This window comes from Parviterribacter kavangonensis, assembly GCF_056863335.1.
The window spans coordinates 672,903-729,022 of the sequence record NZ_JBXPJA010000003.1 but is presented as its reverse complement, the minus strand read 5'-3'; the positions used below and the strand labels follow the sequence as shown (position 1 = coordinate 729,022).

56 protein-coding genes and 1 riboswitch (2 of these 57 cut by a window edge) are annotated in these 56,120 nt (G+C 72.1%); of the genes, 31 read left to right on the top strand and 25 right to left on the bottom strand.

All coding sequences use genetic code 11. From position 1 onward, the window contains the following. Both AC1UE4_RS23430 and AC1UE4_RS23425 read left to right on the top strand, forming a co-directional pair. On the top strand, window positions 1-143 hold the 3' portion of the coding sequence (locus AC1UE4_RS23430; protein WP_482919751.1) for an MFS transporter. 1,102 nt of this gene lie to the left of the window's left edge; the window shows 143 of its 1,245 coding nt (coding positions 1,103-1,245); its start codon lies beyond the left edge, outside the window; the stop codon is at window positions 141-143. A 166-nt stretch (window positions 144-309) separates the two neighbouring features. Continuing rightward, complete coding sequence (locus tag AC1UE4_RS23425; protein WP_482919750.1) at window positions 310-858, top strand: helix-turn-helix transcriptional regulator; 549 nt, start codon at window positions 310-312, stop codon at window positions 856-858. Here the strand turns inward: AC1UE4_RS23425 and AC1UE4_RS23420 are convergent. The 6 genes from AC1UE4_RS23420 to AC1UE4_RS23395 all read right to left on the bottom strand — a co-directional run bounded on the left by AC1UE4_RS23420 (window position 826) and on the right by AC1UE4_RS23395 (window position 11,084). Then, the gene (locus tag AC1UE4_RS23420) at window positions 826-4,416 is read right to left on the bottom strand and encodes an indolepyruvate ferredoxin oxidoreductase family protein (protein WP_482919749.1); all 3,591 of its coding nucleotides are present in this window, start codon (window positions 4,414-4,416) and stop codon (window positions 826-828) included. The two genes, AC1UE4_RS23425 and AC1UE4_RS23420, sit on opposite strands and share 33 nt — an antisense overlap. 25 nt (window positions 4,417-4,441) lie before the next feature. Next, on the bottom strand, window positions 4,442-5,158 hold the full coding sequence (locus tag AC1UE4_RS23415) for a FadR/GntR family transcriptional regulator (RefSeq protein ID WP_482919748.1): 717 nt from the start codon (window positions 5,156-5,158) through the stop codon (window positions 4,442-4,444). A gap of 25 nt (window positions 5,159-5,183) precedes the next feature. After that, the gene (locus AC1UE4_RS23410; RefSeq protein WP_482919747.1) at window positions 5,184-7,232 is read right to left on the bottom strand and encodes a CocE/NonD family hydrolase; all 2,049 of its coding nucleotides are present in this window, start codon (window positions 7,230-7,232) and stop codon (window positions 5,184-5,186) included. A 49-nt stretch (window positions 7,233-7,281) separates the two neighbouring features. Beyond that, window positions 7,282-8,193: a hypothetical protein gene (locus AC1UE4_RS23405; protein ID WP_482919746.1), complete on the bottom strand. Its 912-nt coding sequence runs from the start codon at window positions 8,191-8,193 to the stop codon at window positions 7,282-7,284. A 33-nt stretch (window positions 8,194-8,226) separates the two neighbouring features. Beyond that, window positions 8,227-8,307: riboswitch (cyclic di-GMP riboswitch) on the bottom strand. A 114-nt stretch (window positions 8,308-8,421) separates the two neighbouring features. Next, the gene (locus AC1UE4_RS23400) at window positions 8,422-9,957 is read right to left on the bottom strand and encodes a thiamine pyrophosphate-binding protein (RefSeq protein WP_482919745.1); all 1,536 of its coding nucleotides are present in this window, start codon (window positions 9,955-9,957) and stop codon (window positions 8,422-8,424) included. 23 nt (window positions 9,958-9,980) lie between these two features. After that, window positions 9,981-11,084, bottom strand: coding sequence for an NAD(P)/FAD-dependent oxidoreductase (locus tag AC1UE4_RS23395; protein WP_482919744.1), 1,104 nt, complete (start codon window positions 11,082-11,084; stop codon window positions 9,981-9,983). 192 nt (window positions 11,085-11,276) lie between these two features. Here AC1UE4_RS23395 and AC1UE4_RS23390 point away from each other — a divergent pair, with 192 nt between their 5' ends. Beyond that, a complete protein-coding gene (locus AC1UE4_RS23390) occupies window positions 11,277-12,170 on the top strand; it encodes a hypothetical protein (protein WP_482919743.1) in 894 nt (297 codons plus the stop codon). A gap of 12 nt (window positions 12,171-12,182) precedes the next feature. On the opposite strand, the gene AC1UE4_RS23385 is transcribed toward AC1UE4_RS23390, so the two are convergent. Continuing rightward, on the bottom strand, window positions 12,183-14,717 hold the full coding sequence (locus AC1UE4_RS23385) for a M14 family zinc carboxypeptidase (protein ID WP_482919742.1): 2,535 nt from the start codon (window positions 14,715-14,717) through the stop codon (window positions 12,183-12,185). A gap of 86 nt (window positions 14,718-14,803) precedes the next feature. Here AC1UE4_RS23385 and AC1UE4_RS23380 point away from each other — a divergent pair, with 86 nt between their 5' ends. Continuing rightward, window positions 14,804-15,187: an STAS domain-containing protein gene (locus AC1UE4_RS23380; RefSeq protein ID WP_482919741.1), complete on the top strand. Its 384-nt coding sequence runs from the start codon at window positions 14,804-14,806 to the stop codon at window positions 15,185-15,187. Here the strand turns inward: AC1UE4_RS23380 and serS are convergent. Both serS and AC1UE4_RS23370 read right to left on the bottom strand, forming a co-directional pair. Further along, entirely contained in the window at window positions 15,184-16,431 is a 1,248-nt protein-coding gene (gene serS, locus AC1UE4_RS23375; protein ID WP_482919740.1) for a serine--tRNA ligase, read from the bottom strand. The two genes, AC1UE4_RS23380 and serS, sit on opposite strands and share 4 nt — an antisense overlap. A gap of 9 nt (window positions 16,432-16,440) precedes the next feature. Continuing rightward, window positions 16,441-16,857 (bottom strand): c-type cytochrome, encoded by a 417-nt coding sequence (locus tag AC1UE4_RS23370; RefSeq protein ID WP_482919739.1) that lies wholly within the window; start codon window positions 16,855-16,857, stop codon window positions 16,441-16,443. Between the two features lie 36 nt (window positions 16,858-16,893). On the opposite strand from AC1UE4_RS23370, the gene AC1UE4_RS23365 reads away from it, so the two are divergent. Continuing rightward, on the top strand, window positions 16,894-17,289 hold the full coding sequence (locus tag AC1UE4_RS23365) for a plastocyanin/azurin family copper-binding protein (protein WP_482919738.1): 396 nt from the start codon (window positions 16,894-16,896) through the stop codon (window positions 17,287-17,289). Window positions 17,290-17,444: 155 nt separating this feature from the next. After that, entirely contained in the window at window positions 17,445-17,924 is a 480-nt protein-coding gene (locus tag AC1UE4_RS23360) for a flavin reductase family protein (protein ID WP_482919737.1), read from the top strand. Here AC1UE4_RS23360 and AC1UE4_RS23355 read toward each other — a convergent pair. After that, entirely contained in the window at window positions 17,902-18,354 is a 453-nt protein-coding gene (locus tag AC1UE4_RS23355) for a hypothetical protein (protein WP_482919736.1), read from the bottom strand. The genes AC1UE4_RS23360 and AC1UE4_RS23355 overlap by 23 nt on opposite strands. A 68-nt stretch (window positions 18,355-18,422) precedes the next feature. Here AC1UE4_RS23355 and AC1UE4_RS23350 point away from each other — a divergent pair, with 68 nt between their 5' ends. The 19 genes from AC1UE4_RS23350 (at window position 18,423) to AC1UE4_RS23260 (ending at window position 36,644) form a co-directional block, all read left to right on the top strand. Then, a complete protein-coding gene (locus AC1UE4_RS23350; protein WP_482919735.1) occupies window positions 18,423-18,785 on the top strand; it encodes an NADH-quinone oxidoreductase subunit A in 363 nt (120 codons plus the stop codon). An 86-nt stretch (window positions 18,786-18,871) separates the two neighbouring features. Next, window positions 18,872-19,468 (top strand): NADH-quinone oxidoreductase subunit B, encoded by a 597-nt coding sequence (locus AC1UE4_RS23345; RefSeq protein ID WP_482919810.1) that lies wholly within the window; start codon window positions 18,872-18,874, stop codon window positions 19,466-19,468. Beyond that, entirely contained in the window at window positions 19,461-19,970 is a 510-nt protein-coding gene (locus AC1UE4_RS23340; protein ID WP_482919734.1) for an NADH-quinone oxidoreductase subunit C, read from the top strand. Before AC1UE4_RS23345 ends, AC1UE4_RS23340 begins: the two co-directional genes overlap by 8 nt. Continuing rightward, a complete protein-coding gene (locus AC1UE4_RS23335; protein WP_482919733.1) occupies window positions 19,967-21,220 on the top strand; it encodes an NADH-quinone oxidoreductase subunit D in 1,254 nt (417 codons plus the stop codon). The genes AC1UE4_RS23340 and AC1UE4_RS23335 overlap by 4 nt, the downstream gene beginning before the upstream one ends. Beyond that, the gene (locus AC1UE4_RS23330; protein ID WP_482919732.1) at window positions 21,217-21,942 is read left to right on the top strand and encodes an NADH-quinone oxidoreductase subunit NuoE family protein; all 726 of its coding nucleotides are present in this window, start codon (window positions 21,217-21,219) and stop codon (window positions 21,940-21,942) included. Before AC1UE4_RS23335 ends, AC1UE4_RS23330 begins: the two co-directional genes overlap by 4 nt. Beyond that, the gene (nuoF, locus tag AC1UE4_RS23325; RefSeq protein ID WP_482919731.1) at window positions 21,942-23,255 is read left to right on the top strand and encodes an NADH-quinone oxidoreductase subunit NuoF; all 1,314 of its coding nucleotides are present in this window, start codon (window positions 21,942-21,944) and stop codon (window positions 23,253-23,255) included. The genes AC1UE4_RS23330 and nuoF overlap by 1 nt, the downstream gene beginning before the upstream one ends. A 3-nt stretch (window positions 23,256-23,258) precedes the next feature. Continuing rightward, on the top strand, window positions 23,259-25,706 hold the full coding sequence (nuoG, locus tag AC1UE4_RS23320; protein ID WP_482919730.1) for an NADH-quinone oxidoreductase subunit NuoG: 2,448 nt from the start codon (window positions 23,259-23,261) through the stop codon (window positions 25,704-25,706). Next, window positions 25,703-26,728: an NADH-quinone oxidoreductase subunit NuoH gene (gene nuoH, locus AC1UE4_RS23315; RefSeq protein ID WP_482919729.1), complete on the top strand. Its 1,026-nt coding sequence runs from the start codon at window positions 25,703-25,705 to the stop codon at window positions 26,726-26,728. The genes nuoG and nuoH overlap by 4 nt, the downstream gene beginning before the upstream one ends. Beyond that, on the top strand, window positions 26,728-27,264 hold the full coding sequence (gene nuoI / locus AC1UE4_RS23310; protein ID WP_482919728.1) for an NADH-quinone oxidoreductase subunit NuoI: 537 nt from the start codon (window positions 26,728-26,730) through the stop codon (window positions 27,262-27,264). Before nuoH ends, nuoI begins: the two co-directional genes overlap by 1 nt. Window positions 27,265-27,290: 26 nt before the next feature. Further along, window positions 27,291-27,992 carry an NADH-quinone oxidoreductase subunit J family protein gene (locus tag AC1UE4_RS23305; RefSeq protein ID WP_482919727.1) on the top strand — a complete coding sequence of 234 codons (702 nt, stop codon included), beginning with the start codon at window positions 27,291-27,293 and terminating at the stop codon, window positions 27,990-27,992. After that, a complete protein-coding gene (nuoK, locus tag AC1UE4_RS23300) occupies window positions 27,989-28,288 on the top strand; it encodes an NADH-quinone oxidoreductase subunit NuoK (RefSeq protein ID WP_482919726.1) in 300 nt (99 codons plus the stop codon). The genes AC1UE4_RS23305 and nuoK overlap by 4 nt, the downstream gene beginning before the upstream one ends. A gap of 1 nt (window position 28,289) precedes the next feature. After that, window positions 28,290-30,329 carry an NADH-quinone oxidoreductase subunit L gene (gene nuoL, locus AC1UE4_RS23295; protein WP_482919725.1) on the top strand — a complete coding sequence of 680 codons (2,040 nt, stop codon included), beginning with the start codon at window positions 28,290-28,292 and terminating at the stop codon, window positions 30,327-30,329. Further along, window positions 30,326-31,834, top strand: a complete 1,509-nt coding sequence (locus tag AC1UE4_RS23290) for a complex I subunit 4 family protein (protein WP_482919724.1) — start codon at window positions 30,326-30,328, stop codon at window positions 31,832-31,834. Before nuoL ends, AC1UE4_RS23290 begins: the two co-directional genes overlap by 4 nt. Next, entirely contained in the window at window positions 31,831-33,408 is a 1,578-nt protein-coding gene (locus tag AC1UE4_RS23285; protein WP_482919723.1) for an NADH-quinone oxidoreductase subunit N, read from the top strand. The genes AC1UE4_RS23290 and AC1UE4_RS23285 overlap by 4 nt, the downstream gene beginning before the upstream one ends. Before the next feature lie 26 nt (window positions 33,409-33,434). Next, complete coding sequence (locus tag AC1UE4_RS23280) at window positions 33,435-33,638, top strand: hypothetical protein (protein ID WP_482919722.1); 204 nt, start codon at window positions 33,435-33,437, stop codon at window positions 33,636-33,638. A 67-nt stretch (window positions 33,639-33,705) separates the two neighbouring features. Continuing rightward, complete coding sequence (locus AC1UE4_RS23275; protein WP_482919721.1) at window positions 33,706-34,239, top strand: hypothetical protein; 534 nt, start codon at window positions 33,706-33,708, stop codon at window positions 34,237-34,239. Window positions 34,240-34,329: 90 nt separating this feature from the next. Beyond that, complete coding sequence (locus tag AC1UE4_RS23270; RefSeq protein WP_482919720.1) at window positions 34,330-35,913, top strand: FAD-dependent thymidylate synthase; 1,584 nt, start codon at window positions 34,330-34,332, stop codon at window positions 35,911-35,913. 30 nt (window positions 35,914-35,943) lie between these two features. Continuing rightward, complete coding sequence (locus tag AC1UE4_RS23265) at window positions 35,944-36,219, top strand: CDGSH iron-sulfur domain-containing protein (RefSeq protein ID WP_482919719.1); 276 nt, start codon at window positions 35,944-35,946, stop codon at window positions 36,217-36,219. Window positions 36,220-36,251: 32 nt separating this feature from the next. Next, a complete protein-coding gene (locus AC1UE4_RS23260) occupies window positions 36,252-36,644 on the top strand; it encodes a nuclear transport factor 2 family protein (protein WP_482919718.1) in 393 nt (130 codons plus the stop codon). 12 nt (window positions 36,645-36,656) lie between these two features. Here the strand turns inward: AC1UE4_RS23260 and AC1UE4_RS23255 are convergent, their stop codons facing one another. Continuing rightward, on the bottom strand, window positions 36,657-37,673 hold the full coding sequence (locus tag AC1UE4_RS23255) for an iron-containing redox enzyme family protein (protein WP_482919717.1): 1,017 nt from the start codon (window positions 37,671-37,673) through the stop codon (window positions 36,657-36,659). 12 nt (window positions 37,674-37,685) lie between these two features. Then, window positions 37,686-38,768, bottom strand: coding sequence for a carboxylate-amine ligase (locus AC1UE4_RS23250; RefSeq protein WP_482919716.1), 1,083 nt, complete (start codon window positions 38,766-38,768; stop codon window positions 37,686-37,688). Between the two features lie 21 nt (window positions 38,769-38,789). Between AC1UE4_RS23250 and AC1UE4_RS23245 the strand changes: the two genes are divergently transcribed. Next, entirely contained in the window at window positions 38,790-39,512 is a 723-nt protein-coding gene (locus tag AC1UE4_RS23245; RefSeq protein WP_482919715.1) for a HemK2/MTQ2 family protein methyltransferase, read from the top strand. On the opposite strand, the gene acs is transcribed toward AC1UE4_RS23245, so the two are convergent. The 5 genes from acs to AC1UE4_RS23220 form a co-directional block, all read right to left on the bottom strand. After that, window positions 39,436-41,406 carry an acetate--CoA ligase gene (acs, locus tag AC1UE4_RS23240; protein WP_482919714.1) on the bottom strand — a complete coding sequence of 657 codons (1,971 nt, stop codon included), beginning with the start codon at window positions 41,404-41,406 and terminating at the stop codon, window positions 39,436-39,438. The genes AC1UE4_RS23245 and acs overlap by 77 nt on opposite strands. Before the next feature lie 22 nt (window positions 41,407-41,428). After that, window positions 41,429-43,084, bottom strand: coding sequence for a solute symporter family protein (locus AC1UE4_RS23235; RefSeq protein ID WP_482919713.1), 1,656 nt, complete (start codon window positions 43,082-43,084; stop codon window positions 41,429-41,431). Beyond that, window positions 43,081-43,422 (bottom strand): DUF485 domain-containing protein, encoded by a 342-nt coding sequence (locus tag AC1UE4_RS23230; protein WP_482919712.1) that lies wholly within the window; start codon window positions 43,420-43,422, stop codon window positions 43,081-43,083. Before AC1UE4_RS23230 ends, AC1UE4_RS23235 begins: the two co-directional genes overlap by 4 nt. 69 nt (window positions 43,423-43,491) lie before the next feature. Next, window positions 43,492-44,406, bottom strand: a complete 915-nt coding sequence (locus tag AC1UE4_RS23225) for a hypothetical protein (protein ID WP_482919711.1) — start codon at window positions 44,404-44,406, stop codon at window positions 43,492-43,494. Further along, the gene (locus tag AC1UE4_RS23220) at window positions 44,403-44,591 is read right to left on the bottom strand and encodes a hypothetical protein (RefSeq protein WP_482919710.1); all 189 of its coding nucleotides are present in this window, start codon (window positions 44,589-44,591) and stop codon (window positions 44,403-44,405) included. Before AC1UE4_RS23220 ends, AC1UE4_RS23225 begins: the two co-directional genes overlap by 4 nt. Before the next feature lie 44 nt (window positions 44,592-44,635). Between AC1UE4_RS23220 and AC1UE4_RS23215 the strand changes: the two genes are divergently transcribed. Further along, entirely contained in the window at window positions 44,636-45,733 is a 1,098-nt protein-coding gene (locus tag AC1UE4_RS23215) for a saccharopine dehydrogenase family protein (protein WP_482919709.1), read from the top strand. A 176-nt stretch (window positions 45,734-45,909) separates the two neighbouring features. Continuing rightward, a complete protein-coding gene (locus AC1UE4_RS23210; protein WP_482919708.1) occupies window positions 45,910-46,713 on the top strand; it encodes a class I SAM-dependent methyltransferase in 804 nt (267 codons plus the stop codon). On the opposite strand, the gene AC1UE4_RS23205 is transcribed toward AC1UE4_RS23210, so the two are convergent. Together AC1UE4_RS23205 and AC1UE4_RS23200 are read right to left on the bottom strand one after the other, a co-directional pair. Then, window positions 46,710-47,390, bottom strand: a complete 681-nt coding sequence (locus tag AC1UE4_RS23205; RefSeq protein WP_482919707.1) for an alpha/beta fold hydrolase — start codon at window positions 47,388-47,390, stop codon at window positions 46,710-46,712. The genes AC1UE4_RS23210 and AC1UE4_RS23205 overlap by 4 nt on opposite strands. Before the next feature lie 108 nt (window positions 47,391-47,498). Beyond that, entirely contained in the window at window positions 47,499-48,413 is a 915-nt protein-coding gene (locus AC1UE4_RS23200) for an SDR family NAD(P)-dependent oxidoreductase (protein ID WP_482919706.1), read from the bottom strand. A gap of 195 nt (window positions 48,414-48,608) precedes the next feature. Here AC1UE4_RS23200 and AC1UE4_RS23195 point away from each other — a divergent pair, with 195 nt between their 5' ends. Further along, window positions 48,609-48,887, top strand: a complete 279-nt coding sequence (locus AC1UE4_RS23195; RefSeq protein WP_482919705.1) for a hypothetical protein — start codon at window positions 48,609-48,611, stop codon at window positions 48,885-48,887. A gap of 45 nt (window positions 48,888-48,932) precedes the next feature. Here the strand turns inward: AC1UE4_RS23195 and AC1UE4_RS23190 are convergent, their stop codons facing one another. From AC1UE4_RS23190 to AC1UE4_RS23175, 4 genes are all read right to left on the bottom strand, one after another. Further along, entirely contained in the window at window positions 48,933-49,640 is a 708-nt protein-coding gene (locus tag AC1UE4_RS23190) for a GGDEF domain-containing protein (RefSeq protein ID WP_482919704.1), read from the bottom strand. Window positions 49,641-49,723: 83 nt separating this feature from the next. After that, window positions 49,724-50,725: a lysylphosphatidylglycerol synthase transmembrane domain-containing protein gene (locus AC1UE4_RS23185; RefSeq protein ID WP_482919703.1), complete on the bottom strand. Its 1,002-nt coding sequence runs from the start codon at window positions 50,723-50,725 to the stop codon at window positions 49,724-49,726. 18 nt (window positions 50,726-50,743) lie between these two features. Continuing rightward, window positions 50,744-51,526: an alpha/beta fold hydrolase gene (locus AC1UE4_RS23180; RefSeq protein ID WP_482919702.1), complete on the bottom strand. Its 783-nt coding sequence runs from the start codon at window positions 51,524-51,526 to the stop codon at window positions 50,744-50,746. Window positions 51,527-51,539: 13 nt separating this feature from the next. Further along, window positions 51,540-51,917: an ACT domain-containing protein gene (locus AC1UE4_RS23175; protein WP_482919701.1), complete on the bottom strand. Its 378-nt coding sequence runs from the start codon at window positions 51,915-51,917 to the stop codon at window positions 51,540-51,542. Between the two features lie 190 nt (window positions 51,918-52,107). Between AC1UE4_RS23175 and AC1UE4_RS23170 the strand changes: the two genes are divergently transcribed. Continuing rightward, a complete protein-coding gene (locus AC1UE4_RS23170; RefSeq protein ID WP_482919700.1) occupies window positions 52,108-52,977 on the top strand; it encodes a DMT family protein in 870 nt (289 codons plus the stop codon). A gap of 22 nt (window positions 52,978-52,999) precedes the next feature. Here AC1UE4_RS23170 and AC1UE4_RS23165 read toward each other — a convergent pair whose 3' ends face one another. Continuing rightward, the gene (locus AC1UE4_RS23165) at window positions 53,000-53,584 is read right to left on the bottom strand and encodes a hypothetical protein (protein ID WP_482919699.1); all 585 of its coding nucleotides are present in this window, start codon (window positions 53,582-53,584) and stop codon (window positions 53,000-53,002) included. Further along, window positions 53,581-54,039 (bottom strand): hypothetical protein, encoded by a 459-nt coding sequence (locus tag AC1UE4_RS23160; protein WP_482919698.1) that lies wholly within the window; start codon window positions 54,037-54,039, stop codon window positions 53,581-53,583. Before AC1UE4_RS23160 ends, AC1UE4_RS23165 begins: the two co-directional genes overlap by 4 nt. 157 nt (window positions 54,040-54,196) lie before the next feature. Here AC1UE4_RS23160 and AC1UE4_RS23155 point away from each other — a divergent pair, with 157 nt between their 5' ends. After that, window positions 54,197-56,120, top strand: the 5' portion of a protein-coding gene (locus tag AC1UE4_RS23155; RefSeq protein ID WP_482919697.1) for an acyl-CoA dehydrogenase family protein. It continues 50 nt past the right edge of the window; only the first 1,924 of its 1,974 coding nucleotides appear in the window; the start codon lies at window positions 54,197-54,199; its stop codon lies beyond the right edge, outside the window.

Below are 56,120 nucleotides of genomic sequence, written 5' to 3'. Positions count from 1 at the left end.
TCGAGGCCGGCGGCGTCGCGGCCGCCACCTCGCCGCGCTTCTCGGTCACGTCCGGCGGCCTCGCGTGCGTTGCCCTCGTGGGGGTCGTGGTCATGCTCTTCCCGGCGCTTTGGCGCTACGGAGCCGAAGACGCCGTCGGCTGACTACGCCGAACGCTGATCTTCGGTGAGCGGGGCCTTCTCAACGGGCGTCGCCAGGAGCGTTCGCCACTCCGCTTGCAGTGAGCGGGCAGGCCGGTAGGCTGGCCCCGCGAGCTCACGGATGACGACCGAGGGGGAAGGGTCTGTGGCGCAGCGAGCGGTGGACGCCGTGGATGTGCGTGCCGTGTTCGATGGCAGTGCCGTGCCGATGCTCATCGCCGACGACGATCGGCGGTACGTGGATGCGAACGCAGCAGCGCTGCGCGCGCTGGGGATGTCGAGGGAGCAGCTCCTCCGCAGCCGCATCGACGACTTCTCGAGTCACCCGCCCGCGCACATCGACGACGCGTGGGAGCGCTTCCGGCGCGAGGGCAACGCGACCGGGGTCGTCGACGTGCGATTGCCGTCCGGCCGGCGCGCGGCGTTCGAGTTCGTCTCGGTCGCCGACGTCGGGCCGCACACCCACCTGTCGATCCTCGTGCCCCGCGGCCGGCGCGAGCCGCCCCGCGTGAGGCTGTCGGCGCGTGAGCGCGAGATCCTCGGGCGCGTCGCGGTGGGCCAGGACGGCCCGGAGATCGCCGAGGCGCTCGTGGTCTCCCCCGCGACCGTCCGGACCCACATCGGCAACGCCGTCCGCAAGCTGGGCGCGCGGTCGCGCGCCCACGCCGTCGCGGTCGCGCTGCGCTCAGGCCTGCTGGACGACGCGCAGCTCGACTGAGCCCCCGCCGGACGCGAGCTCGGCCTCGAGCCGCTCCGCCTCCGCGCGGAAGCGGTCGACGTTGCGGAGCTTGATGTGCTCGTAGCCGCGGATGACGTCGGGCAGCCCGGCGATCCGCGCGACCGTCGCGTGCGTCTCGGGGCGCAGCTGCTCGAGCGAGCGGTCGACGAGGTCGGTGTACTCGCCGATGAGCGCGCGCTCGACGCGGCGCACCTTCGGCAGGCCGAAGACGTCGACCGGCGTGCCGCGCAGGCGCCGCATCGCGCGCAGCGTGCGGAACGCGGGGCGGAACCACGGGCCGAGCTTGAGCTTGCGCTTCAGCCCGAGCGCGCGCAGCAGCGGCGGGTGCAGCATGAACCACACCTTCGCGTCGTCGCCGAACTCCTTGCGCAGCTTGACCTGCTCGAGCGTGTCGAGGTGCAGGCGCGCGACCTCGTATTCGTCCTTGTAGGCCATGAGCTTGTAGAGCCCGCGCGCGTACGCCTCGGCGACGGCGGTCTCGCCGGGCGCGCCGCGCTCGGCCTCCGCCCGCGCGACGGACATGACGGCGTCGGCGTACCGCGACGCGTACCGGGCGCTCTGGTAGGCGATCAGCTCGGGCACGCGCACCTCGAGCAGCCGGCGCAGCTCGCCGGTCGCGCCCGTCTCCTCGACGATCCGCAGCGCGTCGCCGGTCAGCTCGGCCTCTTCGGGCGCCGGGTTGAGCACGGCCTCGACGAGCTCCGGTCGGGCGACCGCGGCGCGGCCCCACGCGAACGCGGCGAGGCTCTTCTCGACCGCGGCGCCGTTCAGCCGGATCGCCTGCTCGATGGCCTCTGCCGCGACGGGGAGGCAGCCGTGCTGCCACGCCGCGCCGAGCAGCAGGAGGTTCGTCGGCATGTGGTCGCCGAAGAGGCCCTCCGACAGCGCCTGCGCGTCGAAGAAGACGTTGTCGTCCGCGCGCGTCGCGCGGTTGATCGCGTCGACGTTGCGGCGCTCGGCCGGGAAGCGCACGCCGGTGTCGGTGACCATCTTCGCCGTCGGCACCGCCGCGGTCGACACGACCGCGATCGTCCGCGCCGGGTCGGCGACCATGAGGTTCTTCGGGTTCGCCGCGCCGAGCACGTCGAAGCCGAGCAGCAGGTCGGCCGCGCCCGACGACGCCTTGTTCGACCCCTCGATGCGGTCGCGCGAGATCCGCACGTCGCTGATGACGGGGCCGCCCTTCTGCGCGAGGCCGGTCTGGTCGAGGCCGAACGCGTGCTTGCCGTCCAGCAGCGCCGCCATCTGCACGATCTGCGAGACGGTCACGACGCCGGTGCCTCCGATGCCCGGCATGCGCACGGTGAAGTCGTCCATCGGCACGCGCAGCGAGGGCGACGGGAGGTCGTCGGGCGGCGCGGGCACGTCGTGCTTGGCCTTCGTCCCGGGGACGACGGTGAGGAACGACGGGCAGTCGCCCTTCACGCACGAGTAGTCCTTGTTGCACGACGCCTGGTGGATCTGCGTCTTGCGGCCGAACTCCGTCTCGACCGGCAGCACCGACAGGCAGTTGCTCTTGTCGCCGCAGTCGCCGCAGCCCTCGCACACCCGCTCGTTGATGTGGATGCGCTGGACCGGGTCGGCGATCTTGCCGCGCTTGCGCAGGCGCCGCTTCTCGGCCGCGCAGCCCTGGTCGTGGATGAGGACGGTGACGCCCTTGACCTTCGCCAGCTCGGCCTGCGCCTCGTCGAGCTTCTCGCGCGGCTCGACGCGCGCGATCGGGTCGAGGTCGACGCCGTCGTAGCGCTTGACGTCCTCGGTGGTGATGATCACCTGCTTGACGCCCTCGAGCGCCAGCCAGCGCGTCAGCTCGGGGACCTTCAGCTGCCCGATCACGTCCTGGCCGCCGGTCATCGCGACGGTGTCGTTGTAGAGCAGCTTGTAGGTGACGTTCACGCCCGCCGCGGCGGCGAAGCGGATGGCGAGCGACCCGGAGTGGTGGAACGTGCCGTCGCCGAGGTTCTGCACGAACGGGTGGTCCGTCGCGGTGAACGGCTGCGCGCCGGCGAACTGCGCGCCCTCGCCGCCCATCTGCGTGATGCCGGTGACCTCGCCCTTGCCCTCGGGCGAGAGCAGGACCATCGTGTGGCAGCCGATGCCGACGCCGAGCAGCGTGCCGTCCGGGTTGCCGGTCGACGTGTTGTGCGGGCAGCCGGAGCAGAAGAACGGCGTGCGGGCGAGCGGCACCGGCGCGCGCTGCGTCGCGCTGCGCCGGGCGTGGATGGTCTCGACGCGCGCGCGGACGCCGTCGAGCTGCACGCGCCGCTCGAGCCGCGCCGCGACGGCGAGCGCGATCGTGTCGGCGTCGAGGTCGTTCTCCGGCGGGACGAGCGGGCGGTCGTCCTCGTCGTGCTTGCCGACGATCCGCGGCGCGTCCGCGGTGCCGTAGAGCGCGTCGCGCAGCGCCGTCTCCAGGTAGGGCAGCTTCTCCTCGACGACGAGGACCTCCTCGAGGCCGCGGCCGAGCTCGCGGAACGCGGCGCGGTCGTGCGGGAAGAGCATGCCGACCTTCATGAGCCGCACGCCGGCGTGCTCGAGGTCGCGCTGGCCGAGCCCGAGGTCGCGCAGCGCCTGGACGAGCTCGTAGTAGACCTTGCCCGCCGCGACGATCCCGAGCCACGCGTCGCGCGTCGGGATGCTGATCGGGTTGAGCTGGTTGAGCGCGGCGTACTGGCGCGCGAGCTCGAGGCGCGGGCCGAAGAGCGTCTTCTCGAGCTCGAGCGACGCGGGTGCCAGCAGGTTGCCGTTCGGCACGTGGCGGTACGGCCGGCCCTCGTACTCGACGGTCGGCATGACGGGCACGACGCGCTCGGGCCACACCTGCACGGTGCCGGCGGCGTCGGCGATGTTGGTGACGACCTTCATCGCGCTCCACAGCCCGGAGGCGCGCGAGCACGCGATCGCGTGCAGGCCGAAGTCGAGCACCTCCTGCAGCGTGCCGGGGAAGAACGTCGGCATGTGCAGGCTGGCGAGCGTCGCCTCGCCGGCGCTCGGCAGCGTCGAGCTCTTGCAGCTCGGGTCGTCGCCGACCAGCGCGAGCGCGCCGCCGTTCGGATGCGTCCCGGCGAAGTTCGCGTGGCGCAGCGCGTCCATCGCGCGATCGAGGCCCGGGTTCTTGCCGTACCAGACGCCGACCACGCCGTCGACCGTCGGCTCGGGGAGGTTCATCGCGAGCTGCGAGCCGTAGACGGCGGTCGCCGCGAGCTCCTCGTTGAGGCCCGGCGTGAAGTGGATGCCGTGCTCCTCGGCGAGGCCGCCGAGGCGCAGGATCTCCTTGTCGAGGCCGCCGAGCGGCGAGCCCTGGTAGCCGGAGACGAACGTGCCCGTCTTCAGGCCGTGGGCACGGTCGGCGCGGTGCTGGTCGAGCAGCACGCGGACGAGCGCCTGGATCCCCGACAGGAAGATCGTCCCCTGCTCGAGGACGTACTTGTCCTCCAGCGACGTCTCGGGACGGCTCAGCTTGACCGGGCGCGTTGCGTCTCCGGGCCGGGTCGGCGTCGTCTGCGTCGTCGTCGGCGTCGTGGTCCTGGTCTGCACCCGGGATCTCCCCTTCCCCAATAGGTCAAGCCACCTTACCACGCGACTCGGTGGTCCGCTCCAACTGCCCGAGGTGCTCGTCCATCACCTCGGCGACCTCGTCCGGGTCGCCGCCGCGCAGCGCCTCGAGCGTGCGCTCGTGGATCCCGATCGTCCACTCGGGGACCAGCGGGATGTGCATCGCCATGTCGCGGGCGATCTCGAGCTGGCGGAAGAGCGAGCGCATGAGCGTCTCGACGGTGGGGTTCCCCGCCGCCCGCGCCAGCGCCAGGTGGAACTGGACGTCGAGCTGCAGGAACCGGTCCTCGTCGTTCTGCGTGTACCCGCGGGCGCAGATCTCCCGCATCGCCTCGATCGAACGCGTCAACGCGGCAAGATCGGCGTCGGTCGCGCGCGCGGCGGCGAGCTGCGCGACGCCGGGCTCGATCAGGCGCCGCGCCTCGAGGACCGCGGCGATCTCGCCCAGGCGGCTGCTCGACCGCTGGCGGATGAGCTCGACCGGCACGACGTCGGACGCGACGAACATGCCGCCGCCGGGGCCCCGGCGCACCTCGACGACGCCGGCGTCGACGAGCACGCGCACCGCCTCGCGCAGCGTCGGGCGGCTGATCTCCATGCGCACGGCGAGCTCGCGCTCGCCGGGCAGCTTGTCGCCGATCCGCAGCTCGCCCGCCCGGATGCGGTCGGCGATCTGCTCGGCCGCCTCCTCGAAGGTGCGGCGGGTGCGGACGGGCGTGAACATCCCGCCCGCACCTTACGCCCGGGACCTACCGGAAGCGCACGGCCGACGACCGCGTCAACACCGTGCGCTTCCGGCTGTTCGCACGGACGACGAGCCGGTAGCGGCCCTTGCCCTTCGGCCGGAAGGCCGCCATCGCGCGGCCGTTCCGCACGCGCACCTTCCGGTGACGGACGGTCCGCGAGCCGCGCCGCAGCTCGAGCCGCAGCCGCTTGCCGCGCGCACGGATCACGAAGGCGGCCATGCGGCGCTTGCCGTTGATGCTGATGACGCGCAGCCGCGCCCGGATCCCGCGCTTGGCCTTCGCCTTCGCCTTGGCGGCGGCGGCCGCCCTGGAGGCGTCGACGAGCCGCTGGGCGTCGGCCCGCGTGATCTGGCTGCCGCCCGCGGGGGCGAGGCCGGCGGGGAACGGCTGCTGCGCGGGCGGCAGCTCGGCCTGCACCTCGGCCTCCTTGACCGCGTCGGGGTCGAGGTCGATCGGCGTCCGGCCCTCCATCGCGGCCGCGACGCCGCCGGCGAGGTAGCCCGTGCGCTGGTAGGTGAGGTACGGGATCGCGAGCGAGCCGCTCTTGATCTCGACGTCGCCGCCCGAGTGCGGCGGGTTGTACCAGTCGAGGTCGGCGCCGCTGACGAGCACCGCGACGCGGTGGCCGGGCTGCAGCGTCCAGTCCTCGGGGTAGAGCTCGAACGTGAGCTTCGCGGCGCCCGTGACGACGTGGGCGGCGCGGCTGATCAGCGTCGCCTTGTTGTCGGGCGCGAGGTCGTAGAGCAGCGTGTAGACGTGGGCGCGCGAGGCGCTCGTGTCGACGTCGAGCTTCGCCGTCGGCGTGCCCGCGATGTGCGCCTCGTACGGCAGCGGCTGGCTGACCGACAGCACGCCGTTGCCGGACTGCCCGCTCGTCTCGCCCTCGGCATCGTTGTTCGGCGCGTCGGTCACGGTGCCGGCCTTGAGCGGCATCGCGTACGGCCGCGCGTCGACGGGCGGCCACGCGGTCTCCGCGCGCCACTTGCCGTCGCCCTCCTGCACGGTGACCGCCGGGTCGCCGGCGGGGCTCGCGGCCGGATCGCCCTTGACGTACGTGTCGAGCCAGCGCATCGCCTCGTCGAGGAAGCCGTCGCGGCCGACGACGTCCTTCTCGTTCCCGCGCACGTGGTCGTACTGGCCGAGCCACGCGTGCTTCGGGCCGGTCAGCGTCGACCAGACCGGCAGGAAGTTGTCGGGCTTCGTGTTCGCGTCCATGAAGCCGTGCGACCACAGGACCGGGACGTCCGAGCCGCGGGCGTTCGGCAGGTCGCGCTCCTGCCAGAACGGGTCGTCGTGGTCGAGCGTCGTGTTCTGCGCCCCGATGTTCTGCAGGTAGCAGACGGGGTTGGAGCCCTGCAGGTAGTTGAGGAAGTAGTCCTGGTTGTCGTCGGTCGTCGGCGGGATCGCGTCGATCTGCTGGTAGAGCCCCGGCGTCGCGTACCAGCCCGCGTCGTAGTGGACGCCGTTCTGGTAGAGCGTCCGGTAGCCGTCGATGATCGGCGACTGGATGATCGCGGCGGCGAGGCCCTTGGGCTTCTCGTCGAGCGCCATGACCTGGGTCCAGCCGTCGTAGGACTTGCCCCACATGCCGACCCGGCCGGTCGACCAGGACTGGGTCGCGGCCCACTCGACGGCGCGCTTGACGTCGTTCTGCTCGCCCGTTCCGCCGAAGTCGTTGCAGCCCTGCGAGCCGCCGAAGCCGCGGAGGTCGACGTAGACGACGGTGTAGCCGCGCTCGAAGACCTTGCCGCCCTCGATCATGTCGTCGAAGCGGTTCGAGGGGCGGTCGCTGCTGTCGCCGTTCGGGGTCGACTGGCCGCCGTGGCCGAAGTACGGGCCGATGCTGAGGATCACCGGCGTCGGCGCCGTGTCCGGAAGCCCCTTCGGGCGCAGGACGTCGGCGTGCAGCTGCGGCTCGTCGGGGCCGCCGGCCGGGATGTAGAGCTCCTTCCAGTCCGCACCGTCCGGGACGTCGGCGGCGGCGGTGGTCGGGAGCGAGAGGGAGAGCAGGAGCAGCGCTGCGAGCGCCGCTGAACGCAAGATCCGGGTCACGGTGCCTTCAACGCACCGCTTCCCGGGATCTTGCGTTCGAGGCTGGTTCTCAGCCGGTGAAGCGGATGCCCCGCGACTGCAGGCAGCGCAGGACGGTGACGCGCATCGTCTTCGCCTTGCGCCCGCTGCCCTTGACGAACTCGGCGCGCGCGGACATCCGCAGGACGCTGCCGTACTTCGACGGGTCGACCGACAGCGTGAAGCGCTTGCCGTTGCCCTTCATGCGGCCGACGACGCGGCCGTTGATCGTCAGCGTCACGCGCTTGATGCCCTTGCCCGTGACGACCTGCGTGAAGCGGCGCGAGACGCACTGCTTGCGCTGGTGGATCGCCGCGACGGTGCGGATGCTGACGACGCCCTTGGCGCCGAGGACGCCGCCCGTGGACGGGATGGTCGTGGTGACCGGCTTCTTCGGGGTCTCCGGCTTCGTCGGGGGCTCCGGCGTGACCCCGCACGTGCCGTCGGCGCACGGGTCCGTCGGCGGGACCGGCGGGTTCTTGGGCGGGTCGACCGGCGGGTCCGGCGTGACGGGCGGCGTCGGCGTCGAGGCGCCGCGGCAGAAGTCGACGTGGCTGAGGCCGTAGTACTGGCCGTTCTTCGGGTTGGCCGGCGCGTGCAGGCCGGTGTCGCCCGTCGAGGCGGGGTCGTAGCGGTAGATGTTCGCGTTCGGGCCGCCCTTGACGATCACCACGGCGATCGCGTCGGTGCTGGTCCAGTCGAGGGTGCGGCCGGACACGACGATCGTGCGGCCGGCGAGCGAGGTGGTGCCCTGCGGGACCGGGTCGATCTTCACGGACTTGAGCCCGCTGCCGACGTCGGCGCAGGTGGGGTTGCCCATCACGGCTTCGGGCGTCGTGCCACCGGCGAGGGCCGGGGCGGCGACGGCGAGCGTGGCGGCAAGGGCACTGCACGTCGCGACGATGCCGCGGCGGTACTGCGAAGGCGTCGGGAAAGCCGACATCTGTCCTCCTTGACAGGTGTTGGTCGATCTCGAGCCGGTAGCTGAGCCACCTCTCCGGGATGGAGGCCTCTGGCTTTGCGTCCCCGCCTCACGACGGAGTTGCCTTTTTCGATCTCGTGCGCAGCGACTCCGATCTCCGGTCGTCTTCGCGGCGCAGACGGCATGGTGCACGCCGCGACCCCGGTTGTCACGCGATTCGGACGCTTGTCGTAAATGTTCAGCGCGCGCTCAAGTTCGCGAGCGTCGCGGCCACTTCGGCGAGGTGTTCACCGGCGGTGCGAGCGCCGCCTCGACGACGAGCATCCGGGGGCCGTCCGGAGGCTGCGTGAGTTTCGTCTTCAGGTCCTCGAGCGCGACTCGCTCGGCGGGCACGTCGAACGCCTCGGTGAGCTTCACGAAGTCCGGCGTGTGCAGCACGAACGGGTCGCCGCCGTCGTGGCGCAGCATCCCGTAGCCCTTGTCGTCGAAGAGCACGATCGTGAGCGGGATCCGCTCCTGCGCGACGGTCGCGAGCTCCCCGCAGGCGAAGAGGAACCCGCCGTCGCCGACGACCGCGATCGTGGTGCGGCCGGCGAGCGCGGCGCCGATCGCCGCCGGGAACCCGAACCCCAGCGTTCCCCATCCGATCGGGTACAGCACCGAGCGCGGTGACGCCGGCCGGTGGAACCCGCCGATCCAGTAGCCGGGGATGCACATGTCGCAGACCACGACCGCGTCGGCCGGGATCGCGTCGAGCAACGTGGCGGCGTCCGGGTCGTCGATGGAGACGTCCGGCCGCTCGAACCACGGGGCCCTCGCCGTGACCTGATGGAGCAGCGCCCCCGCCGCCGGCTCCGCCTCCAAGTGGATCATCACGTCGGGCGTCCACGACTTCGCCGCGTCGTCGCGGTCGACGTTGACCGCGATGAGCGCCGGCGGCCGCGGCATCGCCCAGTTCTGCGTGTCGGTCCCGTCGAAGTCGCTGCCGATCGCGACGACCACGTCCGCCGCGTCCCACAGCGCGCCGACGGCGGGGTGATGCGCCGGCCGCAGCTCGCTCGGATGCACGCCCGCCGCGGAGAGCGTCGTGACGAGCGGCGCCCCGAGCCGCTCGGCAAGCGCCCCTACCGCCTTCCCCGCATCGACCGCGCCGGCACCGGCCCAGACGAGCGGTCGCTCCGCCGCGGCGAGCAGAGACGCGGCCTGGTCAACGGCCGCCTCGTCGACCGTGGCACCTTCCTCTGGCAGCGCCGCGTCAAGACGCGACTGCTGTGCCGCCGCCCCGAGCAGATCGGTGGGGATGCCGACGTAGACCGGACCCATCGGCGGGCGCGTCGCAACGCGGATCGCGTGGTCGACGAGGGCTTCGAGGTCGTCGCCGGGCACGGCCTCGAAGCGGGCCTTCGTGACCGGCGCGAAGAGGGCGGGCTGGTCGTCGGTCTCGTGCAGGACGCCGCGGTTGACGCCGGGGCGGCGCAGCGTCGACGGGACGTCGGTGGCGATGACGACGAGCGGCGATCCCGACGCGTACGCCTCGCCCGTCGCGGTCACGGTGTTCGCCGCGCCGGGGCCCGTCGTGACGAGCGCGACGCCCGGACGCCCCGTCGCCCGCGCGTAGCCGTCGGCCGCGTACGCCGCCGTCTGCTCGTGGCGGACGGAGACCAGGCGGATCGGCGACGCCCGCAGCGCCTCCCACGCGGGGAGGTTGTGCACGCCGGGCAGGCCGAAGACGACGTCGGTGTGCGTCTCGAGGGCGGAGACGAGCGCCTCGGCGCCGGTGCTCACACGACGTGCCTCGCCGGCCGCGCTCACACGACGTTCCTCTCCGGCCGCTCGGCGCCGAGGCCGAAGCGGGCGACGTCGAGGGGTGTCACGTCGATCTCCGGGGTGCGGCCGAGGAAGAGGTCGCGGATGGTCTCGCCGACGGCGGGCGCCTGGAGGAAGCCGTGGCCGGAGAAGCCGGTCGCGTAGAGGAAGCGCGGGTCGCCGGAGATCTCGCCGATGAGCGCGTTGTGGTCGGGGGTCATCTCGTAGAGGCCGGTCCAGCCGCCACGCAGCTCGGCGCGCGCGATCGCGGGCGCGCGATGCTCGGCGGCGTCGGCGAGCGCGGTCTCGACGTCCTCGGCCTCGGTCGCGATGCCCATCAGCAGACCCGGTCCCTCCCGGTGGAAGTAGAAGCCGGTCGCGAAGTCGATCGTCATCGGGACGTCGCCCTCCAGTCCCTCGACGGGGCCGGTGAAGCGGATGCGGCGCGCCAGCGGCTCGACCGGCAGGACGACGCCGGCCATCGCGCCGATCGCCGCCGACCACGGTCCCGCGGCGCACACGACGCACTCCGTCGTGACCGTGCCGCGCGGCGTGACGACGTCGCGCCCGTCGAGCCCCGTCACCTCGCAGCCGGTCACGACCGTCGCGCCGTGCGCGCGGGCGCCGGCGGCGTAGCCCTGCACGACCGCGTCGGGCGTCGCGTGACCGTCGTCGGGCGACCACGCCGCGGCGAGCACGTCGTCGACGCGCAGCACCGGCGAGAGGCGCTTCGCCTCCTCCGGCCCGATCAGCCGCGACGGCACGCCGAGCGCGTTCTGCATCGCGATGCTGCGCTCGAACGTGGCGACGTCCTCGGGGCGCGTGAGGACGAACAGGTAGCCGACCCGGTGCAGGTCGATCTCCGCGCCGGGCCGCCGCCCGAAGTCCGCGAACGCCTCGAGCGACCGCGCCCCGAGCCGCACGTTCACCTCGTCGGAGAACTGGGCGCGGACGCCGCCCGCCGCCTTCGACGTCGACCCGCCGCCGAGCTGCCCGCGCTCGAGGAGAAGGACGTCCTCGACGCCGGCCTCCGCGAGATGGAACGCGATGCTCGCCCCCATCACGCCGCCTCCGATGACGACCACCGAAGCGCGGGAAGGGAGCATGCGCGCACGCTACGCCATGATCTCCGGCCCGTGAACCGCGCCCTCGAAGCCTTCGCCCTCCACCACCTCGAAGACGCACGCGCGGAGAGGGAGCCCTCTCGCGGAGAGGCCGGGGGGGCCGATGGGCCCGATGCCGGAGGGTCGCGGGTGCGGCGGATCGGGGCGGTCGACCCCTCCGCTCTCGCAGCGCCAGTGCGCCAGCGGATCGACGCGTACCTCGACCGGCTGCTCGATCAGCGCAAGGAGCTCGACAGCCGGTCGGCGCCGGCGTGGTGGCGCGACGGGCAGCCGGTGATCTTCGAGCGGCTCGCCGACTGCGCGCTGGGGGACTTCGCGGACGTCGCCGCCGCGGCGGCCGAGCGGCTCGCCGACGACGGGTCGGCGCGCGGCGGGCTGCTGCTCTTCGTCCGCGGCATGGCGGACGGCGAGGACTTCCTCGCCGTGATGAAGGTGGAGCTGGCGCCGCTCGAGGACGTGCGGTGGGAGCCCGGCGCGGTCGATGCCGCCGAGGCACTGCACGAGATCGTGATCCCGCACGTGCTGCCGCGCGCCCGCGGGCTGCAGAAGGCGGCCGTCCTCCCCGGCCCCGACGACGCGCCGCTGTGGGTCGTCGACGACCAGACGCCGGGCGCCGCGCAGTACTGGATGCGCTTCCTCGGCGCGCAGGCGCGGCCGAACCCCAAGGAGCGCCTGAAGCGCGTCGCCGCGATCGCGAGCGACGTGCTGCGCAAGGACTTCCAGCACGGCGACGACGAGCCGATCGCGCGTGCCGTCGCCGCGGCCGCCGCGAGCCCGACGGCCGTGCTGCCGGATCGGTTCCTCGCCACCGTCGCCGAGCACGCGGGCGTCCCGGCCGACGACGTCGTCCGCCGCGCCGGCGACCGTGACCCCATCGTGATCACCGACCGCTACGCGATCTCCCCGCAGGCCGCCCGCGAGGCGCGCACCACCTACGACCTCGGCGACGAGGTGAAGCTCACGGGCCCGCGCCGGCTCCTCGAGCAGCGGGCCCGCAAGCGCGTGATCGACGGACGGACCTACCTCCAGGTCCTCGTCACCATCGAGCCGCGCGTCCGGCACTCCTGACGGCGCGGCGGCTCACCGGCAGGCCGGCACGCGGCGGCTGACGCGCAGCGTCTTGCCGGTCGTCGTCCGGGCGACGAGGCGGATGGTCCGGGCGCGGCTCGTGCCGACGGAGACCGGCACCAGGAAGCGGCCGCCGCGGCGCAGCGCGCGGAGCTTCTTGCCTCTGAGCAGGCGCACCGGCTCGCTGCCGGTGTCGACCGTGATCCACCGCAGCGTCGCGCGGCCGCGCGGGTCGCGCACGGGGATCCGCAGCCGCTTCACCGGGCAGGCGCGCGACGTGACGGGCTTCGGCGACGAGGAGGGCGCCACGGTCGCGGGCCACGGGGTCGACGGCGGCGAGGACTCGGCCGGTGTCTCCGACGACGACGACTCGGTCGACGGATCGGCCGGAGGATCGGCCGGCGGGTCGACGCCGAGGTCCGGGTCGTCGTGCCGGATGCTGTTCTCGAGGATGAACAGCCCGGTGTACGTCAGCGCGTAGTCGCGCAGGCCGTAGCGATGGTCGTTCTGCTCGGTCGGCATCGGCAGCGCGCCGCCCACGATGCGGATCTTGCCGTCGCCGAGCGGCAGCTCGCCGACCGAGACCTGCGACCCGTCGTCGGACGTCCCGTCGGTGTCGCCGGTCGTGCCGATCGTGTGCCCGCCGGCGGCCTTCCACGCCTCCGAGTCGACGACCGTCATCGGCGTCGTCCCGTCGACCCCGTCGATCCCGAAGCCGAGCGGCCCGCCCTCGACGAGCTGCCGCGCGTTCGGCCGCAGCCCCTCGACCATCGGGTGCTCGAAGTCCTCGATGTTCGCGTACGGCTGGTAGACCTGGATGTCCTTGACGGCGTCGGCCGGCACGACGCCCAGCTCCGCCAGCGCATGCAGCGCGCGGTCGGTGAGGACGAGGTTGCCCCCACGGCGCACCCAATCGCCCAGCGACTTCGCGTACGCCGCCGCGTCGACGCTGCGGCCGCGATCGTCGGCGGGCCGCACCACGTCGGCCAGCACCAGCGTGTCGACGCGGTCCAGCGACGCGCCGCCCGCGGCGACGTCGGCCGACGCCACCGGCACGAGCGGCGACGGCATGAGCTCGCTCTCGTCCGCGAAGAACCGCTGGTTCGTCGCCTCGTAGGACCGCTGCGTCACGGGCTTGCCGTCCGCGCCCACACCGTCCTTGTCCGGCCCCGGCAGCGTTCCGGCCCCGTTCTCGTCGCGGTCGGTGACCGTGTCGGGGTTGGTCACGTAGCCCGCACGCCCGACCGGGTCGACGACGACGTTGTCCGCGTTGAACTCGTCCTCCTGGAAGAGCGCGTACGCCATCGACGTCTTGATGATCGCCCGCGTCGCGTTGATGTGGTTCTCCTGCAGGTAGACGTTCCAGATCTTGTCCGGGACGGTGTGGTTCAGGAAGATCTCGTAGTCCATCCCGGTCACGCCGAGGTCGGTCGCCATGTAGTCGCCGATGAACCCGGTGTCCGTGTAGCCGAGCGTGTCCCACACCGTCGCCCAGTGCGCGGGCTTCGTCGGGATGTCGCCCGACTCCGCCTCACCCTCGTTGCCGGACGTCGCCTCCTCGATCTGGTCGACGATCCCGCCGTACAGCGTGTCGTCGATGACCGACTTCGTGCGCTCGGCGATCGCCATCAGCCGCCGGTGCTGCACGGAGTCGAACTGCCCCGCCGGGTACATGACGTCGACGTAGGCCTGCGAGGTCAGCTCGCCGTGGACGTCGGCGCCGTAGGCCATCTTGCCGCCGGCCGACTGCGCCGCGACCTCGTGCATGAACTTGTGGCCGGACGCCGCCTCGGACTCCTGCAGCGGGTTGCGGCGCGGGTCGATGCGGCCGATCGTCGGCATCTGGCGGTTGATGTCGGTGCCGATCGAGTTGCCGCGCTCGTACGGCAGCGGCGGCTTGGCCCACAGGTCGCCGACCGCCCAGCCGTCGACGTTGAAGTCGACGAGGTAGACGACCTCCTTCTTGAGCAGGTCCGCGACCTCGTAGGAGTGGAACGCCGGCTTGCGCCCCGTCGTCGACGTGTAGTTGTCGACGCCGTCGCTGATCGAGCCGCCTTCAGTGGCGGCGACCGCGAGGTCCTCGGCGGTGCGCAGGCCGCCCTCCAGGCCGCCGCGCTCGTTGCCGTGCACCGACAGCGAGTAGAAGAGGGCCTGCTTGTCGTCGTCGGGCACCTCGTGGTCGGTGATCTTCACGACCTGGATCTCGCGCCCGTCCCCGGTGTCGCCCTCCTCGCCGGGCCGCTTGCCGTCGGGGCCGGCGCTGACCGCGGTCGGGCCGTAGAGGTCGCTCAGCTTGAAGACCGAGACGTACTGCGGGTACTGCTGCGCGAGGTACTCGATGCCGTGCTGGTACTCGATGAACCCGAACGGGTCCGCCGTGTACTGCACGTACGCGCGCGTGAGCGGCGCCTCGGGGAAGATCCGGCCACCGCAGAGGTCGAGCGGCGGGCCGCCCTTGTACCCGTCCGTGCAGACGGGCGTCGCCGCTGCGGGCGCGGCGGCGACGAGGACGAGCAGGAAGGCGACGGACGTGACGAGGCGACGCATGTCGGCGCCAACGCCGCCTTCCGGGGGAACTTGCGGGCCGACCCGTGACCGGGGGGATGAGATCCGGGTATGGTCCGGGGCGCCTGATGTCCTTCGCTTCCCCGCAGTTCGATCTGAGCGACGAAGCGCTCGACGACTCCACCCACCTGATCGCCGTTCGCGGTGAGGTCCACGTCTCGACTGCCCCGGAGTTCTCGGAGCGGCTGAACGACGCCATCGCCAAGGGGAAGACCGGCGTGGTCATCGACATGACCGACGTCGAGTTCATCGACTCGACCGGCCTCAGCGTCCTGCTGAACGCCCTGCGGCGGGTCACCCGGCAGCAGGGGGCGCTCGCCCTGGCAGTCTCGAATCCCACCGTTCTTCGGCTCTTCGAGATCACGCGGCTGGATTCGACGTTCGACATCGCCCCGACGCGCGACGAGGCGATCGCCCGCGTGCGCCGCAACGGCGCGACCCAGCGGTCCTAGTTCGCGGCGGGCGCCAGCTCGGCCGGAGCGCCGAAGGCGGTCAGCATCTCGGGCAGGGCGACGGAGCCGTCCTCGCGCTGGCCGTTCTCGAGCAGGGCGATGATGTGGCGCCACGTCACGGCCGTCCCGTTGAGCGTGTGCAGCTCCTCCGGCTTGCCGTTCTCGGGCCGCATCCGGATCTTCAGACGCCGCGCCTGGAAGTCCGTTGTGTTGGAAGTCGACGTCACCTCGCGGTAGCGCTGCTGCCCGGGCATCCACGCCTCGCAGTCGTACTTGCGCGCCGCCGAGGCCCCGAGGTCGTCCACCGCGATGTCGACGACCCGGTACGGGATCCCGAGCTCCTGGAGGATCTCCTCCTCGATCGCGAGCAGCCGCAGGTGCTCGGCCGGCGACTCCTCGGGCGGGACGAACGAGAACATCTCGACCTTGTCGAACTGATGGACGCGGAAGATGCCGCGCGTGTCGCGGCCCGCGGCGCCGGCCTCACGGCGGAAGCACGACGAGAAGCCCGAGTAGCGCTTGGGCAGCGCGGACGCGTCGAGGATCTCGTCGGCGTGCAGCGACGCGAGCGCGACCTCGGAGGTGCCGACGAGGTAGAGGTCGTCCTCGGGCACGCGGTAGATCGCCTGCTCCGTGTCGGGGAGCATGCCCGTCCCGTAGAGCGCCTCCTCGCGCACGAGCACGGGCGGCACGACCGGCTCGAAGCCCTTGGCGCGCAGCTTCTGCAGCGCCCACATCACGAGCGCGAACTCGAGCATCACGAGGTCGCCGCGCAGGTACGCGAAACGCGACCCGGACAGCCGCGCGGCGCGGTCCATGTCGATGAGCTCGCCCGCCAGCTCGAGGTGGTCGCGGCCGGCCTTCGTCGCGTCGCCGACCTCGCGGATCGTCGTGTCCTCGTCGGGCGCGCCGTCCTCCGCGACGTTGGGCAGCGAGGAGAGCAGCGCGTCGCGCTCGCTCTCGACGGCGTCGCGCTCGGTGCCGAGCTCCTTGACCCGGCCGGCGACCTCGCGCATCCGCGCCATCGCCTCCGACGCGTCCTCGCCGGCTTTCTTGGCGCGGCCGATCTCCTGGCTCGCCGCGTTCTGCTCGGCGCGCAGCTCCTCGAAGCGCGCGACCGCCGCGCGCCAGCGCTCGTCCAGCTCGAACCAGCGGTCGAGCGTCGCGGCCGGCGCGTCGCCGCGCCGCGCGAGCGCGGCACGGACCGCGTCAGGCTCCCGGCGGATCCGCTTGGGGTCGAGCACCCCGCGCGGCTACGGGTTGTTCGGAGCCGGCGGGCTCTTCGCGTCCTTGCCGGCGTACTTGGCGATGTACTCGGCGACCTTCTTCGCGTCGTCGCCGACCACGATGTTCTCGGGCATGATCGCCCCCGAGAACCCGCCGTTGCGGATGGCGTAGAGGACGGACTCGACGTCCTCGTTGCGCTGGTTGAAGTTCGGGCCGTCGGTCCGCTCGCGATCGCGGACCTTGGTGGCCGAGCCCTGGGTACCGGCGGACTCGAGGGTGTGGCAGCCCGAGCACTTGTCGGAGAAGATCTCGGCGCCCTGGCGCAAGCGGGAGTTGGACGCCTGGTCGCCGCCCTCGAGCTTGACCCCCTGCTGGCCGCAGGCGGCGAGCAGAGCGGAGGCGACGAGGAGCCCGGCGGCAGGCTTGAACGAGCGTGTGACCATCAGCGGGGCGCCACTCTAGGACACTTGCGCCCGTTCATGACCCGTCATCGTGCAATCGCGAGCCTCCTCGTCGCCGGAGCGTTGCTGTCCGGCTGCGGGTCCGACCCCGTCGACGTCGACGGCCGGACCCTCCGCATCCGCCTGGATGAGTTCCGGCTGATCCCGCAGGACCTGCGCGTCAAGGAGGGGCGCCTGCGGATCGTCGCGACGAACGTCGGGCGCCTCACGCACAACCTCCAGGTGGTCAAGCAGAACGAGGACGACCTCGAGGCGCTGCCGACCGAGATCGCCGGGACGCGCAGCGCGCAGCCGGGCGAGAGCACCTCCGTCACGATCGACGACCTCGCGGCCGGGAAGTACCGGATCGTCTGCACGATCGCCAACCACGACGACCTGGGGCAATACGGCACGCTGACGGTCGAGGGCGAGTGAAGGGAACCGCTCGCGAGCGGCGAACTGGATAGCCGCCCGGCGCCGATCCGGCAGACGGTCGCTCAGTGTGTCCCTTCGCGATCCGTCTTCCCACCGGCGGCAACGGAAGGGGTCGTGCGCCGGGCCTCATCCTCCTCGCCTTATCGTTGCTCCGGGTGAGCCTCGACCAGCGACGCTTCCGCGACACGCTCGGCGCGTTCCCGACCGGCGTCACGATCGTCACCGCGCCCGGCCCCGCCGGCCTGACGACGAACGCGTTCTCGTCGGTCTCGCTCGACCCGCCGCTCGTCCTCGTGTGCTTCGACCGCACGTCGCGGACGCTGCCGGCCGTGCAGCGCGCCGAGCGTTTCGCCGTCAACTTCCTGCGCGCCGGCGACGAGGAGCTGGCGCAGCTGTTCGCCTCGAAGGCGGTCGCGAAGGAGAAGTTCCGCGAGGTGACGCACACCGAGGCGCACGGCGTGCCGGTGCTCGACGCCGCGCTCGCGTGGCTCGTCTGCGACGTCGACCGGCTCGTCGAGGCCGGCGACCACGTCATCGCGCTCGGCGCCGTGCGCGACCTGCGCCTCGGCGTCGGCGACCCGCTGCTGTTCTTCCGCGGCGCGTACGGGGAGCTCAGAGACCGCTCGTCACGGTGAGCAGGCGCACCAGCAGGAACGCCGCCGCCGCCGCACCGAGCACCATCGTCCCCATCTCGCGTCGCACGATCTGCAGGACGACCGAGCGCTGCTCGGCCTCCGGCAGCGTGCCGACCGCCTTGGCGTCCTCCAGCCCGCGCTGATCGAGCACCGTCCGGGCCGAGAGGATCCGGTACTGCTCGGCCAGGAACCCGACGACGACCGGCAGCACGGCGTAGAGCCAGAAGAGCCCGTCGTCGGGCCGCGACCCCGACAGGTACGCGGCGCCCGCCACGAGCGCGACGACGAGGCTCGCGACCTGGCCGGTGCGGACGAGGACCCAGAACGCACGCGAGACCTCGACCCGCCACCATCTGTAGCCGCCATATCCGGCGGCGAGGGCGTTCAGGATCGCCGCCACCAGGGCAGTGCTCTCGGTCAGCGCTTCCATGGGTCAGATCGTGTCGCCCGGCACTAAGTAACAATCGCGCACAAACAGTGCTATACCGCTGAATCCCGATGCTCCGCTCGTACCTCCCCGCCCTCGTCTTCCTCGGTCTGGGAACGCTCGTCGGGACCGTGTTCGCGTTCCTCAACGCGCTGTTCGGCACAAGGGGGCGCCGTCAGAACATCGCCAAGGGCGACCCGTACGAGTGCGGCCTGCCGTCGGAGGTCAAGAAGAACTTCCGCTTCGGGATCAGCTTCTACCTGATCGCGATGCTCTTCATCCTCTTCGACATCGAGGTCATCTTCCTCTACCCCGTCGCCGTCCAGCTGCGGGCGTTCGGGACGTTCGCGATGGTCGAGACGATCGTCTTCATCGCGCTGCTGGCCATCGCCTTCGTCTACGTCTGGCGCCGAGGTGCGCTCGAATGGAAGTAGTCCGCCACTCGCCGGCCATCCCCGGCCACCCCACGACGCCGGAGCGCCCCACCGACTTCCGCCTGCAGCAGCTGCGCGCCCGCGACATGCTGCGCGGCGACCTGGAGGGCCGGGAGCTCGAGGAGTACGTCCAGTCGCGGCTCATCACCACGACGCTCGACAAGGCCGTCCAGTGGGCGCAGGGCAACGCGATCTTCCCGCTCACGTTCGGCCTCGCCTGCTGCGCGATCGAGATGATGACCATGGTCGCCGGCCGCATGGACATCGCGCGCTTCGGCTTCGAGGCGTTCCGCGCCTCGCCGCGCCAGGCCGACATGATCATCCTGTCGGGCCGGATCAGCATCAAGATGGCGCCGATCGTCCGGCGCATCTACGACCAGATGCTCGAGCCGAAGTTCGCCATCGCGATGGGCGCGTGCTCGTCGTCGACCGGCGTCTTCAACAACTACGCGATCGTCCCGGCCGACAAGTTCATGCCGGTCGACGTTCACGTCCCCGGCTGCCCGCCGCGGCCGGAGTCGCTCGTGCACGGGATCCTGCGCCTGCGCTCGATGATCCAGGACGACCCGGCGATGGGCTGGCGTGAGCGCTACGGCGCCGAGCAGACGACCGAGGTCGTCCCGAGCAGCGACGAGACCCCCACCGCGGACAACGTCTACCGCGAGGTCACCGGGGGTGCCTGACGCCACCGGGCTCGAGCTCCTCGCCGGGGAGCTCCGGGACGCCGACGCGGACGCGGTCCTCGACACGCTGCACTTCCGCGGCAAGGGCACGATCATCGTCGAGCCGTCGAAGATCGGGTTCGTGCTCGAGCACCTGCGCGGCAAGGGCTTCCGCTTCCTCGCCAGCGTGCACGGCGTCGACTACTACCCGGAGGAGCCGCGCCTCGGCGTGCACTACGAGCTCCTCGACATGGAGACCGTGGATCGCCTGACGGTCAAGCTGCGCGTCCACACCGAGGCGCCGAACGTGCCGTCGGTGACGCCCGAGTGGCCGACGGCCGACCACCAGGAGCGCGAGGTCTACGACATGTTCGGCGTGGTCTTCGACGGCCATCCGGACCTGCGCCGCATCCTCATGCCGGAGGACTACGAGGGCTTCCCCCAGCGCCGCGACTTCCCGGTCGGCGGCGAGCCGGTCCTCTTCACCTTCAACGACGCACGCGGGACGGACTACACGCAATGAGCGCTCTCGACACGCCTTCGAGCGGCCCGCTTCAGGTCGATCCGTACGGCGACGGCTTCGCGCGAGAGGAGCAGGCCGACACCACCGACGAGCTCCTCACCATCAACTTCGGCCCGCACCACCCGGCGACGCACGGGGTGCTGCGGCTCATGACCACGCTCGAGGGCGAGGTCGTCCGCGACGTCAAGCCGGTCATCGGCTACGTCCACACCGGCATCGAGAAGACGGCCGAGGACAAGAGCTACTGGAAGGTCATCCCCGTCGTCGAGCGGATGGACTACCTCGCCTACTACTTCAACGCGTACGCGTTCTGCGGCGCGGTGGAGACGCTGCTCGAGCTGGAGGTGCCCAAGCGGGCCCAGTACCTGCGCGTCATCCACATGGAGCTCAACCGGATCAAGTCGCACCTGGTGTGGCTGGGGACGAGCGCGCTGGACCTCGGCGCGATCTCGATGTTCTGGTACTGCTTCCGCGACCGCGAGTCGATCCTCGACCTCTTCGAGATGTCGTCCGGCCAGCGGATGCACACGCGGTACTTCCAGATCGGCGGCGTCGCCGAGGACATCCCGCCGGGCTGGGCCGAGAAGGTCCGCGTCTTCACGAAGGGCATGCGCGAGCGCGCCGACCAGTACGGCGCGCTGCTCAACCGCAACGAGATCCTGCTGCAGCGCCTGCGCCATCTCTGCGTCGTGCCGAAGGAGCGGATGCTCGAGCTCGGCGTGACCGGCCCGCTGCTGCGCGCCGCCGGCGTGCCGTGGGACCTGCGCAAGGCGGCGCCGTACTCGTCGTACGAGGACTTCGAGTTCAAGATCCCGATCGGGACCGAGGGCGACAACTACGACCGATACGCGGTCCGCCATCGCGAGATCTACGAGAGCTGCGCGATCATCGACCAGGCGCTCGACGGGCTGCCCGAGGGCCCCTACGTCGCCGACGACCGCAAGGTCGTGCTGCCGCCGCGGCACGAGCTGGCGACGTCGATGGAGTCGCTCATCCACCACTTCAAGCTCGTCACCGAGGGCTTCCGCGTCCCGCCGGGCGAGGTCTACTTCCCGATCGAGGGCCCGCGCGGCGAGTACGGGTGCTTCGTGCGCTCCGACGGCTCGGCGAAGCCGGCGCGCGTGCACATGCGCGACCCCTCGTTCGTGAACCTGCAGGCGACCGGCGACATGGTCCGCAACCACTACATCGCGGACTTCATCGCGACGCTGGCGATGATGGACCCGGTCCTCGGAGGCATCGACCGGTGAGCGGTCTGCCGCCTGTCCCCCGCTTCGCGCACGGCTCGCGCGTCCCCGGCTGGGACGACTCGGTCGACCTCGACAAGGACCCGATCGGCGTCCCGGACGAGGCGCTCACCGCGGTCCCCGCGGACCTGCGCGCCGAGATCGAGGGGATCATGGCCAAGTACCCCGATCGCCGGTCGGCGGCGCTGCCCGCGCTGGCGGCGGCGCAGCGGGTGCACGGCTGGTGCTCGCCCGAGGCGATCGAGCAGACCGCGGCGGTCATGCGGCTCACGCCCGCGTACCTGATCTCCGTCGCGACCTTCTACGACATGTTCGACACGAAGCCCATCGGGCCCCATCGTGTCTACGTCTGCACGAACATCTCGTGCTCGCTCAACGGCGGCCGGCAGCTCTTCGACGCGATCCAGGCCGAGGTGGGCGACGACCCGGACATCGACGCGCGCCACTTCGAGTGCCTCGGGGCGTGCGACATCGCGCCGATGGCGTCGATCGACAACGTCTACGTCGGCCCGATCGAGCTCGACGAGGTGCCGACGCTCGTCGAGCAGATCCGCAACGGGCGGGCGCCGCTTCCGGAGAAGCAGATCGGCAAGCGCCGCAGCGTCGACCCGAAGGCCGCGTCGCCGGGCGCGCCGACGTCGTTCGGCCCGCCGATGGGCGACGAGACGAAGGACGGCCCGGTGGCCCCGATCGAGCAGGCGCCGGAGGCGCCGGAGCAAGGCTGATGACGGACATCCTGCTGTTCAAGGAGATCGACGAGCCGGGGCTCGCCACGCTCGACGTCTACGAGCGCCGCGGCGGGTACCGCCAGCTGCGCCGGGCGCTCGAGATGACGCCCGACGAGGTGCTCGCGGAGCTGAACGCATCGGGCCTGCGCGGCCGCGGCGGCGCCGGGTTCTCGATGGGCAAGAAGGCGTCCTTCCTGCCGAAGGGCTCGATGGACAAGTACCTCTGCTGCAACGCGGACGAGTCCGAGCCCGGCACCTTCAAGGACCGCGAGCTGATGCAGAAGAACCCGCATCAGCTCATCGAGGGCATGATCATCGCCGCGTACGCGGCGGGCATCAACCGCGCGTTCATCTACATCCGCGGCGAGTACGCGCTGCAGGCCGACGTCCTCGACGCGGCGGTCGCCGAGGCGGAGCGGGCCGGCTACCTGGGCGAGCGGATCCTCGGCTCGGACCTGACGCTGTCGCTCGTCGTGCACCGCGGCGCGGGCGCGTACATCTGCGGCGAGGAGACGGCGCTGCTCGACTCGCTCGAGGGCAAGCGCGGCAACCCGCGCCTGAAGCCGCCGTTCCCCGCGAACCAGGGCCTCTACCAGGGGCCGACCCTCATCAACAACGTCGAGACGCTGTCGACCGTGCCGCACATCCTCGCGATGGGCGGCGCGGAGTACGCGACGATCGGCACCGAGACGTCGACCGGCACGAAGCTCGTGTCGGTGTCGGGCAACGTCAAGCGGCCCGGCAACTACGAGATCGAGCTCGGCATCCCCGCGCGGGAGATCATCTACGACCTCGCCGGCGGCCCGCCCGACGGGCGCGAGGTCAAGTTCTGGTTCCCCGGCGGCTCGAGCGCGCCGGTGCTGCTGCCCGAGCACCTCGACCTGCCGTATGACTTCGACTCGATGGCGAAGGCCGGCTCGATGCTCGGGTCCGGCGCGATCATCGTCATCGACGACTCGCACTCGGTCGTCGACGTCGCGCTGTGGACGGCCGAGTTCTACCGCCACGAGTCGTGCGGGAAGTGCTCGCCGTGCCGCGAGGGCACGAACTGGACCGTGAAGATGCTCGAGCGCATCAAGTCGGGCGAGGCGACCCCGATGGACCTCGACATCGTCGCGTCGGTCTGCGAGAACATCATCGGCAACTGCCTCTGCGTCCTCGGCGACGCGATGGCGATGCCGGTCGGCTCGATGGTCGCGAAGTTCCGGCCCGAGTTCGAGGCGTACATCGAGGAGGCGCGGCGCCGCAACGAGCTGGCGCTCGACGAGCCCCTCGACGTCCCGCTCCAAGTCCTGCAGGGAGCGCACTGAGCGATGCCGCGTCCCGACGTGCAGATGGTGACGTTCACCATCGACGGCCTCGAGGTGACCGCGCCCCAGAACGCGATGCTGGTCGACGCCGCGAAGTACGGCGACATCGAGATCCCGGTCTTCTGCTACGAGCCGAAGCTCGGCCAGCCGGTGGGCGCGTGCCGCATGTGCCTCGTCGAGGTCGAGGGCATCCCGAAGCTGCAGACCGCGTGCTCGACGCCGGTCAAGGACGGCATGGTCGTCCACACGCAGACCGACCGGGTGCGCACCGCGCAGGAGGCGGTCGTCGAGTTCCTGCTCGTCAACCACCCGCTCGACTGCCCGGTCTGCGACAAGGGCGGCGAGTGCCCGCTGCAGGACATCTCGTTCGGGTGGGGCGGCGGCCGCTCGCGGTTCATCGAGCCCAAGCGCCACTTCCAGAAGCCGCTCGCGCTGTCGCCGCTCATCCACATCGACCGCGAGCGCTGCATCCTCTGCTACCGCTGCGTGCGGTTCTCGCAGGAGGTCGCCGAGGACTACCAGCTCGTCCTGCAGGAGCGCGGCGCCGCGACGTACGTCTCGACCTTCGACGGCCATCCCTACGTCGCGCCGTTCAGCGGCAACATCACGGAGCTGTGCCCGGTCGGCGCGCTGACCTCGCGCCCGTACCGCTTCCGCGCGCGCCCGTGGGACATCGAGAACGCCGCGTCGATCTGCACGCTGTGCCCGTCGCAGTGCAACGTCACCTTCACCGTCCGTGACGAGCGCGTCCTGCGCGTGCTCGGCCGCGACAACGACGCCGTCGACGACGGCTGGCTGTGCGACAAGGGCCGCTTCGCCTACCAGGCGGCGCACGTCGACGAGCGCATCACCGAGCCGATGGTCCGCGACGGCGGCGAGCTGCGCCCCGTGTCGTGGGAGCGTGCGCTCGACGAGGCCGCGGCCGCGCTGAGGCGCGCCGGCGGCGCCATCGGCGCGATCGCCGGCGGCGAGACCACCAACGAGGAGGCCTTCCTGCTGCAGCGGCTGCTGCGCGAGGGCTTCGGCGCGACCGATCTCGACAGCGCCCCGTACGGGTCGCGGTCGCGCGACGACCTGCTCGCGCTCGCCGATCCGGCGCTGCAGGCCGAGGTCGAGGACCTCGACTGGGCGCACGCCGTGCTCGTGCTCGACACCGAGCCGATCGACGACGCGCCGATCCTCGACCTGCGCATCCGCAAGGGCGTGCGGCGCAACCGCGTGAAGCTCGCGGTCGCCACCTCGCGCCCGTCCGCGCTGGACCCGAACGCCGCGGTCTCGGTGCGCTACGCGCCGGGCCGGGGCGGAGAGCTCGCCGCCGCGCTGGCGGCGGCGCTCCGCGGCGGCGACATCGCGTCGGCCGCCTCGGCGGCGGGCGCGTCGGAGCAGGACGTGCGCGGGCTGGCCGACTGGCTCGGCGGCATCGGCACCGACGTCGTCGTCGTGTGGGGCGAGCGCCTGCGCTCGGCCGCCGGCGTGCTCGCGCTCGCCGAGGCGCTGTCGCTGCGCGGGCGCAAGGGCGCCGGGCTGCTCGAGGTGCCGGCCGGCACGAACGGCCGCGGCCTGCGCGAGGCGGGCTTCGCGCCCGGCGTCGCGCCGGGCTACGCCGAGGCGCCGGCCGGGCGCGCGACGCCGGAGATCGGCGCCGCGCTGGCCGACGGGTCGCTGGCCGCCGTCTACCTGCTCAACGTCGATCCGCTGCGCGAGCTGCCGGACCGCACGACGTGGCAGCGCGGCCTCGACCGCGCGAGCACCGTCATCGCGCACGCCGCGTTCCTCACCGAGGGCATCCGCGAGCACGCGACGATCGTCTTCCCGCACGAGTCGGGCGCCGAGAAGGAGGGCACGGTCGTGCACCCCGACGGCCGCCTGCAGCGCGTGCGCCAGTCGATCGGCCACCAGGGCGGCAACCGCTTCGAGTGGCAGGTCATCGCCGACATCGCTTCGCGCGCCGGCCTCGACCTCGGCGTCTTCACCGGCGGCATGGCGTTCCAGCAGCTCGCCGCCGCGGTGCCGTTCTACGCCGGGCTGACGCTCGACGAGATCGCCGGCAAGGGCATCCGCTGGCACGAGCGCGACGCCGCCTCGGCGTTCCCCGAGATCCCCGCGCGCGCGGAGACCCCCTCTTCACCGGCGCCCGCGGCCAGCCCGAACGGGCGCCTGCGCCTCGGCACCTTCCGGTCGATCTGGGCGGCGCCCGAGGTCGAGGTGTCGCCGGCCCTGAAGTTCCTGACCGCGCGCCAGCGGGCCGAGATGTCGCCGGAGGACGCGGCGCGACTCGGGCTCACGCACGGCGAGCGCGTCGAGGTCGGCGCGAACGGCACCCGCGTGCGCGCGACCGTCGCCCTGCGGCACGACATGCCGGCGGGGACGGTCTTCCTGGAGGAGAACGTGGCCGAGGACGCGGCGAACGCGCTCACCGGCGAGGAGCTGGTGGAGGTGCGCAAGCCGTGACGGTCCTGGCTGATGCCGCGGTCTACGAGGACTGGTGGATCCAGGTCCTCAAGGGGATCGTCATCTTCGTCGTCGCCCTGCAGCTCCTGCCGCTCGTCATCATCGGCGAGCGCAAGATCCTCGGGCGCTTCCAGATGCGCTACGGCCCGAACCGCGTCGGCCCGTTCGGCGCGTTCCAGCCGCTGGCGGAGATCGTGAAGTTCGCGACGAAGGAGAACGTGCGGCCGAAGACCGCGATCCCGTTCCTCTACACGCTCGCGCCGGTGATCTCGATCATGACCGCGGTCGCCGCGTTCGCGATCATCCCGTTCGGCGACACCGTCGACATCTTCGGCACCGAGGTCGGCCTCTACGGCATCGACGTCTCGATCGGCGTCCTCTACGTCTTCGCGTTCGGCGCGATCGCGTTCTACGGGCTCATGCTCGGCGGCTGGGCGAGCGGGTCGAAGTACTCGTTCCTCGGCGCGATGCGCGCCGCCGCCCAGCTCATCTCGTACGAGGTGTCGCAGGGCCTCGCGCTCGTCGGCGTGCTCATGACCGCGGGCACGCTGTCGCTGACGGGCATCGTCGACGCCCAGCAGGGCATGTGGTACATCGTCCCGCAGATCGTCGGCTTCCTCATCTTCCTGGTCGCCGGCTTCGCGGAGACCAACCGCGCGCCGTTCGACCTCCCCGAGGCGGACGCCGAGCTCGTGCAGGGCTACATGACGGAGTACGGCGGCACGAAGATGGTCGCCTTCCTCTTCGCCGAGTACCTGAACATGCTCACGGTCTCGCTGCTGGCGACGACCTTCTTCCTCGGCGGCTGGCTGCTGCCGTTCGGCATCGACCCGCCGACGTGGGTCGACCCGTTCGTCGTGCTCGGGAAGATGTTCCTCTTCCTGTTCTTCTTCATGTGGGTGCGCGCGACGCTGCCGCGCCTGCGCTACGACCAGCTCATGTCGCTGGGCTGGAAGGTCCTCCTGCCGCTGGCCACGCTCAACGCGCTGGTCACGGCGATCCTGGTGGTGACGCTCGACTGATGACTCCCTACGACCCCGGTCCCGACGTCGTCGAGGTCGTCCGCGCGCCCGAGCCCGGCGGCGCCGGCGGCGCCTATCGCGTGTTCGGCGAGACGCTGCGCGGGCTCAAGACGACCTTCGGCCGGCTGCTCGAGAAGCCGAGCACGATCCAGTACCCCGAGGAGAAGACGCCGGTCTACCCGCGCTTCCGCGGGCGGCACCGGCTGCACCGCTTCGAGGACACCGGGCTGGAGAAGTGCGTCGGCTGCTCGCTGTGCGCGGCCGCCTGCCCCGTCGACTGCATCCGCGTCGTCGCGGCGGAGAACACGCCCGAGCACCGCGTCTCGGCCGGCGAGCGCTACGCGGCCGTCTACGAGATCAACTTGTCGCGCTGCATCTTCTGCGGCTACTGCGAGGTCGCGTGCCCGTTCGACGCGATCACGATGGGGCACGACTACGAGATGAGCGACTACAACCGGTCGGACCTCATCTTCACGAAGGAGATGCTCCTCACCGAGCCGCTCGAGCGCACGCCGCTGCGCCGTGAGGGCGAGTGAGGGCTGGCTAGGCTTCCGCGCGCCTCATGGCCGAGCTCTTCTTCTTCGTCGCCGCCATCGGAGCCCTCGCCGGGGCGTTCGGGGTCGTCTTCTACTACGAGAACCCCTTCTACAGCGTGCTCGCGCTCGTCGGGCACCTGCTGTGCCTCGCCGCGCTGTTCCTGCTGCTGCGCGCGGAGTTCGTCGCCGCGGCGCAGGTCGTCGTGTACGCGGGCGCGGTCATGGTCCTCTACGTCTTCGTTGTCGCGTACATCGGCAGCGCCGAGCCGGTCGGGACCCCGCTCGGGCCGAACCTCCGCCTGATCACGTACCTCGTCGTGGGCGGCGTGCTCATCGAGCTGTGCATCGCGCTGCTCGGCACCGGCCTGAAGGCGATCGACACCGAGGGCGCCGCCTACCGCGCCGCGACCGAGACGCAGCCCGGCTTCGGCACACCCGAGGCGATCGGCCAGCTGCTGCTGACGAAGTTCCTGCTGCCCTTCGAGCTCGCGTCGATCCTGCTGACGATCGCCGCCGTCGGCGCCGTCGTGCTCGCCCGCCGCCGCGGGGGCATCCGGGTCGACGAGGACGCGATGACCGTCAGCGCGATGGAGCTCGTGCGCCCCGCCGAGAGCGGGACGATGCGCGAGGCCGTCGGCTCCGGCGTCCCGGACGTCGAGGCGGCGAAGCGGCCGGAGATCGCGGCGGGCGCCGGCCGCGGCGCCGATGACCGGGAGGGCGGCTGGTGAACGTCTCCTGGTACCTCGTCGTCTCCGCGTTCATCTTCGCCATCGGCGCGGGCGGCGTCCTCATCCGCCGCGACCCGCTCGTGATCCTGCTCTGCCTCGAGCTGATGCTCAACGCGGCGAACCTCGCGTTCCTCGCCTTCGCGCGGATGCACGGCAACGAAGAGGGCCAGATCATGGCCATCATCGTCATGGTCGTCGCCGCCTGCGAGGTGACCGTCGGCCTCGGCGTCATCGTCGCCATGCACCGGCGGCGGCTGCCCATCGACGTCGACGAGCTGCGGGAGCTGCACGGCTGACATGACGTCCGTCAAGACGTTCGCGTGGTTGACGCTGCTCCTGCCGCTTGCCGGCACGATCGTCAACGCCCTCGGCTACCGAGTCTTCAAGGGACGCACTCCCGGCTACATCGGGACGCTCTTCCTCGGCGCGTCGTTCGTCACCGCGATCCTCATGCTGCTCGCGCTGCTCGACCTCCACGAGGAGGAGCGGCACGTCGTCGCGGTCGCGTGGGACTACGCGAACGTCGCGGCCGGCGGGGGACAGCGCCTCGACGCGCAGCTCTCGCTGCTGGTCGACCCGCTCAGCGTCTTCATGACGGTGACGATCACCGGCGTCTCGACGCTGATCCACCTCTACTCGATCAGCTACCTCAGCGGCGACCGCGGCTACAGCCGGTACTTCTCGTACCTCAACTTCTTCGTCTTCTCGATGCTCACGCTGATCCTCGCGGGCAACTTCGTGATCCTCATCGTCGGGTGGGCGTTCGTCGGCGCCGCGTCGTACCTGCTGATCTCGTTCTGGTACCGGCGGAACACGGCGACGGCGGCGGGCATCAAGGCCTTCGTCATCAACGTGCTCGGCGACGTCGGCCTCGTGCTCGGCACGTTCTTCATCTTCAAGGGCACCGGCACGCTCGACTTCCTCAAGACGTTCGAGGAGGTCGGCACCGCGTTCCCCGGCACGAACGACGCCGACCTCGTCGCGGGCTGCATCCTGCTGCTCGTCGGCGCGTTCGCGAAGTCGGCTCAGATCCCGCTGCACACGTGGCTCGCGGACGCGATGGAGGGCCCGACGCCCGTCTCCGCCCTGATCCACGCGGCGACGATGGTCACCGCCGGCGTCTACCTCATCGCGCGCATGTGGCCGCTGTTCGAGCGCGCCCCCGCCGCCGCGGACGTCGGCACGATCATCGGCCTGCTGACGCTGCTCGTGGCGGGCACGATCGGCCTCGCCGTCACCGACCTCAAGCGGGTCATCGCCTACTCGACGATGTCCCAGATCGGCTACATGATCATGGCCGTCTCCGCCGGCGCCTACGCCGCGGGGATCTTCCACTTCATGACGCACGCCTTCTTCAAGGCGCTGCTCTTCATGGCGGCCGGCTCGATCATCGGCGCGATGGCCGGGGTCCAGGACCTCGACAAGATGAGCGGCTTCCGCAAGGCGATGCCGTTCACGTTCGGGTGCTTCGTCGTCGGCGGCCTCGCCTTGTCCGGCATACCGCCGTTCTCCGGCTTCTTCTCGAAGGACGAGATCCTCGCGCTCATGGGCGAGCGCGGCGGCTGGCACTGGATCGCCTACGTGCTCGGCTACGTCGGCTCGTTCATCACCGCGATCTACACGTGGCGCATGATCTTCCGCGCCTTCTGGGGCGAGCCCTCGCCCGAGGCGCGCGAGCTCGAGGGCGGCCACCTCCACCACGCGGACGTCCCGCGCAACCCGATGACGGGCGAGGAGGAGGACACCGACGTCGGCTTCCCGGGGCCGGAGCACCACATCGCCGAGCACGCCTTCCCGATGAAGGCCGCGATGGGCATCCTCGCCGTGCTCGCGACGGTCGGCGGCGTGCTGCAGATCCCGTTCCACGTGACCGACGTCATCCACGAGTTCCTCGCGCCCACGTTCGAGGGCTCGAGGTACTACGAGGCGCTGGATCCGTCGGACGGCTTCGTGCTCGTCGGGCTGGTCGTCGGCGCGATCGTGGGCGTCGCGGGCATCGCGCTCGCGTACACGATCTGGGTCCGCAAGCCCGGCACCTCGCGCCGCGTGCAGGAGCGCTTCGCCCCGCTGCACCGGCTCTTCGTCAACAAGTGGTACGCCGACGAGGCGCTCGACCGCCTCTTCGTCCGCCCGTCCGCCGCGTTCGGCCGCTTCGCGCAGAGCACCTTCGAGCGGGTCTTCGTCGACCGCACGCTCGTCGGGGGCGCCAGCGGCATCGTCCGCGCCGGCAGCGCCGCCGCCCGCGCGCTGCAGACCGGCTTCCTGCGCGCCTACGCCGCGCTGCTGCTGGTCGGCATGGCCGGCGTCCTCCTCTACGTCCTGATCAAGGCCTCGTGACCCTGCACCTCTCCTTCGTCCTCTGGCTGCCGCTCGCGTTCGGCCTGCTGGCGCTGTTCCTTCCGCGCGCGGTCGCGGGGTGGGTGGCGCTCGTCGGCTCGCTCTGCGCACTGGCCTACGCGATCGCCCTGGTGGTCGACTTCGACTCCGGCGTCCGCGGCCTGCAGCACGTCACCGACGAGACGTGGATCAGCGAGCTCGGGATCCACTACAAGCTCGGCGTCGACGGGGTGAACCTGTTCCTCATCGTGCTCGCGACGCTGCTGTTCAGCGTCTCGATGCTGTGGGCGGTCCTCGAGGCGCGCCGGGAGCGCGAGAAGCAGTTCTTCTTCCACCTCTCGCTCGCCCACACCGCCGTGCTCGGCGCCCTGCTCGCGCAGGACCTCGCGCTGTTCGTCGTCTTCTTCGACCTGATGCTCGTGCCGGTGTTCTTCCTCACCGGCATCTGGGGCGGGCCGAACCGGATACCGGCGATCACGAAGCTCTTCATCTACACGCTCGTCGGCTCGCTGCTGATGCTCGCCGCGGCGGTCGCGACCGGCGTGCTGAGCGCCGGCGACGGCGGCGTCTCGTTCGTGCTGAGCGATCTGCAGCGCAACAGCCTCGGCGACGGCACGCAGCGGTGGATCTTCCTCTGCTTCGCGGCGGCGTTCCTCGTGAAGATGCCGGCGTTCCCGCTGCACGGCTGGGTCCCCGACGGCTACCGGACCATGCCGCTGCCGGTGCTGGCCGTCTTCTCCGGCGTGATGTCGAAGGTCGCGGCCTACGGGTTCCTGCGCATCGTGCTGCCCCTCTTCCCCGACGCGTCCTCGGACTTCCAGCTGCTGATGCTGGTCATCGGGCTGGCGTCGATCCTCTACGGGTCGGCGATGGCGTTCACGACCACCGAGACGCGGCTGATCCTCGGGTACTCGTCGATAGCGCAGCTCGGGTTCATCCTGCTCGGCATCTTCTCGCTGGAGCAGGAGGGCGCCCAGGGCGCGATCCTCCAGTCCTTCAACCACGGCCTCGTCGTGGCGCCGGCGTTCTTCATCGTCGGGCTGCTGGCGGCGCGCGCCGGCGGGTCGGACGACCTGCGCGACATGGGCGGCCTCGCGTTCCGCGCCCCCGTGCTCGCCGCGATGTTCCTCATCGTCGTGTTCGCGACGCTGGCCATGCCGGGCTCGTCGAACTTCGTCGGCGAGTTCATGATCCTGCTCGGGGTCTTCCGCGACAACCTCGTCATCGCGCTGGTCGCCTCGACCGGCGTCGTGCTGGCGAGCGTCTACGCGCTGCGTCTCTTCATCGGCGCGATGCACAACCGCGTCGGGCCGCGGGCGGAGTCGCGTGACATGCGGTTCGCCGACGGGCTCGTCCTCGTGCCGCTGGTCGGCGTGATCCTCGCGCTCGCGCTGTACCCGCAGCTGCCGCTGGAGAAGGGCGAGCGCGACATCAACCGGTCGATCGCCGCCGCGCAGCGCGCGGACGGGATCGCCGAGACGTCCCGGGCGGAGGTGGCCAAGTGATCCTCGCCGCCGATCTCCAGGGCCCGCACATCGACTGGGCCGGCCTGTCGCCGCTGCTCGCGGTCCTCGGCGGGTCAATGCTCGTCCTGCTCACCGGGCTGCTGCGCGCGCGGTTCATCCGCGAGACGCTCGTCCCGCTGCTGTCGATCGCCGCGCTCGGTGCGTTCCTCGGCCTGTCGATCTGGCAGTGGGGCGACGACAAGTCGATCATGTCGGGCGCGCTGCGCATCGACGAGCTGGCGCTGTTCCTGAACTTCCTCTTCGCCGTCGGCGGCATCGCCGCGGTGCTCCTGTCGTGGCGGTCGCTCGCGCCGCGCGAGGCGGCGCACGGCGAGTACCACGCGATGCTGCTCGCGTCGATCGGCGGCATGAGCGTGCTCGTCGCGGCGCAGAACACCGTGTCGCTGTTCCTCGGGTTCGAGCTGCTCTCGATCCCGCTGTACGTGCTGTGCGCGACGGAGATGCGGCGCGAGAAGTCGCTCGAGTCGGGGCTGAAGTACCTCATCCTCGGGTCGGTCGGGTCGGCGACGCTGCTCTACGGCCTGGCGCTGCTCTACGGCGCGACGGGCTCGACGGACTTCGGCGGGATGGCGCAGGTCATCCGTGAGGGCGGCCTCGAGTCGGACACGATGCTGCTCGGCGGCGTCGGGCTCGTCGTCGTCGGCCTGGCGTTCAAGGCCTCGGTGGCGCCGTTCCACCAGTGGACGCCCGACGTCTACGAGGGCGCGCCGACGCCGGTCACGGCGTTCATGGCCGTGGCGACGAAGGCGGCGGCGTTCGGCGTGCTGCTGCGGATCATGGACGTCGCGCTGATCGACGCCTGGGACGTCTGGGCGCCGGCGCTGGCGGTGCTCGCCACGATCACGATCGTCGTGGGCAACGTCGCGGCGATCGGGCAGACGTCGCTCAAGCGGCTGCTCGCATGGTCGTCGGTTGCGCAGGCCGGGTACCTGCTGGCCGGCGTGCTGGTCGCGACGTCGCTCGGCGTGCGGGCTGTGTGCTTCTACCTCGCCGTCTACCTGGCGATGAACCTCGCCGCGTTCGCGGTGATCGTCGCGCGCGAGCGCGAGGCCGGCCTTGGCGACGGCATCGACTCGGTGGCGGGCATCGGCCCGGACAAGCCCGTGCTCGGCGTGCCGCTGACGATCGCGATGCTCGGCCTCGCCGGCATCCCCGCGACCGGCGGCTTCATCGGCAAGTTCTTCCTGATCGAGGCGGCGGTCGACAACGGCTACACGTGGCTCGGCATCGTGATCGTCCTCGGGTCGGCCGTGTCGCTCGCGTACTACCTGCGCGTGGTCGCCGCCGTGTGGATGCGCCCCGCCGTGGCGGCGGTGCGCCCGGTTCCCGCGGCGCGGCCGCTGCTGGCCGGCGGGTCGGCGGAGATCGCGGGCACCGACGAGGAGCCGCTCCCCGCCGCCGCCGTCGCGGACGCCGACATCCCGCGGACGCATCCCGAGGTCGCCTTCGTCGCCGTCGTGGCGGCTGCCGCGACGATCGTCGCGGGCGTCGTGCCGGGGCCGTTGTTCGATCTCGTGCGTGAGACGGGCACCGCGCTGGGCAACCTGCTTTAAGGCGACCCCTTCCGCAGGAGGCAACGATGGACGACGAACGCGAGCCGGACCAGACCGAGGACCCGCGCAAGCAGGGCACCGGCCAGGGCTATCCGGAGAGCAACCCCGCGGGCGAGGGCACGAACGACGGCCCCGACTCCGGCACCGGCGGGGCCAACCAGGCGTCGCCCGACACGTCGGCCGGCCAGGACTCGGGGCCCGAGAAGGCGACGGGCAACCCGAACTCCTGACCCGTCGCCGCGCGGCCCCGCCGCGGTCTCCGGCTGAAGCGTCGGCCCCCGGGGTAGGCGCGAGGACATGAAGCTGATCCGCCGCAAGAAGGAGCCGACGCACGCCGAGCAGGCGCTCGGCTACGCGAGGCTCGTCGTCCGCGGACTCGTCGCTCTCCGCGTCGCCCGCAACGCCCACAAGTCGTACAGGTTCGCGCGCAAGCTGCCGCTCATCGGCGCCGGCTTCGTGGCCACGACGCTGCTGCTCAAGAAGCTCGCCGGCCGCAAGCAGGACGCCAGCGAGGCGCAGTGGACCCCGCCGTCGACCGCGCAGACGCCCGCGTCGCCGTCGGTCCCGACCCCCGCGGCGCCCGCTCCCAACGGCGGCTCGCCCGCGACGGCCGCCGCCACGCCTCCGCCGGTCGAGACGGCGTCGACGGGCACGCCGCCCGCCGACCTCGAGCCCGAGCCGCCCGCCGCTCCGACGGTCGACCCCGCCGTCGGCGACGAGCCGGCCGGCACGGCGACGGGCGTCGGCGACGGCCCCGAGCTGACCACCGAGGGCGGCGACATCGCCCCGGAGCTCGAGGGCTCGGACGCCACCAAGAAGGACGAGGCCTAGCGGCTCTCCCGGCGCGGTTCCCGCTCCGTGCGGGGATCGCGTCGACGCGGCCGGGGTTCCATCGCGCGGGGGTACTAGGGTGGCCTCCCCGTGCGGTACCCCGTCGAGAGCTTCACCGAGGCGGAGCAGGCTCGCCTCGCCCCCCACTTCACCCACCCTGACCGTCCGGTCTTCGCGCTGGTCAACCTGCCGGAGACCGTCAAGGGGGCGCTCTTCGCGCGCTACTCGCGCTATCCGGGCACGCTCCGGCGGCTCTTCCTGGACGAGTTCGCGGGCTCGCTCGACGTCGCGACCGGCGGCCTCGACGAGACGGAGGAGGGGACCCGGGCGGCCGAGCTGTACGAGCGCATCTTCCTCGGCTACGGCGACGACTCGGTGGCGCAGCTCGGCGGGATGCACGTCGCCTGCGAGTGGACGTCCAACGTCCTCACGAAGGTCCTCCAGCGCCCCCGGCTCGGCGCGTACCTCGAGCAGTCGACGCGGTACATCGCGTACGACCACCCGATGGAGGGGACGAGCGCGTACCGCTACTACCGCGACGAGACGCTCGGGCCCGAGTACGAGCGCGCGATGGACGGGCTCTTCACGACGTACGCCGAGGCGCTGCCGAAGGTGCTCGCGTGGGTCGAGGGCTCGTTCCCCGGCGACCCCTCTGCGGCGCGGACGCGGGCGTGCAAGGCGAAGGCGCTCGACCTCCTGCGCGGGCTGCTGCCGGCGGCGTCGCTCTCGCACATGGGGATCTACGCGACGGGTCAGACGTACGAGCAGCTCATCCTCCACCTGCTCGCCCACCCGCTGCCGGAGGCGCGCCAGTACGGCGCGTGGATCCTCGACGCGGTCAAGGCGGTCATGCCGAGCTTCGTCGCGCGCATCGAGCGGCCCGACCGCGGCGGCCGCTGGGTCGAGCACCTGCGCACCCGCGACGCGGCCGCCGAGCGCTGGGTCGCCAAGCTCGGCCTCGATCGCTCCACCCCGCGCGACGACGGGCCGTCGGTGCGGCTGCTGCACGTCGACGGCGACGAGGAGGCGCTGCTCGCCGCGCTGCTCTTCGAGGCGGGCGCCGTGTCCGAGGAGGACGCCCGGATCCGCATCGCCGCGCTCGGCACCGACGAGCGCACCGCCCTGCTCACCGATCTCGTCGGCGAGCGCGAGAACCGCCGCCACCGTCCCGGCCGCGGGTTCGAGGCGCTGCGGTACCGCTTCGAGGTCGTCGCCGACTACGGGGCGTTCCGCGACCTCCAGCGCCACCGGATGCTCACCGTGCAGTGGCAGCGCCTGACGCCGGACCTCGGCGCCGGCGTCCCCGAGGAGCTCGAGGAGGCGGGCGTCGCGGATGCCTACCGCGCCGGCCTCGAGGCCTCGCGCGCCGAGCATGCGCGCCTCGTCGGCGCGGGCCTCGAGCGCGAGGCGGTCTACGCGCTCTGCCTCGGCTTCCGCATCCGGTTCGTCCTCGACCTCAACGCGCGCGAGGCGATGCACCTCGTGGAGCTGCGCTCCGGCCGCGAGGGCCACCCCGCCTACCGCGCCGTCGCCCACGAGATGCACCGCCAGATCGCCGCGGTCCACCCGTCCATCGCCGCCGCGATGACGCACGTCGACACGGACACCGAGCCCCGGCTCGAGCGCATCCTCTCCGAGATGCGCACCCAGGCGAAGCTCGACGCCCTGGCGTAGGTCCGCCCGCCCGCGGGGTAGGAGCCGGACGTGAGCGCCGACGAGGTCATCATCACCCCCTACCGCGACGGGCCGCTGCTCGTCCGCGGCCCGTTCCGCCTGCAGGACCAGGACGGCAACGAGATCGAGGTCGGCCGCAAGACCGTCGCCCTGTGCCGCTGCGGCAAGTCCCGGCTGCGCCCGTTCTGCGACGGCAGCCACTCGCTCGTGCGGTTCAAGGCGCCCAGCGGCGCCGAGCAGCGCGGCGGGAACGAGCGCTTCAGCCGCGACGACGACCCCCTTGCGGCTGCTCCGGACCCGGAGTAGCTTCGGCCCGACCCGATCGACAGGAGGAGGTCATGGCCGCCACCACGCAAGAGACGGGTGAGATCACTCGGTGCGTCGAGCTCTACGTCGAGGGCGCTCGAGACGGGGACACCGCCAAGCTCCGCCGTGCCTTCCATCCGGACGCGCGGATGTGGGGCTGCATGGGCGGGCAGCGCTACGACGAGCCGATCAGCGAGATGATCGGGCTGCTCGCCGGCCAGCCCGCCGATCCGGACGGCAGCTACAGGGCGGAGGTCACCGCCGTGGAGCAGACGGGCGACATCGCGACCGCGAAGCTCGTCGAGGACTGCTTCTGGGGCACGGTCTCGTTCGTCGACCTCTTCACGCTCGCCCGCATCCACGGCGAGTGGAAGATCGTCGACAAGGCGTTCACGCACACGAGCGGCGAGCCGCCCGCGCAGTGAGGCCGGCGCGGGCTACGCCGCGGTCGTCTCGGCCAGGGGCGCGCGCAACGACGTGCGCCCCTCGTCCCACGCGGCGAGGAGCTCGGTGGCCCAGCGGGCCTCGATCGCGACGAGCGCGCGGGCTCCCCAGAGGAGGTCTCCGCAGACCGCCGGCTCGGCGCGGACGAGGCCTCCTGCGAGGTCGACCGCGGCGACTGCCTCGTGAACCGCGTCGGCCTCGACGTGCTCGTCGAAGAACGCCGTCGCGCGCTCGCCGAAGCCGAGGCGGCGCAGGCCGTTGCCGTAGCGGCGGTTCGGCACGGTCGAGGTCATCTCGAAGAGCGCGAGGTGGCCGATGATCGCGCCGCGGCGGGCGCGGTGCAGGCCGAGCAGCGACATGAGGTTGACCGTCGCGAGCGTCAGCGCCGGGATGAGGTCGAGGTAGGCGCCGTACCGCGCGTCCAGGCCGAGCTCGTCCATCGCCTGCGCGAAGAGCACCGCGTGAACCCGCTCCGGCCGGCCGCCGCCGAACTCGTCGGCCTCGATCTCGACCAGCGCCGCCTTCGCGGGGCCGCTGAGCCGCGGGATCGCCCAGGCGTGCGGGTCGGCCTCCTTGAGCTGGTACGCCGACCGGTGCACGACGAACTCGAGCACCTGGTCGAGCGTGGCCTGCCGCTCGACGAACTGCGACAGCGAGGGGCCGTCGTCGCTCTCGGCGATCGCGCGCAGGGCGACGTCCATCTCCTCGGGCTCCACCTGCTCGGATGCGTCGACGGGGCCGGCGAGGGCGACGAGCCCGCGGTCGAACACCGTCTCGAGCTCGCGGCGCAGGGCAAGCAGCGACGGCTCCCACTCCCACGCCTCGTCGACGCCGGGCAGCCCGCGGTAGTGCAGCTCGTAGCAGCAGTACAGCGCGAGCTGGAGGTCCTCGTCGGCCAGTGGATCGGCCGGCGACGGAACGGGCAGCGCTTCGAGGGTGTGGACGGGGCGCGTGAGCGCGTCGAGCAGCTGCTCGGTCAGCGCACCGCGAGGCATCGGGAGGGACAGCACCTCGTCAGGAACCTACCCATGAGCGTCCGTCAGGAAGCAGTCGGCGAGTTCCTCTGCAACCCGCGACGCCCCACCGGACCGGAACGCGGCGCGCTGGCGTTCTGCGCCGCCGCCCGCCGCGAGCATCCGCCGCGCGACCGCGAGCTGCGCCGAGGCGCCCTGCTTCGCGGCGAAGGGCTCGACCGCGTCGAGCAGCGCCGCGACCCGGCCCCGCAGCCCGTCGTCGGCCAGCCCGAACCGCAGCGCGCGCCAGCGCTCCTCCTCCAGCTGCCAGTGCGCGGGGACCTCGAGCGGCCGGCCCTCGTCGAACGCCGAGGAGAGCTGCGCCGCCAGCGCGTGGACGACGGCCGCGAGCGCCGCCGCCTCGGCGACGGTCGCCTGCGTGTCCGCGACCCGCACCTCGAGCGTTCCGTGCGTCGGATGCGGCCGCAGCTCCCACCACCACTGCGCCGGGTCGTCGAGCTGAGCCAGCGTCGCGGCGTGCTGCTCCCACGACGCGATCGAGGGCGGCATGCCCTGGCGCGGCAGCAGCCGCGACAGCTGTGGACGGACCGAAGCGAGCGTGGTGTCGCGCCCCGCGTACACGGCGCCGTTCGCCGCCAGCGCGGCGATCGCGGGCAGATGCGCGCGCAGCCCCTCGTGCACCGCCAGGGCACGGTCGGCGCCCCGCACGCAGACGTGGACCTGCAGCGCGAAGACGAGCTGCATCCGAGCGATGTCGCCGTACTGCGCCGCGATCAGCTCGTACCGCGGTCCGTGGTTGAGCTCCCCCAGCGGCGACGCGAACGGGTGCACGCCGGCGCCCGCCAGCCGCAGCCCGTCCTCCGCCGCGGCGGCCGCCGCATCGCGGCGGGCGGCCAGCAGCGCGGCCTCGACCGCGGCCGCGGACTCCAGCGGCGGCAGCACGATCTCCACCTGCGACGCCGGCAGCTCGAGCTTGAACCGCTCGTCCCCCGCCAGCCGCCCGACGACCTCGGGCGCCCGCGGCGCCAGGTCCAGCGTCCGGCCGTCGAGCAGCATGAGCTCCTCCTCGACCCCGACCGTCAGCGGCGCCGGGGCGTCGAACATGGCGTGGAGGTCCGTTTGGCGGCTCAAGCGCGTGGAGAGTACGCGTCCGTGCGCCTCGTGACCCTTCCCGGCGTCTTCCGCCCGATCAGCGACTCGGAGTTCCTCGCCGACGTCCTGCGCGAGCAGACGCTCCCCCCGCGCGCCACCGTCCTCGACCTCTGCACCGGCAGCGGCATCCTCGCGATCACCGCCGCCCGCCGCGGCGCGCGCGACGTGACCGCCGTGGACTGCTCGCGCCGTGCGGTCATGACGACGAAGCTCAACGCGCGGCTCAACCACGTCAAGGTCCGCGCGGTGCGCGGCGACCTCTACGCGCCGGTCGGCCGGCAGCGGTTCGACGCGATCGTGTCGAACCCGCCCTACGTCCCCGCCGAGACCGACGAGCTGCCCGGCAGCGGGCCGGAGCGCGCCTGGGACGCGGGCACGGACGGCCGCGCGTTCCTCGACCGGCTCATCGCGGGAGCGCCGGAGCACCTGCGCCCCGGCGGGTTCCTGCTGATCGTCACGTCGTCGATCCTCGGCACCGCGCGCACGCTCGCCGACATGGAGGCGGCGGGGCTGCAGGCCGAGGTGATCGCGCGCCGCCGCGGGCCGCTCGGCCCGCTGATGTCGGCGCGCGTCAAGCACCTCGAACGCGAAGGCCTGCTCGCCCCCGGGCAGCGCCACGAGGACGTGCAGGTCATCCGCGGGCGGCTCAGCCGCTCTCCTTCTGCAGCTCCTGGACGCGGTCCTGAAGCTGCTGCATCACTCCCGGATCTCGCAACGTCGTGACGTCGCCGAGCTCGCGGCCCTCCGCGATGTCTCGCAGCAGCCGGCGCATGATCTTGCCCGACCGGGTCTTCGGCAGGTCGCCGGCCCAGATGACCCGCTTCGGCCGCGCGAGCTTGCCGATGCGCTTGGCCACGTGCTCGCGGATGTCGCCGACGAGCTCGTCGGTGCCCTCCATGTCGCCCTGCAGCGTCACGAAGGCCGCGACCGACTGACCCGTGTCCTCGTCGGCCTGGCCGATGACCGCCGCCTCGGCGACGTCGGGGTGCGACACGATCGCCGACTCGATCTCCGCGGTCGACATGCGGTGGCCGCTGACGTTGATGACGTCGTCGATGCGCCCGACGATCGAGATGTAGCCGTCCTCGTCGACGCGCGCGGCGTCGCCGACGACGTACGTCTCCTTGCCGAGCCGTGAGAAGTACGTCTCGACGAAGCGGTCCTCCTCCTTGTACAGCGTGCGGAGCATGCTCGGCCACGGCTGCTCGAGGACGAGCAGGCCCTGCTGGCCCGGCTCGACCGCGTTGCCCTCCTCGTCCACGACGCGCGCGCTGATCCCCGGCAGCGGCCGGCCGGCGATGCCCGGCTTCGCCGATTCGGCGCCGGGCAACGTCGTGATCATGATCGCGCCGGTCTCCGTCTGCCACCACGTGTCGACGACCGGGCACGACCCGCCGCCGATGACCTCGCGGTACCACAGCCAGGCCTTCGGGTTGATCGGCTCGCCGACCGTGCCGAGCAGGCGCAGCGAGGAGAGGTCATGGCGCTCCGGGAACTCCTCGCCCCACTTGATGCAGGAGCGGATCGCGGTCGGCGCCGTGTAGAAGACGGTGACGTCGTACTGGTCGATGAGCTTCCACCAGATGTCCTTGTCGGGGTAGTCCGGCGCCCCCTCGAACATCACGCTCGTCACGCCGTTCATCAGCGGCCCGTAGACGATGTAGGAGTGCCCGGTGACCCAGCCGACGTCGGCCGAGCACCAGTACACGTCGCTGTCCGGCTTGAGGTCGAAGACGTTCTTCGTCGTCCATGCGACGCCGGTCAGGTAGCCGCCCGTCGTGTGGAGGATGCCCTTCGGCTTGGCGGTCGAGCCGGACGTGTAGAGGATGAAGAGCGGGTGCTCGGCGTCGAGCTCCTCGGCCGGGCACTCGTCCGCGGCCTGCTCCATCGCCTCGTGGTACCAGACGTCGCGGCCCTCGCTCATGGGCGCGTCGTCGCCCGTGTTGTGCACGACGAAGATGCGCTCGATCGAGCCGACGTCGCCCATGACCTCGTCGACCTGCTGCTTGATCGGCGCGGTCTTGCCCTTGCGCCGCGCGCCGTCGACGGTGATGAGCGCCTTGGCCTCGGAGAAGTGCATGCGCTCCTTGACCGACTCCGCCGAGAAGCCGCCGAAGACGACGTTGTGCGGCGCGCCGATCCGCGCGCACGCCAGCATCGCGACGACGACCTCGGGGATCATCGGCAGGAAGATCCCGACGACGTCGCCGGGACCGATCCCGTTGTCCTTCAGGACGTTCGCGAACTTCTGGACGTCGCGGTGCAGGTCCGCGTACGTGACGTCGCGCGACTCGCCCTCCTCGCCGTGCCAGTGGAACGCGACCTTGTCGCCGTTGCCCGCCTCGACGTGCCGGTCGAGGCAGTTGTACGACGCGTTGATCGTTCCGCCCTGGAACCACTTGTAGAAGGGCGGGTCGCTGTCGTCAAGGACGGTGTCCCACTGCTTGAACCAGTGGAGCTCACCGGCCTGCTCGGCCCACCAGGCCGGAGGGTCCTCCGCGGCACGCTCGTGCAGCGAGCGGTCCTTGACGAGCGCCTGCGACCGGAACTCGTCTGGCGGGTCGAACCTCTCGACCCGCTGCAGCTCCTCGAGCGTCGCGCTCAGACCCTCGGCCATGCGGTCCTCCCTCGTCGTCGTTCTACCGCCTCACCACCGGCCGGCTCGGCCGCATCGGCTCCCCGGTCCGCCGCGCCGGAGCGGGCTCGGTCACGACGGGCCGCTCCGCTCCGATGCCTGTCTCGGAGCGTACATACAGCTCCTCGAACTTCCGCGCCGCATGGCGCTCGCGGCTGAGCATCGTCCCGAGCCAGCAGCCGATGAACCCGAGCGGGATCGAGATGATCCCCGGGTTCGCCAGGTCGTACCAGCTGAAGAGGCCGCCCTCGCTGTCCGGGCCGGGCCACACGGTGGGGCTGATGATCACGAGCCCGACGGCGCTGATGACGCCGAACAGGACGCCGGTCACCGCCCCGGCGGTGTTGAACCGCCGCCAGGTGAGGGCGAGCAGGAGCGCCGGGAAGTTGGCGCTCGCGGCCACCGCGAAGGCGAGGCCGACCATGAACGAGACGTTCAACCCGGCGCCGCCGATGATCGCGACGGCGATCGCGAGGGCGCCGATGGCGATCGCGGCGATGCGCCCGGCCCAGATCTCCTCGTGCTCGGAGTCGCGGTCGTGACGGATGACGTTCGACCAGATGTCGTGCGCGACCGCGCCCGACGCCGAGAGCACGAGGCCCGCGACGACGGCGAGGATCGTGGCGAACGCGACCGCCGCGACGATCGCGAGGAACGCGTCGCCGCCGAACGTGCCGGCGCCGCCGCCGAGCTCCTCCGCGAGGTTCGGCGCGGCGAGGTTGCCGCCCTTGCCCGCCGCCTCCACGCCGGCGTCACCGAGCACCGCCCGGGCGCCGAAGCCGATGAACGTGGTCAGCAGGTAGAAGACGCCGATCAGGCCCATCGCCCAGACGACCGAGCCGCGCGCGGCCTTGCCGTCGGGCACCGTGAAGAACCGCATCAGGATGTGCGGCAGGCCGGCCGTGCCGAGCACCAGCGCGAGCCCGAGCGACACCGTGTCGATCGGCGTGTCGAGGAACGTCCCCGGCCCGAGCGAGAAGGTGCTGTCCGCGCCCGCGTTCGCCTCGGCCTCGTTGAACAGGTCGATCGGGTTGAAGCCGACGCGCTCGAGCACGAAGACCGACATCACGAGGATGCAGGCCATCAGCAGCACGGCCTTCACGATCTGGACCCACGTCGTGGCGAGCATGCCGCCGAAGACCACGTAGGTGAGCATGAAGATGCCCGTGAGCAGCACCGCGATCGAGAAGTCGATGCCGACGAGCGCCTGGATCAGCACGCCCGCGCCGACCATCTGCGCGATGAGGTAGAAGGCGACGACGGCGAGCGTTCCCAGCGCCGCCGCGGTCCGTGCCGGCCGCTGGTTGAGGCGGAACGACAGGACGTCGGCGATCGTGTACTTGCCGGCGTTGCGCATGCGCTCGGCCAGCAGGAACAGCACGGTCAGGAACGCGACGAGGAACCCGACCGAGTACAGGAACCCGTCGAACCCGTAGAGGTAGATCAGGCCCGCGATGCCCAGGAAGGACGCGGCGCTGAGGTAGTCGCCGGAGATCGCGAGGCCGTTCTGGAAGCCGCTGATCGACCGGCCCGCGGCCCAGAAATGCGCCGCACCGGTGACGCGGCGGCTCGCCCAGAAGGTGATCCCGAGCGTGATCGCGAGGACCACGCCGAAGATCGTGAGCGCTTCGACGTTGACGTCGGCTGCGATGGGGATCATGAGCGCCGCGCCTTCTCTGCGACCCGCTCGGCCATCGGGTCGTACGTCCGGTTCGCCTTGCGGAGGTACCAGACGCCGAGCACGGCGACCATCAGGAACTGGGTCAGCGCGAGGCAGTAGCCGACGGTCAGCCCCTCGTACACCGACTCGCCCATGAAGTCCGGCGCGTAGCCGGCGAGGATGATGAACCCGAGGTACCAGGCGAGGAAGCCGATGGTCGCGGGGACGACGAAACGCCGTCGCGCCCGCACGAGCTCCCTGAACTCGGGGGACCGCTCGATCCCCTCCCAGTCGACCGCCGTCGACTCGCGCACACCGGACGATGCTGTGGTGTCCATCCCGCCCTCCCAAGCGTCGTGGACTGCAACCCTCTTCTTGGGTCTAGGTACCCAAGATGGTGCGGATCGTTACCTGCGGCGCTTGCGCTTGCGCTTGATCTCGCGCTGCCGGCCCTCGGCGTCGTCGTCCGTTGACGACTCCTCGGGTGCGGGAGGCGGTTGCGTCTCGCCGCGGGCGGCACGGCGCGCCTCGGCGAGCTGCTGCTGGCTCGGCCACGGGACCGCGCGGCCGGTCTCCCACGCGGGCAGCGGCGCGCCGGGGTTGCGGCGGGAGATGATGAGGCCGAGCATCACGAGCCAGATCGAGCGGACGAGCTGCGGCTGGTCGAGCTGGAAGACCGACAGCGCGCCGACGATGACGCCGAGGATGCCCATGAAGCGCGTCAGCAGGCCGGCGCGCATGGCGCCCAGGGAGATGAGCACGAACGCGAGCGCGAGGGCGAAGCTGCCGAGCACCTCGAGCAGGCCGGCGGCGGCGACGAGCGGCTCGCGGAAGACGTCGCGGGCCTGCTCGGCGGTCGTGCCGTCGAAGTTGCTCGCTCCGACCCAGATGCCGACCTCGCGCAGGAGGTGGCCGACGGCGAACAGCGCGCCGCCGGAGATCGCGGCGATGAGGCCGGGCCGCGAGGTCTCGGGCACGCGGGCGGCGGTGGCGCGGTAGAGGTACACGAGCGCGTAGGCGGCGAGCACCGCGGCGATCGAGGTGAGGAGCGTGCTGAGGCTGAGCGGGACGACCTTGTCGCCGAAGTAGTCGACCTGCTTGACGAGCAGGCTGGGCTCCTGCGGGTCCTGCCCCTGGAGGCGGGTGGAGACCGACTCGGTGATGCTGATGAAGCCGTCGCCCTCCGACGGGCCGCCCCGCGTGAGCAGCGTCAGCAGGACGTTGCCGACGAGCGTCAGGGCGCCCGCGAAGATCGCGGCCGTGCCCGCGCGCGGCCGCTGCTCGGCCTCGCGGGCCAGCGTCTCCTCGACGGACGTGGTCACCGGCGCGGCGTCTCGGCGGCGGACAGCGCCTTGCGAGGCGGCACCCAGTCGAGGTCGTCGCGCTCCACCGTCCGGCTGAGCCGGTCCCCGGCGGCGAGCATGAGGTCGAGTCCGGGCGCGGCCACGCGGAGCACGGCCTCGATGCGGGCGCGCCACGCGCGCTGGGACGGGGAGAGGGTCGCCATCTTGACGCGGGGCAGTCTAGAGAGGCGGGCGTAGACTCGGCGCCGTGATCGCGGTCTACGGAGCAACGGGGTACACGGGCCGGCTCGTCGCCCGTGAGCTGCAGCGGCGCGGGCTCGACGCCCGGCTGTGCGGGCGCAACGGCGGCAAGCTGAAGGCGCTGATCGGTGAGCTCGGGGTCGACTGGGAGTGCCGCGCGGCGCCGGTCGACGACCCGCGGGCGCTGCGCAAGGCGTTCGCGGGCGCGGATGCGCTGATCAACTGCGCGGGGCCGTTCACGTTCTACGGGATGCCGGTCATCGAGGCCGCCGTCGACGCGGGCGTGCACTACTGCGACACCACGGGCGAGCAGCCCTACATGCAGAAGGTCTTCGAGCACCTGTCCGACGCGCCCGTCGCGATCGTGCCGGCGATCGGGTTCGACTACGTGCCCGGCGACCTCGCGTGCGCCCTGGCGGCGCGGGGGCGCGAGCCCGTCGAGCGGCTGGACGTCATGTACGCGGTGAGCGGGTTCGGCGCGAGCCGCGGGACGATGCACTCCGCGCTCGAGATGATGGGCGGCGGCGACCTCGAGTACGTCGGCGGGTCCTGGCGCGAGGCGAGCCGGTCGTTCCGCGGCGAGCGGTTCACGTTCCCGGATCCGATCGGTGAGCAGGTGGTCGCCCGCTACCCCGGCGGCGAGATCGTCACGGCGCCGCGGCACATCGACGTCCGCACGGTGCGGCAGCGCATCACGGCGTCGACGTTCGCGCCGGCGCCGTGGATGGCGGGAGCAGTGCCGGCGCTGACGGGCGCGTTCGGCATGGCGCTGCGCGGCTTCGTCCGCGACGGGTTCGACGCCCTGATCGACCGGCTGCCGGAGGGCCCGAGCGAGGACGCCCGCCGCGCGAGCGCGTTCACCATCGTCGCCGACGCCCACGGCGCGGACGGCACCGCCGGCCGCTGCGTCGTCTCGGGCGGCGACGTCTACGGCATCACGGCGGTCATGGCCGTCGAGATCGCCCGCCGGATGACCGAGCCCGGCTTCGCGAAGTCCGGCCCCCTCGCCCCCGCCCAGACCGTCGACCCCGAGCCCTTCCTCGACTTCCTCGGCGACCACGGCATCACGTACACCGCGGAGAAGGTCGCCGCCGCCGCGCGATGAAGGGTGGCGGCGCCCCGCCGCACGATGTCGGCGGCGCGCCCGGCGGCGCCCCGCCGCTCGATCTCCGCGCCGACTGCCCCGCGTGCGGGTTCCCTCTGCGGGGGTGGCGCTCCGCCGTCTCCGCGGAAGGGGGCGGGCTGGTTCGCCTCTTGCGGTGCGTGTCGTGTGGGAGTGCGGTGACGGCGGCGCCGCCGCTGGAGGACGCGCACGACTCGGGCGCGTACGGGTCGTCGTCGCCGCGCCTCTCCGGCGCGGCGGCTCCAGTGCTCGCCGCGTTCGACCGGGCGCGGCTGAGGCTGCTGCGCTCCGCCGGCGTCCTCCCTCCCGCGCGCGTCGTCGACGCCGGCGCCGGGCGGGGCCGGTTCGTCGCGGCGCTGCGCGCTGCCGGGTACGACGCGGTCGGGATCGAGCCGTCGGACCGCGGGGTGCGGGCGGCGCGGGAGGTCCACGGGCTCGATCTCCTCAAGGCTGGGATCGAGGACGCGACGATCGAGGCGGCCGACGCGGTGACGCTGTGGCACGTGCTCGAGCACGTCGACGATCCGCGCGCGGCGGTCGCGGCGATCGCCGGGTGGCTGCGGCCGGGCGGCGTGCTCGTCGTCGGCGTGCCGAACCTCGAGAGCCTCCAGGCGCGGGTCGGCGGCTCACGCTGGTACCACCTCGACGCGCCGCGCCATCGCACGCACTTCACGCCGCGCGGCCTTTCGGCGCTGCTCGCCGCGCACGGCTTCGAGGTCGAGACGACGCGCCACGTCCTCGCCGAGCACAACCCGTACGGCATGTGGCAGAGCGCGGTCAGCCGGTTGACGGGTGAGCCGTCGTACCTCTACCGGCTCCTCAAGCGCTCCGTCCCGGCCGAGCCGCGAGACCTCGCGATCACGACGGCCGCCGTCCCGCTCGTTCCCGTCGCGGCCGCGGCCGAGCTCGCCGCAGGCCTCGCGGGACGAGGCGGCACGATCGCCGTCGTCGCCCGCCTCTAGCCGAGCGCGTCTTCGAGCGACGCGACCAGCTCGGCGTCACCGAGCGCTTCCGCCAGTGCGGTCGCGGCCGCTGCGTCGTGCGAACGGGCGGTCGGGGTGACGACGACGGTCACTGGGACGTCCACCGCGGCGAGCTCGCGACGGCTGAGCGGCAGCGTCGCCAGGGCGCCGTAGTCGGCGAAGAACCCGCGGGCGGTCGTCCCCTCGCGCCGAGCGCGCCCGTGATCTTCGAGCCACCAGTCAACGGCGGCCTCCGGTCCGTTCGCGCGGATCTCGTCCTCGAGCAGCGCGCGTTCCTCCGACAGCGCCTCGGTCGCCTCGGCGACGAACTGGTACGCCGGCGGATCGATGAGCACCGCCGACCGCGCGGCGGCGTGATGCCGCAGCAGCACGTCTAGCACGACCAGCGCGCCGAGCCCGTCGCCGACGAGCTGCGCCGGCCTGGCGTCGAGCGCGGTCAGCAGCGCATCGAGGTCCTCGCCGTGCTCCTGGACCGTCGCGCGGGTGAACGGCTCGGGCGCCTCCGATCCCCCGTGCCCCCGCCGGTCGTACCTGATCACCCGGCCCGCGACGGCCGGGAGCACCGGCTCAGCCGCCATCCCATGCACCACGACCGTCGCGGGCCCCTCCCCGGAGACCGAGACCTCGAGCTCCACACCGACCGCCGGAACACGCACGGCAGAGAGGCTAGGTGGGGCGACGCCCCAACGGCTCGCGGCCACGAGGCGAGAGAGGCGGCGCCCCCGAAGGCTCGCGGCTGTAGGGGCGAAGAGGTTCGGCGGTGGCTAGCGGCCCGGAGGCCAGGGGAGGCGGGTCCGGATCGGGCCCCAGAGGCTCGGGCGGCGGGCCATGCCTCTCGGGGCCGTCGGGTCGCCGTTGCCGGCGGGTTCCCACAGGGGGTTCTCACGGGCGGGGAGGCGACCGCTGAGGTACCAGCGGAAGACGAGCCCGAGGACGAAGTCGTCGAGCGGGCGGATCCGCCAGAGCCATTGGAAGAACTTCGCCTCGCCGCCGATCGTCATCTCGAGCCGCGGGTGGCGGGCGACGGCGACGAGCGCTCGGGCGATGGCGTCCGGGTGGTAGCCCTCGGGCGGCCGGCGCGGGAGGCGGCCGGTCGCGCTGGTGACGCTGCGCCAGACCGGCGTGGCGATCGCGCCGGGATTGACGATCGCGAGCCGGACGCTGGAGCCCTGCGTGCGCAGCTCGATCCGCAGCGACCGCAGGAACGCGCGGAGGGCGTGCTTCGAGGCGGTGTACGAGGAGAACCCCGGCAACGGGGCCATCGCGTTGATCGAGCCGGTGACGACCAGCACGCCGCCGGTGCGCTCGAGCGCCGGCAGCGCCGCGCGGACGAGGTTGACCGCGCCGATGAAGGTCACCTCGACCGTCCGATCGAAGTCCTGCTTCGCCACGTCGCGGAACGGCCCGAACACCATCGCCGCGGCATTCGAGACGGCGACGTCGACGCCGCCCCACTCGCGCTCGACCGTCGCGACCGCGTCGCGGATCGCGTCCTGGTCGGTGAGATCGAGCGGCAGCACGAGGCACCGCGCTCTCGTCCCGCGGACGCGCTCGGCCACCACTTCCAGCCCATCGCGGCTGCGGGCGACGAGCGCCACGTCGTCGCCGGCCCTCGCGAACGCGTTCGCCGCAGCGGCGCCGACGCCGCTCGAGGCGCCGGTGATCAGGACGCGAGCCATGAGCCCCGCCCCTACCCCGCCCGCCAACCGGCCTCACGAACCTTCGACCACCGCTTGAGGCGGGTGGCACCGCGGTACCAGGCACCCCGGTGCCTGGCACTCCGGTGCCTGGCACTCCGGTGCCTGGTACTCCGGCGCCAGGCGCTCCGGTGCCAGGCACCTCGGTACCTGGCACCAGCCACTACGCTGCGAGGCATGGAAGGTGGTTTCCCCTTCGGCTTCGGTGGCGGCGGCGACCCCGAGGAGCTCCAGCGGCGGCTTGCCGAGTTCGCCGAGCAGCTCCAGGGCGGTCAGAAGCTGGCCTGGGCCGACAACGCGATCCGGCTTGCCGTCGAGATGACGACCGCCGCGATCAACCGCATCAACGTCCAGGGCACGCCCGAGCAGCAGGCCCAGCAGATCCGCTCGGTGATGGCCGTGGTGTTCCCCGAGGCGGTGACCCTCGTGCGCGAGGCGCGCGAGGGGCTGCGCTAGCGGCGCCGCGAAGACGCGCGGTCTCGGTGGCGACCGCGCCGGCGGCTAGGCCGCGCGGCGGTCGTTCTTGATGACGCGCTGGGCGCGGCGGCGGCGCTTGGCCTCGATGGCCGCGGCGTCGGCGCGCGCGAGGAGGTGCTCGGGCGTCCAGCCCTCGTCGGGGAAGATCGCGTAGCCGATGCTGACGCCGAGGGCGTCGATGCCGCCGACGGCGGTGCCGACCGCGTCGACGAGGCGCTCGGCGAGCTGGTCGGCCTCCTGCCACGAGCTCTCGGGCACGAGGACGAAGAACTCGTCGCCGCCCATCCGGACGACGGTGTCCTGGTCGCGCACCGCCTTCTCGAGCGCCCGCGCGACCTCGCGGAGGATCTCGTCGCCCGCCGGGTGGCCGTAGCGGTCGTTGACGAGCTTGAACCCGTCGAGGTCCATCGCCAGGACGCTGAAGCGCCGGCTCATCCGGCGGTGGCGCATGATCTCGTAGCCGATCCGCTCCTGAAGCAGGCGCCGGTTGCCGAGACCGGTCAGCGCGTCCTGCATCGTGAGCAGCTTCAGGCCCTCCTGCCGCGCGTGGACGCGCTCGGACAGCTTGAACGCCACGAACCCCGCGGGCAGCGCGAGCAGGACGGCCAAGAGGCCGAACGAAGCACCCAGGAGAGCGACGAAGCCGACGAACGACCCGACGACGACACCGGACACGATCGCCCGCTCCTGCGCCGGTGCCGGGCGGGGAAGTCCCTTCGCGGGCGAGGGCATCGGGCGGCACCATCGCACGGCGCCCGGACGGCTCCCCGAGGGAAGACGCGTGGAGACGGGCGGAGACGCGCGAAGGGGGCGCCTCAGGTCACCTGGGGCGCGGGGCCGTCTCCGCCGCGTTCGGCGTCTCGGCTCGCGCGGCCCGCGGCGATGACCTCCTTGAACGACCGGAACTGGAAGATCCAGACGAGCGCGCCGAAGCCGACCGCCAGCGTCCACACGGCGATCGCGATCTGCTGGCCGACCGAGTACGCCGCGACGGTCGCTCCCGTGGCGGTCCCCGCGAACACCTTCACGAGCAGCGCCTGCTGGACCCCCGCGCCGCCGGGCGTGAACGGCACGACCGCCGCGACCGCGTTGACGCCCAGGACGAGCAGCACGTTGCGCACGGACCCGCCGACGTTGAACGCCTCGAGCAGGAACCAGAACGCCGTGAACCGCAGGAGCCAGCCGGCGAACTGCACGAGCCAGACCTCGCGGAAGTACCGCTGCCGGTCCCAGAGGATCGTCAGGCCCTGGCGCACCCGCGCCCAGAACGCGCGCACGCGCGCCGACAGCAGCGCGAAGCCCACGACGACGCCGACCAGCACGGCGGTCAGGACGAACAACGTGAACCGCGGGTGCGACGCGAAGAACTGCAGGTCGAACGCCGGGATCTTCGAGAAGTCCGGCGGCTTGGGGAAGACGCCCTGCGTGAACGCGAACGCGAGGATGAACACGGCCATCGACGCGTCGAAGACGTTCTCCACCGCCATCGCCGCGGCGACCGCCGGGTACGTCGAGCGCGGCACCGACGTCTTCGTCAGGAACAGCTTGATGACATCGCCGCCGCGCGCCGGCACGACCCCGTTGAAGCCGTACGCCGCGATGTACGCGCCCCAGATGTTGCGGTAGCGGAAGCGCTCGCCCGGATACGCGGCCCGCAGCACGTTGAAGAACGCGCGCGCCCGCAGCGACAGGTAGCCGGTGAACGCGAGGAGGCCGAGCAGCAGCGGTCCCCAGCGGATCGAGGCGAGGCTGTCGGCGAACGACCCGACCGCGTCGGCGAAGCTCGAGACGCTGCTGCCGATCGACGCGAGGGGCACGCCGGTCAGGCTACGTCGTCAGGCCGCGGCCGACGTGAGGATCGCGCGCGCGACCAGCTCGGGGTCGTCGAACGTCGGCACGTGGCCGCAGTCGACGAGCGTGATGTGACGGGCCTGCGGAACCTCGGCGCGAGCGCGCTCCGCCTGGCGCGGCAGGAGCAGCCGGTCCTTCTCGCCCCACGCGATCGTCACCGGCCCGCGGACCTCGTCGCCGCCGCTGAACCGCCCCTCGGCGAGCGCCTCGAACGTCACCGCGAAGCCGGGGCAGCTTGCGAAGTTCTCGAGCGCCTCGACGGTCGCCGCCGTCGGCATGCGGGCCGGGTGGGCGACGAGCTGGGCGAGGAAGAGCCACTTCAGCCGCGGGCGGGAGACGATGCGCGCCAGGCGCGGTCGCAGGCGCGAGACGAGCGAATGCGCGTTGCGCAGCGACGTCAGCGCGAACGTCCGGTCCCAGCCCTCGGCGAACCCGGCGGGGGACAGCGCGCAGACCGACCGCGTGCGACCCAGCTTCGCCAGCTCCAGCGAGATCCAGCCGCCAAGCGAGTTGCCCGCCACGTGCGCGCTCTCCAGCCCGAGCTCGTCCATGAACCCGGCGACGGCGCGGGCCAGCTCTGGTGCGGACGGCGCGGCCCCGCTCGTCAGGAGCGGCGACTCGCCGAAGCCGGGCAGGTCGAGCGCGATGACGTCGTGCCGCGCGCGCAGCGCGGGGAGCACGGGCGCCCACATCTGCCACTGGCTGCCGATGCCGTGAACGAGGAGGAGCGGCTCGCCCGAGCCGCCGCGGTCGTGCGCGAGGGTCATCTACGGGCGGAACCTACCGCTCGACCTCGTGGCCGTCAGCGGCGAACGCGGCGGCGGCGCGATCGGCGTGCTCGGAACGGACGAGCAGCACGTCCGTGTCGTACGTCGCCAGCGCGAAGATCGGCACCTCGGCGCGCGCCAGCGTGGCCGCCAGCGAGGCGAGCACCCCGGTCATCGCCAGGTCGAGCGGCCCCGCCACCTCGAACGCCCGCCAGCCCCGCTCGGCGACCACGCCGTCCGGCACGCGCGACGACGCGCACACCAGCGACAGCTCGTCCGCGCGCCGCATCGCGCAGCTCACCGGTGGATCGAGGGCGAACCACGCCGGCAGCGGCACGTTGCCCTCCAACCGGCAGACGGCGAGGTCGGTGTCGAGGAGGCGGAGGAGCAAGTGGCCCGGAAACGGCAGCGCCCCCGATGATCGAGGGCGCATGCATCTGTGTTCTCTGACTCCCTGGCAAGGGAGCTCGTTTTGAACAGGCGGCGCCTCCGGTCCCGCCTCGTCGTGCGGGTCGCACCGTCCGTACGTCCTTTGTATCACTCGCCACGGGCGTGTCAAGGCGTCTTCTACGCTCGGCGGAGTGAGCTTCTCGGTCCAGCTCGGCCTCCTGCTCGCCGTGGCGACCGCGCTCACGTCGATCGTCGGGTTCCTCTACAAGCACCGCGGGTCCGTCGACGCGCCCGCGGTCGAGTTCTCGCGCCCGATCTCGAGCTCGCTCGCCCTCTTCCGGTCGCCCTGGTACGTCCTCGGCATCGTCGTGGCGATGGGCTCGTGGGGCCTCCACGTGGCGGCGCTCGCGCTCGCGCCGATCTCGCTCGTGCAGTCGACGATCGCCGGCGGGCTCGTGCTGCTGACGGTCGTCGCCGACCGCGTCTTCGGGCACGACGTGACCCGGCGGGAGTGGATCGGCGTCGCGCTGACCGCGGTCGGCCTGGCGTTCCTCGCTGCGACGCTGTCGGGCGCGGAGAAGGAGGCGCACTCCGACTACACGCCGGCGACGCTGGCGCTGTACGTCGCGCTCGCGGTGTCGGCCGGGCTGCTGCTCGTCGGCTTCGCGCGCGGCGACGGCCATCGCGCGGGTCCGCTGCTCGCCGCGTCGGCGGGCCTGCTGTGGGGCGGCTCCGACGTGTCGATCAAGGCGCTCAGCGGCAGCCTCGACGACCGCGGGATCGGCGTCCTCGCGCATCCGCTGGCGCTGGTGATCCTCGCGCTGTCGCTCATCGGGCTGCTCGTCTCGGCGCGCAGCCTGCAGATCGGCGGCGCCGTCGCGGTCATCGCCGTGACGAGCGCGACCGCGAACGTCGTGACGATCGCGGCCGGGCCCATCGTGTTCGGCGAGCCGGTGCCCGACGACCCGCTCGGGCTGACGGTCCGCGTGCTCGCCTTCGTGCTCGTGATCGCCGCCGCGGCCCTCACGCCGCCGCCGGAACCGAGACCGGCGGCGACGTAGGGCGAAACGGAACGGGCGGCTGCTAGCTGGTCCTCTTGGCGGCGGCCGCGCCGGCCTGCTGCCGCTTCGCCTTCGCCTTGCCGGCCTCGTCCTTCAGGCGCTGAGCCTCGTCCTTGGCGGTGAGCGCCTCCTCGCGCTCGGCCAGCGCCTCCTCGGTGCGCTCGAGCTGCTCGAGGCGCTGCGCGCGCTCGCGCTTCTCGGCGGCCTCGTCGGCCTTGGCCTTCGCCTTGGCGCTCGCGGCCTTGCGGCGCTGCTCGGCCTGCTTGGCCTGCTGCTCACGGCGCTGGCGCTGCGTGCGCGCCTGCTCCTTGCGCTGCTCGGCGCGGCGCTCGGCGTCGGTCTCGACCTGCTCGGCGCGCTCCTTGAGGTCGATCGCGCGCTCCCGCTGATCGGTCGCGGTGGCGCGGCGCGCGGCGTCGCGCTGCAGGCCCTCGTCACCGAGGACGGAGCCGATGCCGCCGCGCACGGTGGCATCGACGCGGTCGACGGTGAGCTTCGCGGTCGCCCGCGGCCCCTCGCCGTTGCCGGGCAGCAGCTTCGTCGCGGCGTCGATCGGCAGGCGGACGAGCTTCAGGTAGCCGTCCACGGCGCTGTGCAGCAGGCTCATCGGGTCTCCTCCGGGTCGATCACGGCCGCCGTGCTCTCGAGCCGGCGCGCCTCCTCCTCGAGCTTCTCGGCGCGGGCCTCGTCGGCGCGCCGGCGCTCCTCGGCCGCCTGCTCCTGGCGAGCGGCGTCGCGGTCGGCCTCGAGCTGCGCCTTCTGCGCGTCACGCTCGATGCGCTGCTCGCGCTCCTCGGCCGCGACCTCCTGCTGGAGGCGCTGGCGCTCGGCCGCGATCTCGTCGCGCTCCTGCTTGAGCTCGGCCTCCTGCTCGACCTGACGGGCCTCGGCGGCCTCGCGGGCGGCGTCGCGCTCGGCGTCGACCTGGGCCTCCTGAAGCCCGCCCTCGCGGGCGAGGTCCTCGTTGCCGACGAGCGATCCGGCGGCCGCCTTCGCCTTGCCGGCGAGCTTGCCGAGAGCGCCACCGGCGGTTTCTTCTCTGGGTTGTTCGGGGTTGGTCACAAGGGTTCCGCTACCCGGGCCCGGGCGCACACGAATCGTGCGATCTGGCACACGACGACGCGCGTCGTAGCCTGAGGCAGCGGGTAAAGGAACACGGTCGTACACCGCTGGGGGCACGACCCGTCACAAATGTCGCCGGATACCAGGAGGATCGTCCGTGGCCGCGCAGGTCAGTGAGAAGGAGGCACGCCAAGTCGCCGAGGCCGCCCGCGAGGCGGAGTGGAAGCTGCCGAGCTTCGGCAAGGAGCTGTTCCTCGGCAAGCTGCGGTTGGATCTCATCCACCCGCAGCCCAAGCAGGACGCCGAGGCGGTCGAGAAGGGCGAGCGCTTCCTCGCGACGCTCCGCGAGTTCCTCGAGACCGAGGTCGACCCGCTGCGGATCGAGCGCGACGCGAAGATCCCGGACGAGGTCCTCGACGGGCTCAAGCGCATCGGCGCGCTCGGCATGAAGGTCCCGGAGGAGTACGGCGGACTGGGCCTCTCGCAGGTCTACTACAACCGCGCGCTGGCGCTGGCGGGCACCGCCCACTCGGCGATCGTGACGTTGCTGTCGGCGCACCAGTCGATCGGCGTCTCGCAGCCGCTCATGGCCTTCGGCTCGGAGGAGCAGAAGCGCAAGTGGCTGCCGCTCGTCGCCAAGGACCACATCTCGGCGTTCCTGCTCACCGAGCCCGACGTCGGCTCCGACCCCGCCCGCCTCGGCGCCACCGCCGAGAAGGTCGAGGGCGGCTACAAGATCAACGGCCGCAAGCTGTGGGCGACGAACGGCGCGTTCGCCGACATCGTCGTCGTCATGGCGAAGGTGCCGAAGCACGACGGCAGCAAGGGCGGCATCAGCGCGTTCGTCCTGCCGTACGACACCGAGGGCGTCACGGTCGAGAACCGCAACCAGTTCATGGGCCTGCGCGGCATCGAGAACTCGGTGACGCTGCTCGAGGACGTCTTCGTCCCCGAGGAGAACCTCATCGGGCGCGAGGGCGACGGCCTCAAGATCGCGCTGACGACGCTGAACACCGGCCGCCTCGCGCTGCCGGCGATCTGCGTCGGCGTCTCGAAGTGGGCGACGAAGGTCGCGCGCGAGTGGTCGGTCGAGCGCGTCCAGTGGGGCAAGCCCGTCGGCAAGCACGACGCGGTCGCGCAGAAGGTCGGCTTCATCGCCGCCACCGCGTTCGGCCTCGAGGCGATGCTCGACGTCTCCTCGCGCCTCGCCGACGAGAAGCGCAACGACATCCGCATCGAGGCGGCGATCGCCAAGCTCTACGCGTCGGAGATGGGCTGGAAGGTCACCGACGAGCTCATCCAGGTCCGCGGCGGCCGCGGCTACGAGACCGCGGAGTCGCTGAAGGCGCGCGGCGAGAAGCCGATCCCCGTCGAGCAGGCGATGCGCGACATGCGCATCAACCGGATCTTCGAGGGCTCCACGGAGATCATGCACCTGCTCATCGCCCGCGAGGCGGTCGACCAGCACCTCGCGGTCGCCGGCGACATCCTCGAGGGCGACGACGTCGACCTGAAGGGGAAGGCGGCGGCCGCCGTCAACGCCGGCAAGTTCTACGCGAAGTGGCTGCCGCAGCTCGCGCACGGCGAGGGCTCGCGGCCGGGCACGTTCGACGAGTTCGGCGACCTCGCGACGCACGTCCGCTACGTCGAGCGCGCCTCGCGCAAGCTCGCGCGCACGACGTTCTACGCGATGACCCGCTACCAGGCGAAGCTCGAGCAGAAGCAGGAGGTGCTCGGCCGCATCGTCGACATCGGCGCGGAGCTCTTCGCGATCTCGTCGGCGGTCGTCTACGCCCAGACGATCCGCAAGGAGCAGCCGGAGCGCGGCCAGTCCGCGCAGGAGCTGGCCGACGTGTTCTGCAAGCACGCGCGCCGCCGCGCGGACGACCTGTTCGCGTCGGTGTTCTCCAACGACGACGACCCGACCTACAAGCTGGCCCAGAACGTCCTGGGCGACCAGCACCTGTGGATCGAAGAGGGCATCGTCGACCCGGCCGAGCTCGGCGCCGACGCCGGCGGCCCGCAGGTCGCCGGCCAGGAGGCGAACGCCGCTCCGGCCGGGAAGAGCGCCAACGGCGGCA

Excerpts from the sequence above, each read along its gene's own strand:
- AC1UE4_RS23405 (WP_482919746.1), bottom strand. The coding sequence starts at position 8,193 with ATGTCGGCTTTCCCGACGCCTTCGCAGTACCGCCGCGGCATCGTCGCG.
- AC1UE4_RS23260 (WP_482919718.1), top strand. The coding sequence starts at position 36,252 with ATGGCCGCCACCACGCAAGAGACGGGTGAGATCACTCGGTGCGTCGAG.
- acs (WP_482919714.1), bottom strand. The coding sequence starts at position 41,406 with ATGGCCGAGGGTCTGAGCGCGACGCTCGAGGAGCTGCAGCGGGTCGAG.
- nuoF (WP_482919731.1), top strand. The coding sequence starts at position 21,942 with ATGACGGACATCCTGCTGTTCAAGGAGATCGACGAGCCGGGGCTCGCC.
- nuoI (WP_482919728.1), top strand. The coding sequence starts at position 26,728 with ATGACTCCCTACGACCCCGGTCCCGACGTCGTCGAGGTCGTCCGCGCG.
- AC1UE4_RS23230 (WP_482919712.1), bottom strand. The coding sequence starts at position 43,422 with ATGGACACCACAGCATCGTCCGGTGTGCGCGAGTCGACGGCGGTCGAC.
- AC1UE4_RS23365 (WP_482919738.1), top strand. The coding sequence starts at position 16,894 with ATGACCCGTCATCGTGCAATCGCGAGCCTCCTCGTCGCCGGAGCGTTG.
- AC1UE4_RS23385 (WP_482919742.1), bottom strand. The coding sequence starts at position 14,717 with ATGCGTCGCCTCGTCACGTCCGTCGCCTTCCTGCTCGTCCTCGTCGCC.
- AC1UE4_RS23235 (WP_482919713.1), bottom strand. The coding sequence starts at position 43,084 with ATGATCCCCATCGCAGCCGACGTCAACGTCGAAGCGCTCACGATCTTC.
- AC1UE4_RS23195 (WP_482919705.1), top strand. The coding sequence starts at position 48,609 with ATGGAAGGTGGTTTCCCCTTCGGCTTCGGTGGCGGCGGCGACCCCGAG.
- AC1UE4_RS23165 (WP_482919699.1), bottom strand. The coding sequence starts at position 53,584 with ATGAGCCTGCTGCACAGCGCCGTGGACGGCTACCTGAAGCTCGTCCGC.
- nuoL (WP_482919725.1), top strand. The coding sequence starts at position 28,290 with ATGACGTCCGTCAAGACGTTCGCGTGGTTGACGCTGCTCCTGCCGCTT.
- AC1UE4_RS23220 (WP_482919710.1), bottom strand. The coding sequence starts at position 44,591 with ATGGCGACCCTCTCCCCGTCCCAGCGCGCGTGGCGCGCCCGCATCGAG.
- AC1UE4_RS23370 (WP_482919739.1), bottom strand. The coding sequence starts at position 16,857 with ATGGTCACACGCTCGTTCAAGCCTGCCGCCGGGCTCCTCGTCGCCTCC.
- AC1UE4_RS23350 (WP_482919735.1), top strand. The coding sequence starts at position 18,423 with ATGCTCCGCTCGTACCTCCCCGCCCTCGTCTTCCTCGGTCTGGGAACG.
- AC1UE4_RS23280 (WP_482919722.1), top strand. The coding sequence starts at position 33,435 with ATGGACGACGAACGCGAGCCGGACCAGACCGAGGACCCGCGCAAGCAG.
- AC1UE4_RS23275 (WP_482919721.1), top strand. The coding sequence starts at position 33,706 with ATGAAGCTGATCCGCCGCAAGAAGGAGCCGACGCACGCCGAGCAGGCG.
- AC1UE4_RS23200 (WP_482919706.1), bottom strand. The coding sequence starts at position 48,413 with ATGGCTCGCGTCCTGATCACCGGCGCCTCGAGCGGCGTCGGCGCCGCT.
- AC1UE4_RS23345 (WP_482919810.1), top strand. The coding sequence starts at position 18,872 with ATGCTGCGCGGCGACCTGGAGGGCCGGGAGCTCGAGGAGTACGTCCAG.
- AC1UE4_RS23305 (WP_482919727.1), top strand. The coding sequence starts at position 27,291 with ATGGCCGAGCTCTTCTTCTTCGTCGCCGCCATCGGAGCCCTCGCCGGG.
- AC1UE4_RS23180 (WP_482919702.1), bottom strand. The coding sequence starts at position 51,526 with ATGACCCTCGCGCACGACCGCGGCGGCTCGGGCGAGCCGCTCCTCCTC.
- AC1UE4_RS23355 (WP_482919736.1), bottom strand. The coding sequence starts at position 18,354 with ATGGAAGCGCTGACCGAGAGCACTGCCCTGGTGGCGGCGATCCTGAAC.
- AC1UE4_RS23415 (WP_482919748.1), bottom strand. The coding sequence starts at position 5,158 with ATGTTCACGCCCGTCCGCACCCGCCGCACCTTCGAGGAGGCGGCCGAG.
- AC1UE4_RS23335 (WP_482919733.1), top strand. The coding sequence starts at position 19,967 with ATGAGCGCTCTCGACACGCCTTCGAGCGGCCCGCTTCAGGTCGATCCG.
- AC1UE4_RS23380 (WP_482919741.1), top strand. The coding sequence starts at position 14,804 with ATGTCCTTCGCTTCCCCGCAGTTCGATCTGAGCGACGAAGCGCTCGAC.
- nuoG (WP_482919730.1), top strand. The coding sequence starts at position 23,259 with ATGCCGCGTCCCGACGTGCAGATGGTGACGTTCACCATCGACGGCCTC.
- AC1UE4_RS23395 (WP_482919744.1), bottom strand. The coding sequence starts at position 11,084 with ATGCTCCCTTCCCGCGCTTCGGTGGTCGTCATCGGAGGCGGCGTGATG.
- AC1UE4_RS23190 (WP_482919704.1), bottom strand. The coding sequence starts at position 49,640 with ATGCCCTCGCCCGCGAAGGGACTTCCCCGCCCGGCACCGGCGCAGGAG.